This is a genomic window from Azospirillum rugosum, assembly GCF_017876155.1.
Lineage (GTDB): Bacteria > Pseudomonadota > Alphaproteobacteria > Azospirillales > Azospirillaceae > Azospirillum > Azospirillum rugosum.
Window position 1 is genome coordinate 1 of the sequence record NZ_JAGINP010000026.1, and the last position, 56108, is coordinate 56108.

Annotated in this window: 50 protein-coding genes (1 of these 50 running past the window's edge); 19 read left to right on the forward strand and 31 right to left on the reverse strand. The window is 68.5% G+C overall.

The window, feature by feature from the left end; translation table 11 throughout:
* Nucleotides 1–191 precede the first annotated feature (191 nt).
* The 6 genes from J2851_RS28555 to J2851_RS28580 form a co-directional block, all read right to left on the reverse strand.
* Nucleotides 192–992, reverse strand: a complete 801-nt coding sequence (locus J2851_RS28555; protein WP_209770627.1) for a DUF1217 domain-containing protein — start codon at nucleotides 990–992, stop codon at nucleotides 192–194.
* The gene (locus J2851_RS28560; RefSeq protein ID WP_209770629.1) at nucleotides 989–1354 is read right to left on the reverse strand and encodes a FlaG family protein; all 366 of its coding nucleotides are present in this window, start codon (nucleotides 1352–1354) and stop codon (nucleotides 989–991) included. Before J2851_RS28560 ends, J2851_RS28555 begins: the two co-directional genes overlap by 4 nt.
* 4 nt (nucleotides 1355–1358) lie before the next feature.
* Nucleotides 1359–1787, reverse strand: coding sequence for a flagellar biosynthesis repressor FlbT (locus J2851_RS28565; protein WP_209770631.1), 429 nt, complete (start codon nucleotides 1785–1787; stop codon nucleotides 1359–1361).
* Entirely contained in the window at nucleotides 1777–2166 is a 390-nt protein-coding gene (locus J2851_RS28570) for a flagellar biosynthesis regulator FlaF (RefSeq protein WP_209770632.1), read from the reverse strand. Before J2851_RS28570 ends, J2851_RS28565 begins: the two co-directional genes overlap by 11 nt.
* A gap of 100 nt (nucleotides 2167–2266) precedes the next feature.
* Nucleotides 2267–3511: a flagellin N-terminal helical domain-containing protein gene (locus tag J2851_RS36425; protein WP_209770633.1), complete on the reverse strand. Its 1245-nt coding sequence runs from the start codon at nucleotides 3509–3511 to the stop codon at nucleotides 2267–2269.
* 224 nt (nucleotides 3512–3735) lie between these two features.
* A complete protein-coding gene (locus J2851_RS28580) occupies nucleotides 3736–4524 on the reverse strand; it encodes a response regulator transcription factor (protein WP_209770634.1) in 789 nt (262 codons plus the stop codon).
* Between the two features lie 521 nt (nucleotides 4525–5045).
* Here J2851_RS28580 and J2851_RS28585 point away from each other — a divergent pair.
* Both J2851_RS28585 and J2851_RS28590 read left to right on the forward strand, forming a co-directional pair.
* A complete protein-coding gene (locus tag J2851_RS28585; RefSeq protein WP_209770635.1) occupies nucleotides 5046–5495 on the forward strand; it encodes a tetratricopeptide repeat protein in 450 nt (149 codons plus the stop codon).
* Between the two features lie 104 nt (nucleotides 5496–5599).
* Nucleotides 5600–6643: a hypothetical protein gene (locus J2851_RS28590; protein WP_209770636.1), complete on the forward strand. Its 1044-nt coding sequence runs from the start codon at nucleotides 5600–5602 to the stop codon at nucleotides 6641–6643.
* 158 nt (nucleotides 6644–6801) lie between these two features.
* Here J2851_RS28590 and J2851_RS28595 read toward each other — a convergent pair whose 3' ends face one another.
* From J2851_RS28595 to J2851_RS28610, 4 genes are all read right to left on the reverse strand, one after another.
* The gene (locus J2851_RS28595; RefSeq protein WP_209770637.1) at nucleotides 6802–9984 is read right to left on the reverse strand and encodes an efflux RND transporter permease subunit; all 3183 of its coding nucleotides are present in this window, start codon (nucleotides 9982–9984) and stop codon (nucleotides 6802–6804) included.
* A gap of 151 nt (nucleotides 9985–10135) precedes the next feature.
* Nucleotides 10136–11326, reverse strand: coding sequence for an efflux RND transporter periplasmic adaptor subunit (locus J2851_RS28600; protein ID WP_209770638.1), 1191 nt, complete (start codon nucleotides 11324–11326; stop codon nucleotides 10136–10138).
* A 97-nt stretch (nucleotides 11327–11423) separates the two neighbouring features.
* Nucleotides 11424–11753, reverse strand: coding sequence for a hypothetical protein (locus tag J2851_RS28605; protein ID WP_209770640.1), 330 nt, complete (start codon nucleotides 11751–11753; stop codon nucleotides 11424–11426).
* Between the two features lie 333 nt (nucleotides 11754–12086).
* A complete protein-coding gene (locus J2851_RS28610; RefSeq protein ID WP_209770642.1) occupies nucleotides 12087–12800 on the reverse strand; it encodes a hypothetical protein in 714 nt (237 codons plus the stop codon).
* A 246-nt stretch (nucleotides 12801–13046) separates the two neighbouring features.
* Between J2851_RS28610 and J2851_RS28615 the strand changes: the two genes are divergently transcribed.
* The 3 genes from J2851_RS28615 (at nucleotide 13047) to J2851_RS28625 (ending at nucleotide 16080) form a co-directional block, all read left to right on the forward strand.
* The gene (locus J2851_RS28615; RefSeq protein WP_209770644.1) at nucleotides 13047–14327 is read left to right on the forward strand and encodes a hypothetical protein; all 1281 of its coding nucleotides are present in this window, start codon (nucleotides 13047–13049) and stop codon (nucleotides 14325–14327) included.
* 1 nt (nucleotide 14328) lies between these two features.
* A complete protein-coding gene (locus J2851_RS28620) occupies nucleotides 14329–14916 on the forward strand; it encodes a hypothetical protein (protein ID WP_209770646.1) in 588 nt (195 codons plus the stop codon).
* Nucleotides 14917–15147: 231 nt separating this feature from the next.
* On the forward strand, nucleotides 15148–16080 hold the full coding sequence (locus tag J2851_RS28625; RefSeq protein WP_209770647.1) for a LysR family transcriptional regulator: 933 nt from the start codon (nucleotides 15148–15150) through the stop codon (nucleotides 16078–16080).
* A gap of 7 nt (nucleotides 16081–16087) precedes the next feature.
* Here the strand turns inward: J2851_RS28625 and J2851_RS28630 are convergent, their stop codons facing one another.
* The 3 genes from J2851_RS28630 to J2851_RS28640 form a co-directional block, all read right to left on the reverse strand.
* A complete protein-coding gene (locus J2851_RS28630) occupies nucleotides 16088–18064 on the reverse strand; it encodes a methyl-accepting chemotaxis protein (RefSeq protein WP_209770649.1) in 1977 nt (658 codons plus the stop codon).
* 50 nt (nucleotides 18065–18114) lie between these two features.
* On the reverse strand, nucleotides 18115–18453 hold the full coding sequence (locus J2851_RS28635) for a cupredoxin domain-containing protein (protein WP_209770651.1): 339 nt from the start codon (nucleotides 18451–18453) through the stop codon (nucleotides 18115–18117).
* Nucleotides 18454–18515: 62 nt separating this feature from the next.
* A complete protein-coding gene (locus J2851_RS28640) occupies nucleotides 18516–19577 on the reverse strand; it encodes a cytochrome-c peroxidase (RefSeq protein ID WP_209770652.1) in 1062 nt (353 codons plus the stop codon).
* Nucleotides 19578–20049: 472 nt separating this feature from the next.
* Here J2851_RS28640 and J2851_RS28645 point away from each other — a divergent pair, with 472 nt between their 5' ends.
* The 4 genes from J2851_RS28645 (at nucleotide 20050) to J2851_RS36430 (ending at nucleotide 29674) form a co-directional block, all read left to right on the forward strand.
* A complete protein-coding gene (locus J2851_RS28645) occupies nucleotides 20050–20796 on the forward strand; it encodes a TetR/AcrR family transcriptional regulator (protein ID WP_209770654.1) in 747 nt (248 codons plus the stop codon).
* Nucleotides 20786–22015, forward strand: coding sequence for an efflux RND transporter periplasmic adaptor subunit (locus J2851_RS28650; protein ID WP_307420549.1), 1230 nt, complete (start codon nucleotides 20786–20788; stop codon nucleotides 22013–22015). Before J2851_RS28645 ends, J2851_RS28650 begins: the two co-directional genes overlap by 11 nt.
* Nucleotides 22016–22028: 13 nt before the next feature.
* Entirely contained in the window at nucleotides 22029–25106 is a 3078-nt protein-coding gene (locus tag J2851_RS28655; RefSeq protein ID WP_209770655.1) for a MexW/MexI family multidrug efflux RND transporter permease subunit, read from the forward strand.
* A 275-nt stretch (nucleotides 25107–25381) separates the two neighbouring features.
* Complete coding sequence (locus J2851_RS36430; protein WP_281416100.1) at nucleotides 25382–29674, forward strand: beta strand repeat-containing protein; 4293 nt, start codon at nucleotides 25382–25384, stop codon at nucleotides 29672–29674.
* 69 nt (nucleotides 29675–29743) lie between these two features.
* On the opposite strand, the gene J2851_RS28710 is transcribed toward J2851_RS36430, so the two are convergent.
* The 3 genes from J2851_RS28710 to J2851_RS28720 all read right to left on the reverse strand — a co-directional run bounded on the left by J2851_RS28710 (nucleotide 29744) and on the right by J2851_RS28720 (nucleotide 32831).
* Nucleotides 29744–30349 (reverse strand): hypothetical protein, encoded by a 606-nt coding sequence (locus J2851_RS28710; RefSeq protein ID WP_209770656.1) that lies wholly within the window; start codon nucleotides 30347–30349, stop codon nucleotides 29744–29746.
* A gap of 100 nt (nucleotides 30350–30449) precedes the next feature.
* Nucleotides 30450–31340: an AEC family transporter gene (locus J2851_RS28715; protein WP_209770657.1), complete on the reverse strand. Its 891-nt coding sequence runs from the start codon at nucleotides 31338–31340 to the stop codon at nucleotides 30450–30452.
* 645 nt (nucleotides 31341–31985) lie between these two features.
* Nucleotides 31986–32831 carry an NADH-quinone oxidoreductase subunit E gene (locus J2851_RS28720; protein WP_246500995.1) on the reverse strand — a complete coding sequence of 282 codons (846 nt, stop codon included), beginning with the start codon at nucleotides 32829–32831 and terminating at the stop codon, nucleotides 31986–31988.
* A 1000-nt stretch (nucleotides 32832–33831) separates the two neighbouring features.
* Between J2851_RS28720 and J2851_RS28725 the strand changes: the two genes are divergently transcribed.
* A complete protein-coding gene (locus J2851_RS28725) occupies nucleotides 33832–34815 on the forward strand; it encodes a replication initiator protein A (RefSeq protein ID WP_246500996.1) in 984 nt (327 codons plus the stop codon).
* On the opposite strand, the gene J2851_RS28730 is transcribed toward J2851_RS28725, so the two are convergent.
* Nucleotides 34816–35724, reverse strand: coding sequence for an alpha/beta fold hydrolase (locus J2851_RS28730; protein WP_209770658.1), 909 nt, complete (start codon nucleotides 35722–35724; stop codon nucleotides 34816–34818). It lies immediately after the preceding gene.
* A 453-nt stretch (nucleotides 35725–36177) separates the two neighbouring features.
* On the opposite strand from J2851_RS28730, the gene J2851_RS28735 reads away from it, so the two are divergent.
* On the forward strand, nucleotides 36178–36774 hold the full coding sequence (locus J2851_RS28735; protein ID WP_209770659.1) for a DUF2076 domain-containing protein: 597 nt from the start codon (nucleotides 36178–36180) through the stop codon (nucleotides 36772–36774).
* 396 nt (nucleotides 36775–37170) lie between these two features.
* On the opposite strand, the gene ripC is transcribed toward J2851_RS28735, so the two are convergent.
* From ripC to J2851_RS28760, 5 genes are read right to left on the reverse strand one after another with little or no spacing between them, the layout of a single operon-like run.
* On the reverse strand, nucleotides 37171–38016 hold the full coding sequence (gene ripC / locus J2851_RS28740; RefSeq protein WP_209770660.1) for an itaconate degradation C-C-lyase RipC: 846 nt from the start codon (nucleotides 38014–38016) through the stop codon (nucleotides 37171–37173).
* Nucleotides 38013–38696 (reverse strand): class I SAM-dependent methyltransferase, encoded by a 684-nt coding sequence (locus J2851_RS28745; RefSeq protein WP_209770661.1) that lies wholly within the window; start codon nucleotides 38694–38696, stop codon nucleotides 38013–38015. The genes ripC and J2851_RS28745 overlap by 4 nt, the downstream gene beginning before the upstream one ends.
* Entirely contained in the window at nucleotides 38696–39532 is an 837-nt protein-coding gene (locus J2851_RS28750; RefSeq protein WP_209770663.1) for an HTD2 family dehydratase, read from the reverse strand. Before J2851_RS28750 ends, J2851_RS28745 begins: the two co-directional genes overlap by 1 nt.
* Nucleotides 39529–40656 (reverse strand): CaiB/BaiF CoA transferase family protein, encoded by a 1128-nt coding sequence (locus J2851_RS28755; RefSeq protein ID WP_209770665.1) that lies wholly within the window; start codon nucleotides 40654–40656, stop codon nucleotides 39529–39531. Before J2851_RS28755 ends, J2851_RS28750 begins: the two co-directional genes overlap by 4 nt.
* 3 nt (nucleotides 40657–40659) lie before the next feature.
* On the reverse strand, nucleotides 40660–41829 hold the full coding sequence (locus J2851_RS28760; protein WP_209770668.1) for an acyl-CoA dehydrogenase family protein: 1170 nt from the start codon (nucleotides 41827–41829) through the stop codon (nucleotides 40660–40662).
* 122 nt (nucleotides 41830–41951) lie between these two features.
* Between J2851_RS28760 and J2851_RS28765 the strand changes: the two genes are divergently transcribed.
* From J2851_RS28765 to J2851_RS28780, 4 genes are all read left to right on the forward strand, one after another.
* On the forward strand, nucleotides 41952–42926 hold the full coding sequence (locus J2851_RS28765) for a LysR family transcriptional regulator (RefSeq protein WP_209770670.1): 975 nt from the start codon (nucleotides 41952–41954) through the stop codon (nucleotides 42924–42926).
* 31 nt (nucleotides 42927–42957) lie between these two features.
* Nucleotides 42958–43956: a TRAP transporter substrate-binding protein gene (locus J2851_RS28770; protein ID WP_209770671.1), complete on the forward strand. Its 999-nt coding sequence runs from the start codon at nucleotides 42958–42960 to the stop codon at nucleotides 43954–43956.
* A 160-nt stretch (nucleotides 43957–44116) separates the two neighbouring features.
* A complete protein-coding gene (locus J2851_RS28775) occupies nucleotides 44117–45334 on the forward strand; it encodes a CoA transferase (protein WP_209770674.1) in 1218 nt (405 codons plus the stop codon).
* Between the two features lie 2 nt (nucleotides 45335–45336).
* Complete coding sequence (locus J2851_RS28780) at nucleotides 45337–46977, forward strand: acyl-CoA dehydrogenase family protein (protein ID WP_209770676.1); 1641 nt, start codon at nucleotides 45337–45339, stop codon at nucleotides 46975–46977.
* Nucleotides 46978–47123: 146 nt separating this feature from the next.
* On the opposite strand, the gene J2851_RS28785 is transcribed toward J2851_RS28780, so the two are convergent.
* Nucleotides 47124–48140: an alpha/beta hydrolase family protein gene (locus tag J2851_RS28785; RefSeq protein WP_209770678.1), complete on the reverse strand. Its 1017-nt coding sequence runs from the start codon at nucleotides 48138–48140 to the stop codon at nucleotides 47124–47126.
* 210 nt (nucleotides 48141–48350) lie between these two features.
* Here J2851_RS28785 and J2851_RS28790 point away from each other — a divergent pair, with 210 nt between their 5' ends.
* Entirely contained in the window at nucleotides 48351–48572 is a 222-nt protein-coding gene (locus J2851_RS28790; protein WP_209770680.1) for a hypothetical protein, read from the forward strand.
* Nucleotides 48573–48584: 12 nt separating this feature from the next.
* Here the strand turns inward: J2851_RS28790 and J2851_RS28795 are convergent, their stop codons facing one another.
* A complete protein-coding gene (locus tag J2851_RS28795) occupies nucleotides 48585–49433 on the reverse strand; it encodes a coiled-coil domain-containing protein (RefSeq protein ID WP_209770682.1) in 849 nt (282 codons plus the stop codon).
* Between the two features lie 365 nt (nucleotides 49434–49798).
* Between J2851_RS28795 and J2851_RS28800 the strand changes: the two genes are divergently transcribed.
* The 3 genes from J2851_RS28800 (at nucleotide 49799) to J2851_RS28810 (ending at nucleotide 51805) form a co-directional block, all read left to right on the forward strand.
* On the forward strand, nucleotides 49799–50581 hold the full coding sequence (locus tag J2851_RS28800; RefSeq protein ID WP_209770684.1) for a response regulator transcription factor: 783 nt from the start codon (nucleotides 49799–49801) through the stop codon (nucleotides 50579–50581).
* A 391-nt stretch (nucleotides 50582–50972) separates the two neighbouring features.
* The gene (locus tag J2851_RS28805) at nucleotides 50973–51344 is read left to right on the forward strand and encodes a VOC family protein (RefSeq protein WP_209770686.1); all 372 of its coding nucleotides are present in this window, start codon (nucleotides 50973–50975) and stop codon (nucleotides 51342–51344) included.
* 14 nt (nucleotides 51345–51358) lie between these two features.
* Nucleotides 51359–51805: an EVE domain-containing protein gene (locus tag J2851_RS28810; RefSeq protein ID WP_246500997.1), complete on the forward strand. Its 447-nt coding sequence runs from the start codon at nucleotides 51359–51361 to the stop codon at nucleotides 51803–51805.
* Between the two features lie 4 nt (nucleotides 51806–51809).
* Here J2851_RS28810 and J2851_RS28815 read toward each other — a convergent pair whose 3' ends face one another.
* The 7 genes in view from J2851_RS28815 to fliF are tightly spaced (at most 25 nt apart) and all read right to left on the reverse strand, a layout consistent with a single transcriptional unit that may run on beyond the window.
* On the reverse strand, nucleotides 51810–52418 hold the full coding sequence (locus J2851_RS28815; protein ID WP_246500998.1) for a hypothetical protein: 609 nt from the start codon (nucleotides 52416–52418) through the stop codon (nucleotides 51810–51812).
* A gap of 8 nt (nucleotides 52419–52426) precedes the next feature.
* Nucleotides 52427–53455 (reverse strand): flagellar motor switch protein FliG, encoded by a 1029-nt coding sequence (locus J2851_RS28820; protein WP_209770689.1) that lies wholly within the window; start codon nucleotides 53453–53455, stop codon nucleotides 52427–52429.
* 25 nt (nucleotides 53456–53480) lie between these two features.
* Entirely contained in the window at nucleotides 53481–53732 is a 252-nt protein-coding gene (locus J2851_RS28825; protein ID WP_209770690.1) for a hypothetical protein, read from the reverse strand.
* A gap of 2 nt (nucleotides 53733–53734) precedes the next feature.
* Nucleotides 53735–54499 carry a flagellar type III secretion system pore protein FliP gene (fliP, locus tag J2851_RS28830; RefSeq protein WP_209770691.1) on the reverse strand — a complete coding sequence of 255 codons (765 nt, stop codon included), beginning with the start codon at nucleotides 54497–54499 and terminating at the stop codon, nucleotides 53735–53737.
* Nucleotides 54500–54510: 11 nt separating this feature from the next.
* Nucleotides 54511–54837: a flagellar motor switch protein FliN gene (fliN, locus tag J2851_RS28835; RefSeq protein WP_209770692.1), complete on the reverse strand. Its 327-nt coding sequence runs from the start codon at nucleotides 54835–54837 to the stop codon at nucleotides 54511–54513.
* Nucleotides 54825–55562 carry a FliH/SctL family protein gene (locus J2851_RS28840; RefSeq protein ID WP_209770693.1) on the reverse strand — a complete coding sequence of 246 codons (738 nt, stop codon included), beginning with the start codon at nucleotides 55560–55562 and terminating at the stop codon, nucleotides 54825–54827. The genes fliN and J2851_RS28840 overlap by 13 nt, the downstream gene beginning before the upstream one ends.
* Nucleotides 55562–56108 carry the end of a flagellar basal-body MS-ring/collar protein FliF gene (gene fliF, locus J2851_RS28845; RefSeq protein WP_209770694.1) on the reverse strand. The gene runs 1154 nt beyond the window's last position, so only the last 547 of its 1701 coding nucleotides appear in the window; the start codon falls outside the window, past its right edge; its stop codon occupies nucleotides 55562–55564. Before fliF ends, J2851_RS28840 begins: the two co-directional genes overlap by 1 nt.

Below are 56108 nucleotides of genomic sequence, written 5' to 3' on the forward strand. Positions count from 1 at the left end.
ATCCCCGCATCGTTCCCTCGCCGGCCGCTTTCTCCACGACCGGAGAGAATCACGACCAGCCGGCTGAGCCCAGCCTTTTTCCGCGTCCTGTTAGGAAAAGCCCCCGCCACCGGCATGACATACCGAATGGCGAGGGCCTATCCGTAAATCTCTCTGTGTCTCCGTGTCTCTGTGGTTTTCCGAAATCGACCTCAGAACTTCGGGAACCGCAGCAGCGACAGGGTCACGGACGGGTCGATGGAGATGATCGACGGGCGGCGCCCCGCCCGCACCGGCTCCATGTACGGGATGTTCGCCGCCGACCCGGCCCCCGACGGATCGCCGTTCAGCATGTCGTACATGGCGGAGAAGCGGTCGAGGAATTTCTGCGTCTTGGCCGGGTTCTTGAAGTCGGCGATGTCGAACCGCTTCTTCAGCTTGTCCACCAGCCGGTCGAGGTCGCCCAGCGCCGCCTGGTCGGGGATGTCCAGCGCGGTGAAGACCACCTTCTGCAAGGCGCGGTCGGCCAGCACCTGGTACCAGTTGTTGATGGTCGGCGCCTTGCGCTGGAAGTAGAGGGCGAGGCGCACGGCCGGGTTCTGGTCCTCGGCGGAGACCTCCAGCTTCACGTCGGCGTAGCGGTCGACGATGGCCTGGACGATTTTCGGCTCGCGCAGGGTGGCGCCGCCGGTCTCCTTCAGGCCGAGGACGGTCGCCATCTCCTTGAACTTGGTGTCGCTCATGCGGTTGGCCAGCGCGTTGTCGTCGGTGACGCCCTGTTCCAGCACCTTGCGGATCAGGCCGCGCGCGAAGATCTGGCTGCCGAGGTCGAAGGCCTCCATGACGAAACGGTAGAGCTTGTCGTCCTTCATCAGGTCGTCCACCGACGTGACCTTGCCGATGTTGGCCTGGAAATACTCGATGCTGCGCTTCACGTCCGGGCGCGCCCGGATCATGCCGTCGAAGCGGTCCTGGTTGCGGGAAATCTGGCGATAGTCCTGGAGCGTGCTCACGCCTCGACCTCCCGCTGGTCGGCCGGGTCCGGCGCCATGTCGAGCGCGTCCTGCGGATCGATGTAGGTCGGAGGGATGCGCAGGATGACCTCGCCGGTCGCGGTGTCCAGCACCTCCGTGGACAAGCGCAGCGTGTCGGGGTCAAGTTGGACGCGGTAGGGCGGGATCGCCGCGCGCCGCGGCTCGCTCTCGGCACCGGCGCCGGCGGCGGACGGTTCGACCACCTCGGTCGGTTTGCTGGACTCGGCCTGGGCGGCGCGCAGGCGCTCGGTCTGGCGCTGGCGCGCCTCGGCCAGCAGGTCGGCGCCGGGGGCGGCGCGCTCGTTGCCGACGCTGGTCAGTGCCTTGACGGGATCGGCCATGGCGTCACCCCTCGACGCGCGCTTCTGGAACCGACGGGGCGGTGGAGCGGTGCAACAGCCCGTCCTCGTAGGCCATCACCGGCCGCAGGCAGGCCAGCGCCTTGTAGTAGTCCCGCTCGCTGACGTTGCGCATGGCCTGCATGATGCGGTCCTGCATGTCGGGGCGCAGGAAGGCGGTGTAGAGCTTCGCCATCATGCCGGCGACGGTGCCGCCCTGCTCCTGCGCCGCGCGGGGGTCGAGCAGCATGTTCTGGATCAGGAAGTAGGCGCGCCGGACGGGCGTGTCGGCCTCGTCCTCCTGCATGATGTCGCTGCCGCGGATGATCTGGGCGAAGTTGCTGACGGTCAGGGTGTAGCGGCGGTTCTCGTTCTGCACGACGCAGCCGTTGATGACCACCCGCTCGCAGGGCTTGAGGCGGAGCTTAAGCGCCATGGACCACCTCCAGGACGGGAGGCTCCGCCTGTGCGACACCTTGCAGGCCCTTCATGACGGAGCGGTTGAGGTCCACCAGCAGGCCGGCGTCGGCCTCGCCGCGCAGCACCGCGCGGGTTTGCCGCTCCACCGTGAAGGACAGCGAGACCAGCCCGGCGCGCAACGCCTCCGGAAGGGCGTTGTCCTCCTCCAGCAGGTCGGCGCGCAGCGTGTTCCAGAGTTCCAGGTTGCGCCACAGCGCGTCCTTCAGCGGCCCCGAACGCCAGCCGGCCTCGCGGTGCGCTTCCAGGTCGAGGGTGATGCGGAGGAAGACCAGATATTCGATGCGGCGCGGGTCTTCGCACTCGGCCATCGTCTGCTGGTAGGCGGCGATGCTCATGGTCGCACCCTATGCAATGCGCGCGGCGGGCGGATGGAAAAAGCGGAATGAGGAGGGCCGGCGCCCGGCGGGGGGCGCGCGCCGGCCCTCGGGCCAAGGCTTAGCGGAACAGCGACAGGATGTTCTGCGGACCCTGGTTGGCGATGGACAGCGCCTGGGTGGCGAGCTGCTGCTGGACCTGGAGGGCCTGCAGGCGGCTCGATTCCTCGTTCATGTCGGCGTCGACCAGCGAGCCGATGCCCTTGTTCATGGAGTCGGTCAGCTTCGACACGAAGTCGTTCTGCACCGACACGCGGTTCTCGATGGAGCCGATCACCGCGGCCTTGCCGATCGCCTTGTCGAGCAGGCCGTTGATGACCTCCAGCGACTTGGTGGCGTTGGAGGTGACGTCGATCTGCGTCAGGTCGGCCAGACCGCCGAAGGCGTCGCTCTCTTTGGAGCCGACCCACAGGCTGTCCACCTTGGCGGTGAAGTTGCCATCGCCGTTCACGTCCTGGTCGGTGAATTCCAGGCTGTCGCCGTTGAAGGCCGCCTGGAAGTCGGCGCCGGCGGCGGTCAGCTGGGCGTTGACCGCGGTCTCGATCAGGCCCTGCGTCGTCGCGGCGTCGGTGGTGTAGGCGATGCCGGACAGGTCGACCGTCACGGCGGTCTTCACACCCGCCTCGTCCGTGACGTTCAGCGTCAGGTTGCCGAGGCCGAGGTTCTGGCCGTCGATGAAGGTGGTGCCCGGGGCGCCCAGCGTGATGCCGACCGAAGCCTTCAGGTCGTTGGTCGAGTCGACCTGCTGCTCGATCTTCGCCTTGCCGACGATCGAGGTGACCTGCATGTCCTGGCGCTGGAAGCTGATGTAGCTCGGGTCCACCGTGCCGGCACTGCGGCTCAGCGAGGCCAGGATGTCGACGTTCTGGTCCTTGGCCGTGCCGTCGTTCGAATAGGTGATGCGCAGCAGGTTGTCGCCATTGAAGGACGCGTCGGCGGCGGCACCCTTCACCAGCTTCACCAGCTGGTCGATGTCGTTCTGGATCAGCGACTTGTCGACGCCGTTGGTCTGGCCGGCGATGACGCGGGCCTTCAGCGTCTGAAGGTTCTCCACGATGTTCTTGGACGCCACCGACGCGGTGTTGGTGGTGCCGGACCCCAGCTCCAGCGATTCCTTGACCGCCTTGAAGCCGGCGACGTCGGCCCGCATGGTGGTGGCGATCGACCAGTAGGCCGCGTTGTCCTTGGCGTTGTTGACCTTCAGGCCGGTCGAGATGCGGTCCTGGGTGGTCGCCAGGTCGTCCGTAACGCGGCGCAGGGTCTGCAGCGCGGTCATCGCGGACGTGTTGGTCATGATCGAGGCCATGTGTATCTCCATTCGCGAGATGCAGAGCGCCTTTCTGACGCCGGGGCCGGACTGCGCGGGCCTTCCCGCTTGGTGGTACGGGCGCGCAATCGACGTTTTGACTGTGACCTACCGCGTTTAAACCGGGGTAAAAATCGCCCTTGTCTTTGACCTTTGGCCGAATGCCTCTGGTTTCTCTTTGTTTTCCTCAAAGTAATGCTGCATTTTAGGGAAATGTCTTCGTCCTATTCCGCGCCGATCAGGCATTCCGCCGGACGGCGCACCGGGACGAAGCGGGCCGGTTCGAACCGCCGCGGCGCGGTTTCCGGTTCTTCGTGTTCGGGCGGGGCCTCGAACTTGTAGCCGCGGCCGTAGACGGTCTCGATGTAGCGGGCGCCGCCGGTCGCCTCGGCGATCTTCTTGCGGAGCTTGCAGATGTAGACGTCGATGACCTTGTCGAGCGGGTCGGCGCCGGACAGGCCGTAGACCTCGTCGTAGATGTGCTCCTTGGAGACCACGCGGCGGTGATGCGCGGCCAGCACGCCGAGGATGGCGTGCTCGCGCTGGCTCAGCCGCAGGCGTTCGCCGCCCCCGGACGGACCGACCTCCGGGTCCCGGCCGTCGAGGAACACGGTCAGGCGACCGACGCGCACGGCGTTGCTGACCAGGCCGCGGGCGCGGCGGCGGGCGACCTCGATGCGGGCGCGCACCTCGGCGCTGACCACCGGCTTGACCAGCACGTCGTCGGCGCCGGCGTGCAGCAGCGCCACGGTGGCCGCGACGTCGCGTCGCTCCAGCAGGCACAGCACCGCGGCGGTGACGCGCTGGGCGCGCAAGGACGCCACCGCGGCGGCCGGGTCGGCGAGCCCGCCGAGCACGATGGCGTCAAAGCCCAGCGCCTCGCCGCCCTGTTCGGCCAGCAGCTCCTCCAGTTCCGGCCAGTCCAGCCGGTCGTAGCGGATCTTGCCCATGCCGAGTTGCCGGCCAAGCGCCTCGGCGATCAGCGGGTTCGGTTCCACCAGAACAGCGCGCATGGGATTCTCCACATCCAGAGTTCAGCAGGCAGAGTTCAGCGACCAGAGTTCAGCGAAGCTGAGTCACCCTGAAGAGCGCATAAAATTTTGCTCAACTTCGCGACCTTAAATTTTTCACAAGGACAGGAAAGGCCGAACCATGCCGTTCGTCAACCGTTTGTATTACCTCGGTCGGTGACAACGGCTATTTCCTTTAGCGCCGCCTTAACTCCCGTTAAGGTGGAGAAGAACCGCCGTTTTGCTTCGAATTTGAAGGTATTCTTCGCGCAGATTCTTTGACCCCCTCTCTCGCCTCCGGCGGGAGAGGGAGGGGCCCACGATAGTGGGAGGGTGAGGGCTTGGTTTCTCGGGCCAAGATTCTCGAAAGGACCTTGCCCTCACCCTCCCGCCGCTTGCGCAGCGGGTCCCTCCCTCTCCCAGCGGGGCTGGGAGAGGGTGCGTTTGCGAACCTTGAACCACGCTTTAACCGCGTTGTATTCCACTGGCGGAGTTGCAGGGGCTCGCATGGGGTGGAGCGCAGGATGACACGCAGCTTGAAGGCCTGGGTGGGCGCCGCGTTGATCGTCGCGGGATGCGCCTCGCCGGTGCCGCCCGACACGGCTTACCAGCGGGCGCTGGAGACGGCCATCCAAGCGGGGCGGTGCGACGGCCCCAGCGTCGATGCGCTGTGGTCAGCCTACAACCGTTGGTACGCAACAGCCGCGAGCCTCACCTACTATCACCGCTCGTCGGAGGCGGAGGCGCTGCTGCGCCAGGGGGAGACGTTCCGGCTGCTCGGCTGCCCGACGGTCGCCCGCGCCGCCTTTGAGCAGGTCCTGCAACGCTTCCCCGAACCCGATTATGCGGAGCAGCGCGCCTACGCCCTGCAAGGGCTGGCCGGGCTGGCCCCGCCCGTGCCGCTGCTGCGCCCACCCTCCCCGGCGGCGGCCCGCTCGGCCGAACGGCCTGTTTTCCTGCTCACAAGGGGCTGAGTCGCCTCCGCCGCTTGCCAGCCCGCCCGCCGGTCACTACGGTCACTGCCGTCATTGGAACCGGCCGCAGCGAAGGCCGGAACGGGAGCGGATCAGGAGGCATCATGGCAAAGTCGGGCAACGGACGGGACGGGACGGGCAAGCCGGCGCCCAGCCGGTTTACAGGCACGCCGGCGGACCGTCTGGTCCGGCTGTGGCGCAGCAACGACGAGCGGTTCGACGAGCTGCTGGATGAAACCCTCGATTCGCGGCGGCAGGCGGTCCTCGAAGCCGCGCTCGGCAAGCTGCACGAGGAGGAGCGTCCGGAGTTCCTGGACGAGGTGGAGACGATTGCCGAATCGGTCCGCCGCACCGACGCCCAGGGCGACGACGTCATCGCGACGCTGTTCTGGCTGGCGGTTGAGGTGTCGGGCGAGCTGACCCAGCCCCCGTCGGTGGACGCCATCGAGCGCGCGCTGGATTCGTCGGGCCTGCTGGAGAACGCCTCCGACACGCGGCTGCTGCCGGCCTGGCTCGACCCGGAGGCGCTGGTCTATCTGGAGGCGGCCGACCGGCGCGCCCTGCTCCAGCGCATGCTGACCTCGAACGACGAGGCCCTGCGGTTCGCCAAGGACGAGGAACTGCTCGCCGACCCGGCCGATGCGGGAATCCGGCTGGTCAGCGTCGTCGGCCTGGTCGAGGAGGAAGCGAGCCTGATCGACGACCTCGACCAGGAGGCCCTGCCCGACCCGCTCCAGCTGATTGGCGGCGACGACTATGAGGAGCCGGAACTCGACCCCGTGGAGGAGGAGCGGATCCGTCAGGCGCTGGCCTCCTTCACCGACGCGGTGCGGACCGCCGACCCGCGCGTCCGCCGCTGCGAACCGGCCGGCGGCTTGAACGACCTGCTCGACCTGCTCGCCGAGGCCGACTGGGCGGACGAGGGGGATCTGGGCGAACTGGCCTCCTTCATCGACGTGGCCAGCGACGAGACGAGCGACGCGGTGGTGGACACGGTGGTGACCCGCACGCCGCAGGGCCTGTTCGTCCGCGCCTACGGCGCCGACGGCCGCCTGCTCGACGAGCGGGCCTTCGCGCTCGACGGGAACCAGATGGATCAGGCGATGGCCCTGCTGCGCCAGCGCTGCCGCAGCGTGGCGGAGGGGTAAGGCGAGACGCGAAAAGCCCTTCCCCCCTCTGGGGGGAAGGGTTGGGATGAGGGGGCGGCCGCAAGGCCGACAACGCAAACTCATTGCAGGGCGTGGACGCCCTTGCGGGCGCCCCCTCACCCTAACCCTCTCCCCAGAGGGGAGAGGGGATTGAGCAACTACGAGTGCGCCGCCACGGCGTCACCTTCCACCCGCTGCGTGGCCGGTTCCTTGCCGGCGCCGACCAGGCGACGGAGCAGGACGTAGAAGACCGGGGTCAGCAGCAGGCCGAAGACGGTCACGCCGATCATGCCGGCGAACACCGCCACACCCATGGCGTGCCGCATCTCAGCACCAGCGCCGGTGGAGGTGACGAGCGGCACCACGCCCATGATGAAGGCGATCGACGTCATCAGGATCGGGCGCAAGCGCAGCCGGCTCGCCTCGATGGCCGCTTGCACCACCGTGCGGCCCTGCTGCTCCAGCTCGCGGGCGAACTCCACGATCAGGATCGCGTTCTTCGCCGACAGGCCGACCAGCACCATGAAGCCGATCTGCGTGAAGATGTTGTTGTCGCCGCCGGTCAGCCAGACGCCGAACAGCGCGGACATCAGGCTCATCGGCACGATCAGCAGGATCGCCAGCGGCAGCGTCAGGCTCTCGTACTGGGCGGCCAGCACCAGGAAGACCAGAAGCACGCTGATCGGGAAGACCAGCAGCCCCGCGTTGCCCGCCAGGATCTTCTGGTAGGTCAGGTCGGTCCATTCGAACTTGATGCCGCGCGGCAGGGTCTCCGCCGCAATGCGCTCCGCCGCCGCCTCGGCCTGCCCCGACGAGAAGCCGGGCGCCGGCCCGCCGTTGATGTCGGCCGCGGTGTAGCCGTTGTAGCGCACCACCATCTCCGGCCCGTAGCTCTGGCTGACGGTCAGCAGCGACGACAGCGGCACCATGGCCCCGGCGGCGTTGCGCGTCTTCAACAGGCCGATGTCGTCGGCCTGGGCGCGGAACGGGGCGTCCGCCTGCACCCGCACCTGGTAGACGCGGCCGAAGGTGTTGAAGTCGTTCACATAGAGCGAGCCCAGGTAGATCTGCATGGTGTCGAAGACGTCGCGCACCGGTACGCCCAGCTGCTTGGCCTTCACGCGGTCGAGGTCGACGTCGAGCTGCGGCACGTTGATCTGGTAGCTGGAGAAGCTCGGCCCCAGCTCCGGCGTCTGCGCGGCCTTCTTCACGAAGTCGCCCACCGCCTTGTTCAGCGCCTCATAGCCCAGCGCCCCGCGGTCCTCGATCTGCATCTTGAAGCCGCCCAGCGTGCCGAGGCCGAGCACCGGCGGCGGCGGGAAGATCGCCACGAAGGCCTCCTTCAGGCCGGCGTAGCGCTTCTGCAGGTCGGCGGCGATGGCGTTGGCCGACAGGCTGGGGTCCTTGCGCTCGTCGAAGGGCTTCAGCGTCACGAAGACGATGCCGGCGCTGGAGCTGTTGGTGAAGCCGTTGACCGACAGGCCGGGGAAGGCCACGGCGCTCTCCACGCCCGGGCGCTTCAGCGCGATGTCGGTCATGTCGCGGATCACCTGCTCCGTCCGGTCGAGCGAGGCGCCGTTGGGCAGCTGCGCGAAGCTGATCAGGTATTCCTTGTCCTGCGGCGGCACGAAGCCGGCGGGCACCGCCCGGCCCAGCATCACCGTGGCCCCGATCAGCACGAGGTACAGCATCATCATCGAGCCCTTGTGCCGGATGACGCCGCCGACGCCGCGGCCGTAATGCTCCGATCCGCGGTGGAAGACGTGGTTGAACAGGCGGAAGAAGCCGCCGAACACCGTGTCCATGGCGCGGGTCAGCCAGTCCTTCGGCTGATGGTGGCTGCGCAGCAGCACCGCCGACAGGGCCGGCGACAGGGTCAGGGAGTTGAAGGCGGAGATGACGGTGGAGATCGCGATGGTCATCGCGAACTGCTTGTAGAACTCGCCGGTCAGGCCGGTCATGAAGGCCAGCGGCACGAAGACGGCGACCAGGGTCAGCGCGATGGCGATGATCGGGCCGCTCACCTCCTGCATGGCCTTGTAGGTGGCCTCCTTGGCGGACAGGCCGGCCTCGATGTTGCGCTCCACGTTCTCCACCACGACGATGGCGTCGTCCACGACGATGCCGATCGCCAGCACCATGCCGAACAAGGACAGGGCGTTGATCGAGAATCCGAAGGCCAGAAGGAGTGAGAAGGTGCCGACGATGGACACCGGCACGGCCAGCAGCGGGATGATCGACGCGCGCCAGGTCTGCAGGAAGACGATGACCACCAGCACGACCAGCGCGATGGCTTCCAGCAGTGTGTGGATCACCGCCTCGATGCTGGAGCGCACGAACTTCGTCGGGTCGTAGACGATGGAGTAGTCCACGCCGTCCGGCATGTCGGCCTTCAGCTCGGCCATCGTCTTGCGGACGTTGTCGGCGATGTTCAGCGCGTTGGCGCCCGGCGACTGGTTGATGGCCAGCGCCACCGCCGGCTGGTTGTCCAGCAGCGAGCGCAGGCCGTACTGGGCGGCGGCCAGCTCCACCCGCGCAACGTCGCGCAGCTGGGTGACGGCGCCGTCCGGGCCGGTCTTCAGGATGATGTCGCCGAACTCATCGACCGTCTTCAGCCGGCCGCGCGCGTTGATCGACAGCTGCAACGGCACGTTGGCCTGCGTCGGCGACGCGCCGATGACGCCGGCGGCGACTTGGACGTTCTGTTCGCGGATCGCGGCGACCACGTCGCTGGCGGTCAGGCCGCGCTGGGCGACCTGCTGCGGGTCGAGCCACACGCGCATGGCGTAGTCGCCGGAGCCCCACAGCTGCACCTCGCCCACGCCCTGGATGCGCGACAGCCGGTCCTTGACGTTCAGCAGCGCGTAGTTGCGCAGATACGTCATGTCGTAGCGGTCGTTGGGCGAGCGCAGATGCACGACCATGGTCAGCGTGGGGGAGCTTTTGACCGTGGTAACGCCCAGCCGCTGCACGTCCTCCGGCAGGCGGGGCAGCGCCTGCGCGACGCGGTTCTGCACCAGCTGCTGCGCCTTGTCCGGGTCGACGCCCAGGCGGAAGGTCACGGTCAGCGCCATGTTGCCGTCGCTGTTCGCCTGGGACTGCATGTACAGCATGTCCTCGACGCCGTTGATCTGCTCCTCCAGGGGAGAGGCGACGGTCTCGGCGATGACCTTGGGGTTGGCGCCGGGATACTGGGCACGCACCACCACGGACGGCGGCACGACCTCCGGATATTCGGAGATCGGCAGTTGGAACAGCGAGATGGCGCCGGCCAGGAACAGCACCACCGACAGCACCCCGGCGAAGATCGGCCGGTCGATGAAGAATTTCGAGATGTTCATGGCCTTTTTGAATCCTTAGAGGCCGTTTTGTGCCGGTGAACGAGGGAACATCCCTCGCTCACCGGAGCGCCCGACCGGGCGCCGCGCCACATGGCGCGAAAAGCCTGCGTGGCGTTTGAACGCAATACGGCAAGCCACCGGCTTGCCGGTATCACTGCGCGGCCGACGCCGTCGTGACCTTGGTCTGTGCCGGATTGTCGCCCATGGCGACGATGTGCGGCTGGACCGGCGTGCCGGGGCGGGCGTGCTGGATGCCGTTGACGATGACCCGGTCCTCGGCCGACAGGCCGCGGTTGACGACGCGCAGGCCTTCGCGCAGAGGGCCGAGGCCGACCTCGCGGTACTCCACACGGTTCTCCGCGTTGACGACCAGAACGAACTTCTTGTCCTGGTCGGTGCCGATCGCCCGCTCGTCCACCAGAAGCGCATCGCGCGGCACGGTGCTGCCGACCTTCACGCGGGCGTAGAGGCCGGGGACCAGCATGCCGTCGGCGTTGTCGAACTTGGCGCGCACGCGGATGGTGCCGGAGGTCACGTCGAGCCGGTTGTCCACATGCTCGATGGCGCCGTCGCGGGAATAGCCGCTCTCGTTGGCGAGGCCGAGCTGGACCGGGATGTTGTTGGAATCCCGCGCCGGGGCGATGTGGCGGAGATAGGTCTGCTCGTCCACGTCGAAGGACGCGTACATTGGGGAGACCGACACCACCGTGGTCAGCGGCGCGGACGCCGCACCCGCGGCGACCACGTTGCCGACGGTGATCTCCGCGCGCGACACGCGGCCGGCCACCGGGGCGGTCACCTGCGTGTAGCCCAGGTTGATCTGCGCCATGTCCAGCGCGGCCTGCGCGGCCTTCAGGTTGGCGGCGGCCTCGCGGGCGTCGTTTTCCTTCTGGTCCATGGACTGGCGGGAGATGGTGCTGTCCTTCACCAGACGCTGCGCGCGGTCCAGGTCGGCGGCGGTGAAGCGCACGCGGGCCTGGGCGGCGGCCACCTGCGCCTCGGCGCGGGCGACCTCCGCCTGATAGGGGCGCGGGTCGATGGTGAAGAGGACGTCGCCCTTCTTCACGAACGCGCCGTTGCGGAAATGCACGGCGGTGATGGAGCCGGACACCTGCGGGCGGACGTCGACGCGGTCGACGGCCTCCAGGCGGCCGGAATAGCCCTGCCAGTCGGTCACCTTGCGGGCGACGACCGGTGCCACGTCCACCTCCGGCGGCGGCGGGACCGCAGCGGCGGCGGGGGCATCCGCATGGCCCTGGAAGCTGGGGGCGACGCTGGCGACGGCGACCGCCGAGACACCGGTCACCAGGAGGACGGCAAGCTTGGCGCGGGAAAGAGGCATGATGTCTGACGCTCTCTTGGGATCCGGGGTTGCGGGGGTGTCGATACGACGAGGACGGCGCGCCGTTTCCGACACGCCGCCCCCGATGGGCGCAGGGTTACTTCGTGCGCTCCGCCTGCTGCGTCGGCGCATCGACCGGCACGAGCTTGAGGCCGAGGCGGCCGCGGGCGAAGTTCAGGTAGGAGAGCGCCTTGGCCTGCTGGCCGGCCTCCCAGTACCATTCGGCCGAGGCCAGGCTGGTGTTGACGATGCCGCGGTCGGTGGACGACGGCACCTTGTTGCGGGCCTCCTCCATCAGCGCCGGGAAGGACTGGGCGAGGCTGAGGTTGGCGGCGGCCGTCTGCGACGAGGTGGTCTGCGACGAGGCCGCGGCGGACAGGATGAGGGCGATGCCGCCGAAGATGGCGGCCACGAGGGCCTTGTTCATGATCGATGCCTATAGGGTCGTCGCCGGCCTTCGCGGGATCGGAAGGCGGCGGGGTTTGTTCAAGACGTCAATGGTGGATCGCACCGGGCGCGGCGCACCGCTCAGCGGGCCGCGGAACCTCCAGCGCAACACACTCCACCGCAACACACGGGGACATCAGCAGACAGGGCCGTAAAGACCAGCGCGATACGGGTCTTCATAGCGTGCTCCGGATTCTCGAAAGTCACCGCCGGGGCCGCTGCCGTGTCGGCTTTGTGTCGGGAGGCGGTGCGTCTGAGAAGAAGCTACACCGACTGCACGAATTTGAGAAATTGATAGTTTATATGGGCGATATCACGCCGCTGAATAACGGAGATTCAGCGCTTCGGGCAGGCCCCACAGGGCGGGCGATCCGGTGCCGGAGGCGAGCGTGACCAGGATGTGATCCACCCCGTCCCGCAGCAGCGCAGCCACGCGGTCCTCCAGCCCCGGCCCGTCCGGCAGCATCTGGATGAAGGGCTTGTCCCCGGCCACCCGGCGCCATTCGGTCAGCAGGGTCGGGACGCAGGCCAGCCGGGGGCGGTCGTAGGCCCAGGCCTCCGCCTGCTCCGCGATCCATTCCAGGCTTTCGTGGCAGGACCCTTGGATCACCACCGGCGTGTCGGTCTTGCGGGTGACCGCGTGCACCTTACGCATGATCGCCGCCCCGATCCGCCGGCAGGCGCGCGAGGTCAGGCGCGCAGCCTCCGGCGGTTCAATGAATTGAACCGCGTAGGTCAGCCGCCCTGCCCCCAGCCCAGCCGGATCCGGCAGGGCGACGTCGATGTCCGGCGAGAAGCCGACCTTGACGCAGGCGACGATGGGGATCGCGCGGGTGACCTCCACGACCGACGCCAGGGCGTCCGGCGGCACCCAGAGCGCGCCGAAGCCGGCCTCCTCCGCGCGGCGGGCGAGCGGGGCCGCGTCCGGCGCGTTCGGGGAACACAGGCCAAGGCCGAGCGTCGGTCCTGCCGAAAAGGGGCATTCCGCGCCCTCCCGCACCGTCCGCTCCTGATCCCCGCGCGCCATGTCGGTCACCTCCGGTCCTTGATCCTGTCCACACACTTAGTGCGGCTTGGCCCATATGTGAAATTGATATGCCGTATTCGGCTCATTCGGCGGCTGAATGTGTTCAGACCATCGTCTCACATCTGGATCACTTACGGTCGGTAAATGAACACTACCAACGCTCGCCGGCCGCGTGAGGTGTGTTGATAAACCCAATTTTTCCGTGATAAGATAATAACACCAAACAAGCACAAATTTTTAGTTGAAATGCCTCCATATTTTTATAGCACTGATGGAGCATCCGGCAGCATTCGTGCTGCAACGGGAGTCAAAGGCTTACTGTTTCCTGACAATGATGCTGCCAGGGCCTTTGGAGCTTTTTGGGCTTCGCGAGATGACTCTAGTATTGATGCGCCGAATGAGGCGTATGCAGATGCTGTGAAGCAATTATCGGCTGACAACGATTTTTCGGAAGAAATAGACCACTTTTCGATCATCAGCCAGACGGGAATCGCTCGAACGTTGTATGTATGGAATATTCTGTGTCGGGTATCCTTTTCGGCGCTATATTATAAAAAAGAGATTTCCGATCGCACAGAAGTCCACGCAATTCACAAAGAAATTGTAAGATATAATTTTGCATACATGTGCTTTTTCTTTGCTGCTTCCCCGCTACTTGAAGAATCTTTTGAAGCCAGGACGGGGCAAGGTGGGTACCATGCCGATCTTCACAGCCCGGACGTCAAAGCAGCCCGCGCCTTTTTGGAAACAATGGACGAGGTTCCTTCGCACACGTCGCTTGCGGGTGTCGTGGACCAGACGTTCGTCGCTTTGTGGCGACGCAGGAAGGAACCTGGAATAGCCGTTTTCTACGCCAGCAATAGCCGTGTCGCACCTTTTGTGGAACGCGCACTGCGGCTTCAAATTGTTCGCCCCATATTCACGTCGCCGCAGGCCGTTGGGTTGGTTGCGCGCCGTTTCTTCGAACTGCTCCTCGCGATGCGGGGCCGTTTTCTACGTTTGGTCGCTACTGGTACGAACGACCAGAGAGTGAAGGGTCTGCAAAGCGCCACCGTGCCCGCGATCCTCAGTCCGCTGGGGCAGATCGACCCCATTGCGTTCGCCACCAACCGCAAACGGTGGGAATCGCTCGAGTTGCCGCGGCGTTCAGAACGTGCATCGGTGCAAACGGTTTTGCTCTGGCACATCCTCTCCCGCTGTGCAGAGGTAGCCTTCATGATGAAGGCCAATTTGGATAAGACGCAGATCGAAAAGCACTTGCAGGCACAATGGAATTTTTACCACCCAGGCTTCATCAAGAACAAAGATGTTTGCCGAAGCGCGATGCGAATTGATTATTCGATCATAGATGAAATCATGGAAATTCGGCGCGAATCCCCCCTACTTCTCTCCAATAAAAGCCGCATTGCGTTGACGGGGCTGGGTGTATTTCATGGAATCGGCTTGAAGCAGATGGCCATCTACGAGAAGGAAGGGCGCTTGGACGCCTTTTCCGAAGCATTCGGAATAACCTACATGCAGTTTTGAAATGGTTGGATTCTATCGAGTTGTCGATTTTAATAGTCCGCAAGAGGCTCGGGCTTCGGCCGAGGATTGGAACGGCATCATTCTGTTGCCGCTGATTGATCCAGCTTCAGCCGGTGGTAAATGGTTATCGTCGCCCGAAGGACGTAGAGTGCTCTCTTTCAAAACCGGTACCGATATCCTGATCATTTACCCCAACGCCGAAAACAACATCGATTTCGTGGCATTGTCCAATGGGCTTTGTGAGGCTTTCGCCGAACATGGACATGACCTGCGGCGCGTTCACCCCGAACCCGCTGTGCTGATCATCGAAAACGGCCTGGAAAAATGCACAGTGGTGCGATTGTGCCGGCCCGATGGTTTGGCAAACATGAAAGAGGCGGACCTTGTCCGCCGCGGTATGATCCGGATCATCGATGGTTTGATCAACGGATCTGGAACGGCGGCACTCCTAAAGGCCGAGGCTGAGTTCGTTGACTTTTTCATGAGCATCGAAAACGCGGCTCCGCTGTTCGCCAACTTCGCCCGCAAGATCTCAGGGATGAAGGTAGAGGCATTGTTCCGGAGCGCTCTGGATTGGTTGAAGGCTTAAGTCCGGCTGAGGCTACCGACGCCGGCACACCTGTTCGTCCAATACGCTGGCCCAGGCAGAAAAATGCCGCCGGTGGGGGCATCCGGCGGCGGAGGAGTGGAGAAGCATCGAAGGATTGTTCGGGAGTTGCAGCGCCCGGGGTCGAACCTCCGGGGCATCCGCAATGGCTGTACGCTACGCTGCACGAATGGATTGTTGAAATCAATATATCGTATTGGCATTATTTCCTTCATGAATTTGGCTGGCGTCGACCTGAACCTTCTGCTGGTGTTCGACGCGGTGATGACGGAACGCAACGTCACCCGCGCCGCCAACCGGCTGGGCATGACCCAGCCGGCGGTGAGCAACGCGCTGAACCGCCTGCGCCTGACCGTGAAGGACGAGCTGTTCCTGCGCGGTCCCGACGGCATGCGCCCGACCCCGCGCGCGCTGGAACTGGCGCTGCCGATCCGGGAGAGCCTGCAACGGCTGGAACAGGCACTCGACCCGCAGGACTTCGACCCGTCGACGACCACGCGCGTCTTCCGCGCCGGCATGGCCGAACATTTCTCGGCGCTGATGCTGCAGAAGATCATCGAGCGGATGCGGCGGGAAGCGCCGCACGCCAAGCTCCACACCCTGCCGCTGACGCGGCTGAACGTAACGGAGCGGCTGGACAGCGGCGACGTGGACGTGGTCTTCGCCGGCCGCCTGGACCTGGAGGAGACCTACGGGCGCCAGCAGCTGTACCAGGACCGCTTCCTGGTCGCCATGCGCCGCGACCACCCGCTGGCCGACCAGCCGCTGACGCTGGAAAACTTCTGCGCGGCGGAGCACATGCTGATCACGCTGACCGGCGACACCCATTCCCCGGTCGACGACGCGCTGCACCGCGTGGGCTGCCACCGCAGCGTCGTCGTCACGGTGAACCAGTTCCTGGTCGCCTTCGGCATCGCCGGGCAGGCCGACCTGCTGCTGACCGGGCCGGGCACCATGCTGCGCCGCTACCAGGACACCTACGGCCTCGTGCTGAAGGAACTGCCGGTGCCGGTGCCCATGGCGCCCATGCAGATCATCTGGCACGCCGGCCTCGGCAACCACCCGGCCATCGACTGGTTCCGCGCCATGGTCGGGGAGCTGTGCACGGACGCCTGCTGCCAGGACGCCAAGGCGAAGTGCAGCTGATCTCCCGTCACGCCGCGTGGTCGATGGGCGCCAGCGTCGCGACCAGCCGCTCGAACGCGGTGACATAGGCCGGCATGGCCGGCGCGCCGGCGTCGAACTTCAGGTGGACCGCATCGCCCGTGACGTTGCGCACGACGAAGGGCAGCTCGACGCCCAGCCGTTCCAGCGCGACCTTGCCGGCGTCGCCGGCCGCCAGCTCCGTCAGGCCCGTGACCATCGCGCCGCCGGCGGACAGGTTCCGCACGGTGGCGCCCTGGCGGCGCCCGTTGGCGGTCACGGTGCAGGCCACGTCGACGAGGTAGCGCGGCTTACTGCGGCGGTTCGCCTCGCTGGTGGAGGTGCGGACGACGCGGACGAGCAGGTTGCGCAGGTTCTCGATGCTGCTGGCCATCTCGGTCGAGCCGGAGCGGACGTGGCTGGCCTGCTGGCCGGTCAGGTCGGCGTCCTGGGACACGGCGGCGATGCGGGTGGAGACCTCCTGCGCCGCGTGCGATGTTTCGGCGACGCTCCGGTTGATGTCCTGGGTCGCGGCCGCCTGCTCCTCCATCGCGGCGGCGATGGTGTTGGAGATGCGGTCGATGTCCAGGATGGTGTTGCCGATCTCCTCCACCGAGGCGACGGCACCGTCGGTCGCGCTCTGGATCTCGGCGATCTGGCGGGAGATCTCCTCCGTCGAGCGCGCCGTCTGGTTGGCGAGGCCCTTCACCTCGCTCGCCACGACCGCGAAGCCCTTGCCGGCCTCGCCCGCTCTCGCTGCCTCGATCGTCGCGTTCAGGGCCAGCAGGTTCGTCTGGCCGGCGATGGACTGGATCAGCGTGACCACCTCGCCGATGCGGCCGACCGAGTCGGACAGCGACCTGATGGTCTCCCGCGCGCGGGCGCCGGTTTCCACCGCCCGCTGGGTCACGGCGCGGGAATGCCGGACCTGGGCGGAGATCTCGCCGATGGAGGCGGCCAGCCGGTCGGTCGCGACGGCGACGGTCTGGGCGTTGGCCAGCGCCTGGTCGGCGGCTGCGGCCACGCTCTGCGCGTTGCTGCTGACGCGGTTGGCGGAGCCGGTCATGGTTTCCGCGTCCGTCTGCATGGCGCCGGTGTGGGCGGCCACCTGCGCCACGGCCTGGGTGGTCTCGCGCTCCACCGTTTCCGCCATGTCCAGCAGGGCCTTCTGCCGCTCCTCCTCGGCCCGGCGCGCCAGCATGGCCTCCCGCTCCCGCTGGTCGAGCAGGCTGCGCCGCATCTGTTCCAGCGAGCCGAGCAGGTGGCCCAACTCGTCCGACCGGCGGCTGACGCTCCGTTGCGACAGGTCGCCGCCGGCGATCGTGCGGGCGAGCGATACCGCCTCGCCCAGAGCGCGCAGGATGTCGCGGGACAGCAGCACCGCCAGCGTGACGCCCAGCAGGATGGCGCAGAAGCCGACGGCCATGGTCAGGTTGCGCGCCATGGCGATCTGGGCCCGGCCGGTCTCCACGAACTCGAAGCCGTAGGCCTTGGCGTCCTCCACGCTGATGTCGATCTTGTCGCGGATGGCGGTGGCGAGCGCGTCGACCTCCGCCTTGCGCGGGCGCGGCGCATTGGAGGAGGAAGCGGGGGCGAACAACGGGGCGACGCGGGAGTCCCAGCCCTTCAGCAGCTCCGCCACGCCCTCCGTCCCCGCGCGCATGGCGGCGGTGGGGGCGCGGGCCGCCGCGATGCCCAGGTCGTCCGACAGGGTCGAGCGCGCGGTCTCGTAACCGCTGCGGATCTCCTCCGGCACCGCGCCGTTCGCGGCCATGGCCAACGCGACGAGCCGCTGCATGTCGCTGAAGTCGCTCTGCGCGGAGCGGGCGGCGTCGCTGGTCTGCAGCACGTTGTCGTACATCACGACGGCCAGCTGCCCGGTCGTCACGACGTTGTACAGCGCGTACAGGCCGGCGATGCCGGACAGCCCCAGAAGGGCGGCGAATCCCCCGTACAGCTTCGCCCGGATGCTGTGATGCGCGAACATGCCCGCCCCCGACGTCCCCTCGGCACTCACGTCCGTCCGTCCCCGCATCATCAATTCCCGACGTGGATCCGCAGCTTCATGCCCGGATGGATGGCGCACTGCACGTCCACGTCCCCGGGGGTCGAGAAGGTCACGTCGGAGGATTCGCCCGGCTTCTGCGTCTTCACGTCGAAGGCGTTGCCCGGCGACTGGGAATAGACGTTGTGGGTGATCGGGTCCTTGTTCGCGAAGGTGACCGTGTCGCCCTTCCGGATGGTCAGCTCGGGAGTCGAGAACTTCTTGCCGACCTGGTCGACCACGACGGTCTCGGCGTGGCCGGGCGCGGCGGAGCCCGCCAGGGCGGCCAGCGCCAGGAGGAGGGCGGCGGTTCCGTGGGTGAGCGTGCGCATGGGGATCAGCTTTCCAAATGGCTGTGGCCGACGGGGCGGCCGAGGATCGTTGGCGGTACCGGTCACAGACCCGGCGATTGCACCGGCATGGCGAGCGTCGGCAGCGGAACGGGCTCCGCGTCGCCGGTCAGGGTCAGCATGAAGGCGACGAGGTCGGCCTTCTCCTGCGCGGTCAGGGTCAGCGGCTTCATCTCCTCCGCCAGGCTCGGCCGCGGCGTGCCGCCCTTCGCGTAATGCTCCACCACCGCCTTCAGGTCGGCGAGCGAGCCGTCGTGCATGTAAGGGGCGCGGCGCGCCACGTCGCGCAGCGTCGGCGTCTTGAAGGCGTGCTGCATGGACGGCAGCGGCAACTGCCGGCCGCGGCCGATGTCCTCGTCCGGCAGGCCGATGTCGTGGAAGCCGTGGTCGGTGAAGTTCCAGCCGCCGTGGCAGGCCTGGCAGTTGGCCTTGCCGTTGAACAGCGCGAAGCCGCGCTTGGCCGACTCGCCGATGGCGGACTCGTCGCCGGCGATCCAGCGGTCGAACGGGGCCGGACCGGACACGACGGTGCGCTCATAGGTCGCGATGGCCTTGGCGATGTTGGCCAGGGTGATGCCCTCCCCCGGGAAGGCCATGTCGAAGGCCGTGCGGTAGCCGTCGATCGCCGCCAGCTTCGGCACCAGTTCGTCCAGCTTCTGGTTCATCTCCATGTCGGATTCGACCGGGCCCAGCGCCTGGTCCTCCAGGCTGGACTTGCGGCCGTCCCACATCAGCAGGTCCGCCCAGGCGAGGTTCAGGATGGTCGGGGTGCGCCGCCCCAGCGTGCCGCCGGCGCCGTGCCCCTTGCCCAGCCCGTCGCCCCAGGAGAGCGCCGGGTTGTGGCAGGTGGCGCAGGACATCGTGTTGTTGCCGGACAGGCGCGGGTCGAAATAGAGCTGCTGGCCGAGCCGCAGCTTCTCCACGGAAAAGGGATTGTCGGCGGGGAAAGGAACCGCGGTGGGCCGCCGGTATTCCTTCTTAAGTGTTTCCAGGGACTTGGAAGCCTCCGGTGCGGGCGCCTCGCCGGACCGGGCCGGTGTGGCGACGACCACGGCCGCTGCGGCCGTCAGAAGGATTCCGAAGACGCTGTTGCACAGGGATCGCATGAGTCTCTCCATCCTGCTGCCGACGCTGGGGCAAGCCTCGGCGCCATGGGGTCCCGATCCGGTTCGGTCGGACCGAACCGGGTTCCATTCCCAAAGCTTTCCGATGGAAGTCCGAAGCGTGCCTGAAGTCTCTGGCCGCAGCTTCACCCGTCTACAAATTATGGTATCAGCAAACAAACAACCGCTTCTTGGGGCGTCGTCGTTTCCCGTGATCTATTTCCAATGGTATACATCGGCTCGACCGGAAGTCGTCGTCTGAAAACACATACGCAATTGCGGCCGAAGGTCGCACGATGTGTTCGTATACTTATATGTTCAGCGATAAGCGTCTCTGACCGCTTCACAATTCCGCCCGGACGGCAGCCTGGCCGTGGCGAACGCCTGGACAGGATGTCCAACCCGTGATAGCGATGCGTCTCAAAAGTGAGTTAGCACTCACTGATAAGGCAGGGACGGGATGGGCAGGGAAGGAATGCGACGACTCGGCAACCGGGAACGGCGCGCGGCGATCATCGACGCGGTCCTTCCCCTGTTCGCGCGCAAAGGCTTCGCCGGCACCACGACGAAGGAGATCGCCCAGGCCGCCGGCGTGTCGGAAGCGCTGATCTTCAAGCACTTCCCCAGCAAGGCGGCGCTGTACGAGGCGATCTTCCTGTCCTGCGTGGACGGCGACGAGGAGCTGGCGCGGCTTCTCGCCATGGAGCCCGGCACGGCGGCCCTGGTCGCCTATGTCGAGGCCATGGTCCGCCACTATGTGTGGGACGTCCCCGCCAACCGCGGCGGCGAGCTGCCGCGCAAGCGCCTGTTCATCATGAGCCTGCTGGAGGACGGGGAGTTTGCCCGCCTCGCCGGGCATTGGGCGTCGGAGCACCTGTCGCCCTGCTTCGTCGCGTCGCTGCGCGCCGCGCAGGCCGCCGGGGACCTCGTGCCCACCGCCCTGACCGCCACAGTGCCGGAAAACGCCTTCTGGCTGTCGGAACTGCTGGGCTCGATGCTCGCCACCGTCCGCCTGCCGGAAAGCCCGGTGCTGCCGTCGCTGCACGACAACGAGCGGGTGGCCCGCCAGACGGTCGCCTTCATCCTGCGCGGCCTCGGCCTGAAAGACGAGGTAATCGCCGCGCACACCTCATCCGCCCTACCCATGGCCGACGTAGAAGCGGCCGACACCGCTATCAACCGAGAAACGTCCTGTTCGAGAGAGGTCGATCGTGACCACTGAGTCCGAGTACGCCGCCGACGCGCGGCAGCAGGGAACCGCCCAACAAGCGACCGCCCAACAAGGGACAAACGCGCGCCGCCCCGTCACCCGCGGGCGGCTGGCGGTGCGGATCGTCATCATGGCCGTGATCCTGGCCCTTCTCTTCGGGGCGCTGTACGGCTTCAACAGCTTCCGCCAGAAGGCCATCGCCGACTTCTTCGCCAGCAACAAGCCGCCGCCCACCCCGGTGTCGGTGGCGGAGGCCAAGTCGCAGTCGGTGCCCAAGTACCTGAACGCCATCGGCACGCTGACCGCCAGCCGGCAGGTCACCGTGGCGCCGGAGGTGGTCGGCCGCATCACCCAGATCTTCTTCGAATCGGGGGCGCGCGTGAAGGCCGGGGCTCCGCTCGTCCAACTCAACGACGCAACGGAGCAGGCCGACCTGCTGGCCTACCGCGCCCAGGCGAAGCTGGCCGAGAACAACCTGGAGCGCGCGCGCAACCTGCTGCGCAACCAGGCCGGCCCGCAGGTCACCGTGGACCAGAACCAGGCCCAGCTGGACGAGGCCAACGCCAACATCAAGCGGACGGAGTCGCTGATCGCGGAAAAGCTGATCCGCGCGCCCTTCGACGGCGACCTGGGCATCCGGCAGGTGAACGTCGGCCAGTATGTCAACGCCGGCGGTGCGGTGGTCACGCTGACCGACCTGTCGAAGCTCTACGTCGACTTCACCCTGCCGGAACAGGCGCTGAGCCAGATCCGGGTGAACCAGCCCGTGCTGGTCGCCGCCGACGCCGCCCCCGGCCTGACCTTCAACGCCGTCATCACCACCATCGAGCCGCAGGTCAGCGCCGACACCCGCGCCATCAAGGTGCAGGCGACGCTGGACAACCCGGACCGCAAGCTGCTGCCGGGCATGTTCGCCAACGTGCGCGTGGTGCAGCCGCCGGCCGCCGGCCGCATCGTCGTGCCGGAGACGGCGGTGGACTACACCGTCTACGGCGACAGCGTCTTCGTCGTCACCCCGGGCAAGGATCCGGAGGGGAAGGAGACGCACGTGGTCAACCGCGTGCCCGTGAAGACCGGCGACCGGTTCGAGAACGGCGTGGAGATCCTGTCCGGCCTGAAGGCCGGCGACCGGGTGGTGTCGTCGGGCCAGCTGAAGCTGAACAACGGGGCCGCCGTGGTGCCGACGGAGGCCAGCGCGCTGGTGCCGCCGCAGCCGCTGCCGCGCAACTGACGGGGATCGGGCCATGTCCTTCACCGACATCTTCATCCGCCGCCCGGTCCTGGCGCTGGTCGTCAGCCTGCTGATCCTGCTGGTCGGCGTTCGCTCGCTGACGGACCTGCCGATCCGCCAGTATCCGGAGCTGAAGAACACCGTCATCACCATCTCCACGGTCTACGCCGGCGCGTCGCCCGACCTGATGCAGGGCTTCATCACCACGCCCATCGAGCAGGCCGTGGCGACCGCGGAAGGCATCGACTACATCACCTCCTCCTCCACCCAGGGGACGAGCGTGGTCACCGCCTACATCCGGCTGAACTTCGACCCCAACGTCGCGATGACCGACGTCATGTCGAAGGTGCAGCAGGTGAAGTACCAGCTGCCGCGCGAGGCCAACGACCCGGTGATCCTGAAGTCCACCGGCGAGACGACCTCGATCCTCTACATGGGCTTCTCCAGCCCCGAGCTGTCGGGGGCGGCCATCTCCGACTACCTGACGCGCGTGGTGCAGCCGCTGCTGTCCACCGTGTCCGGCGTGGCGGAGGCGAAGATCCTGGGCGGCCAGACCTTCGCCATGCGCGTCTGGCTGGATCCGGAACGGATGGCGGCGCGCAACATCGCCGCGGCCGACGTGCGGGCGGCGATCCAGGCCAACAACTTCCAGTCCGCCCCCGGCCAGACCAAGGGCGTCTTCGTCGTCAGCAACGTCACCACCAACACCGGCCTGACCGACGTGGAGCAGTTCCGGCAGATGGTGGTGAAGTCCAAGGACGGCGCGCTGGTCCGCATGAAGGACATCGCCCAGGTCGAGCTGGGCGCGCAGAGCACCGACGCCAGCGTGTCGATGAACGGCCAGCAGGCCATCTTCATCGGCGTGAACTCCACCCCCACCGGCAACCCGCTGAACATCGTCGCCGACATCCGCAAGCTGGTGCCGGAGCTGCAGCGCAACCTGCCGCCGTCCCTGAAGATGGAGATCGTCTACGACAGCACGCGCTTCATCCAGGCCTCCATCGACGAGGTGCAGAAGACGCTGATCGAGGCGGTGGGCATCGTCATCGTGGTGATCTTCCTGTTCCTGGGAAGCTTCCGGTCGGTGCTGATCCCCATCGTGACCATCCCGCTGTCCATCGTGGGTGCGGCGACGATCATGCTGGCCATGGGCTTCAGCCTGAACCTGCTGACCCTGCTCGCCATGGTGCTGGCCATCGGCCTGGTGGTCGACGACGCCATCGTGGTGGTGGAGAACGTCCACCGCCACCTGGAGGAGGGCAAGTCGCCGGTCCAGGCGGCACTGATCGGCGCGCGGGAGATCGTGGGGCCGGTCATCTCCATGACCATCACGCTGGCCGCGGTCTACGCGCCCATCGGCTTCCTCGGCGGGCTGACCGGCGCCCTGTTCCGCGAATTCGCCTTCACGCTGGCGGGGTCGGTCATCATCTCCGGCATCGTGGCGCTGACGCTCACGCCGATGATGTGCTCCCTCCTGCTGACGCGGGAGATGAGCGAGGGCCGCTTCGCCCGCTTCGTCGACCACAGCTTCGAGAAGATCACGAACTGGTACGGGCGCCGGCTGGCCGGCTCGCTCGACTACCGGGCGGCGACGCTGCTGTTCGGCGTCGGCGTTCTGGCCAGCGTCGGCTTCCTCTTCGCCAACACCATGGCGGAGCTGGCGCCGGAGGAGGACCAGGGCATCCTGTTCGGCATCACCAAGGCGCCGCAATACGCCAACCTGGACTACATCGACACCTACGGGCGCCAGCTGGACGAGGTCTTCACCCATTACCCGGAGACCGACACCCGCTTCGTGCTGAACGGCATGCCGACCCTGACCCAGGGCTTCGCCGGCATGATCCTGAAGCCGTGGGACGAGCGCACGCGGTCGGCCAAGGAACTCCAGCCGCTGGTCCAGGCGGAGCTGGGGAACGTCAGCGGCACGCAGATCTTCCTGGTGTCGCCGCCCGCCCTGCCCGGTTCCACCGGCGGCCTGCCGGTGCAGATGGTCATCAACAGCCCCGGCGACTACAAGACCATCTTCGACGCCATGGAGCGCATCAAGGCCGCGGCGCGCGACAGCGGCATGTTCATCGTCAGCGACAGCGACCTGCAGTTCAACAGCCCGGTGATCCGGCTGAAGGTGGACCGGTCGAAGGCGGCCGACCTCGGCCTGTCCATGGCGGCGGTCGGCGACACGCTGGCCGTGCTGGTCGGCGGCAACTACGTCAACCGCTTCAACCTGAACGGCCGCTCCTACGAGGTCATCCCGCAGGTGCCGCGCGACAAGCGCCTGACTCCGGAGGCGCTGACGCAGTATTACGTCACCGCGGCCAACGGCGCGCAGATCCCGCTGTCCACCATCGTCTCCATCGAGACGGCGACCGAGCCCAACGCGCTGACCAAGTACAACCAGCTGCCGTCGGCCACCTTCTCCGCCGTGCCGATGCCCGGCGTGACGATGGGCCAGGCCGTGGACTTCCTGGAGCAGAAGGCCCGCGAGATCCTGCCGGCCGGCTTCGGCCACGACTACCTGTCGGAATCGCGGCAGTACGTGACCGAAGGCAACCAGCTGATGATCACCTTCGTCTTCGCGCTGGTGGTCATCTACCTGGTGCTGGCGGCTCAGTTCGAGTCGTTGCGCGACCCGCTGGTGATCCTGATCTCCGTGCCCATGTCGATCTGCGGTGCGCTGCTGCCGCTGTTCTTCGGCCTGTCGACCATGAACATCTACACCCAGGTGGGCCTGGTGACGCTGATCGGCCTGATCAGCAAGCACGGCATCCTGATGGTGGAGTTCGCCCGCGAGATGCAGATCAACGAGCGGGTGGACCGCCGCACGGCGATCGAGCACGCGGCCCGTGTCCGCCTGCGCCCGATCCTGATGACCACGGCGGCGATGGTGGTGGGCCTGCTGCCCCTGCTGACCGCCAACGGGGCGGGTGCGGCCAGCCGCTTCTCCATCGGCCTGGTGATCGTGTCCGGCATGCTGATCGGCACGCTGTTCACGCTGTTCGTCCTGCCGGCGGTCTATACCGTCCTGGCCAAGGACCACCACGCCGCCGCGACGTCGCGGCGCGCGCAGGAGATCGCCGCGGCGTCGCGGTAAGTCCCTCCCGCGTCCGGCTGCCGACGAGCGCCCGAAGCGTTCGCCGGCAGCCGAGAGCGGCACAACCCTGTGTTTTGCGCTGCGGTAGAAATTCAATAACGCAACCCGCTCCACAGGTAGCCGCCGCAAGTTCCTGGCGCCCTGAACGTCCATGAGGTTGCATATTCAGCCCCCGCCGGGGTGCGGCTAATCGATGAATATGTATTGAATGGGGAATGTTGCCTGGAAACAATCACCGATGCGAGTTGATGACCATCTTGGATCGGTGCAGAAACATGGCAAACCTGACTGGTACACCCGCGGACGATTCCCTGGTGGGCAGCAGCGGCGATGACACGCTGCTGGGCAACGCCGGCAACGATACGTTGGACGGCGGCGCCGGCAACGATGTCCTGAACGGCGGCCCCGGCGCCGACTCCCTGGTGGGCGGCGCGGGCAACGACATGCTGGGCTATTACGGCTCCAGCGCCGGCGTGACGATCGATCTCCGACTGACGGGCCCGCAGGTGAGCGCCGGCGACGCGTCCGGCGACGTGCTGGTCGGCATCGAGAACCTGTCGGGATCGTCCTACAACGACACCCTGATCGGCGACGCCGCAAACAACTTCATGGAGGGTGGTGCCGGGGCCGACTCGCTCGACGGCGGCGCCGGCACGGACGGCGCGGGGTACTATGGCTCCAGCACCGGCGTGACGGTCAATCTGAGCCTGACCGGCCCGCAGGTCAGCGCCGGCGACGCCTCCGGCGACGTGCTGCTCAACGTCGAGAACCTCAGCGGCTCCCTGTTTGCCGACCAGCTGACCGGCGATGCCGGCGACAATTTCTTGGGGGGTGAGGCTGGCGACGACACGCTGGACGGCGGCGCCGGCAACGACAACCTCAGCGGCGGCGCCGGGGCCGACTCGCTGGTCGGCGGCGCCGGCAATGACATGGCGAGCTATTACGGCTCCAGCGCCGGCGTGACGGTCGACCTGCGCCTGACAGGCGCGCAGGTCAGCGCCGGCGACGCCTCCGGCGACGTGCTGGTCGGCATCGAGAACCTGTGGGGATCGTCCTACAACGACACCCTGATCGGGGACGCCGCAAACAACTTCATGGAGGGTGGTGCCGGGGCCGACTCGCTCGACGGCGGGGCCGGCACGGACGGCGTGGGGTACTACAATTCCAACGCCGGTGTGACGGTCAATTTGAGCCTGACCGGCCCGCAGGTCAGCGCGGGCGACGCCTCCGGCGACGTGCTGCTCAACATCGAGAACGTCAACGGCTCGAAATTTTCCGACATTCTGACCGGCGACGCCGGCGACAATTTCCTGGGGGGTGACGCCGGCGACGACACGCTGGACGGCGGCGCCGGCAACGACAACCTCAGCGGCGGCGCCGGCGCCGACTCGCTGGTGGGCGGGACCGGCACCGACTCCGCGGGCTACTTCAATTCGAGCGTCGGCGTGACGGTCAATCTGAGCCTGACCGGCCCGCAGGTCAGCGCGGGTGACGCCTCCGGCGACGTGCTGGTCGGCATCGAAAACCTCAACGGCTCGACATTTGCCGACATCCTGACCGGCGATGCCAGCGACAATTTCCTGGGCGGTGACGCCGGCAACGACACGCTGGACGGCGGCGCCGGCAACGACAACGTCAGCGGCGGCGCCGGGGCCGACTCGCTGGTCGGCGGCGCCGGCAATGACATGGCGAGCTATTACGGCTCCAGCGCCGGCGTGACGGTCGATCTCCGACTGACGGGCCCGCAGGTGAGCGCCGGCGACGCGTCCGGCGACGTGCTGGTCGGCATCGAGAACCTGTCGGGATCGTCCTACAACGACACCCTGATCGGTGGTGCCGCGAACAATTTCCTGGACGGCGGCGCTGGCGCCGACTCGCTCGACGGCGGGGCCGGCACGGATGGCGTGGGTTACTACAATTCCAACGCCGGTGTGACGGTCAATTTGAGCCTGACCGGCCCGCAGGTCAGCGCGGGTGACGCCTCCGGCGACGTGCTGCTCAACATCGAGAACGTCAACGGCTCGAAATTCGCCGACCGCCTGACCGGCAACGCCGGGGACAATTACCTTTGGGGAGACGTCGGGGACGACACTCTGGACGGCGGGGCCGACAACGACAACCTGCAAGGCGGCAACGGCGCCGACTCGCTGGTCGGCGGGACCGGCAACGACATCCTTGAGGGTGGTGCCGGCGCGGATGTCCTTGACGGCGGCGTCGGCGACGACACCGTCTCCTACTGGAACTCCGGTGTCGGGGTAACGGTCGACCTCTCCCTGACCGGCGCGCAGGTCAGTGCCGGCGATGCTTCCGGCGACGTGCTGACCAACATCGAAAACATCAACGGCTCGCAATTGTCCGACCTGTTGATGGGCAACGATCAGGCCAATTTCTTCTTCGGCCAGAGCGGCAATGACACCATCGTCGGCGGTGCCGGCAACGACAGCGTGCGGGGCGGGGCGGGCAATGATTCGCTCGACGGCGGCGCCGGCGCGGACATGGTGGATTACCGGGACTCCTCGGCGGGCGTTTCCGTGAACCTCGGCACCGGCCTGGCCCAGGACGGCTGGGGCGGGACCGACACCATTTCCGGCTTCGAGCGGGTGCGCGCCTCCAACTACGCCGACACGCTGACGGGCGGGACCGGCAACGACCGGTTCGACCCCCTGGGCGGCGACGACCTCATCGACGGCGGGGCCGGCATCGACCGCGTCGATTACGTCAACGACACCGGTCCGGTGAGCATCGACCTCGCCGCCGGCCGGGCGGTGGATGGAACGGGCGGGCGCGACACGCTGACGTCCGTCGAGAACGGGTCGGGCTCGAACTACAACGACACCATCGTCGGCAGCGCCGGCAACAACGCCATCAACGGCCGCGGCGGCGCCGACACGCTGACGGGCGGCGGCGGAAACGACACCTTCGTCGAATCGCCGCTCGACCCGATGGGCGACGTCGACCTCATCACCGACTTCAACCTTGGCGACGTCATCAACACCGACACCCTGGTCCTCAGCGGATCGGTGACCGCCGGCACCGGCGCGACGGTCGGCCTGGGCGATGTCCAGGTCAGCCGGGCGAACGGCGTCACGACGCTCCACATCGGCGCCGACAGCACGCCGGGTGCCGACATGACCGTCCAGTTGGCCGGTGCCTTCCAGGTCAGCAGCTTCAGCGCGTCGAACAACCTCATCGCGCTGACCTCGATGGCCGCACCGGTGGAGCCGACGCTGTCCATCGCCGCCGCCGACGCGTCCAAGGACGAGGGCAACGCGCCCGGCACGGCCTTCACCTTCACCCTGGCGCGCAACGGCGACGTTGCGGGAAGCTCGTCGGTCGCCTGGGCCCTGACCGGATCGGGCGGCACCGCCGCCGACGACGCGGATTTCGGGGGAAGGCTGCCATCGGGCACCGTGACCTTCGCCCCGGGCGAAACCAGCAAGACCATCACGGTGACGGTGGCCGGAGACACGCAGGAGGAAGCCGACGAGGGCTTCACCGTGACGCTGTCCAACCCCGTCGGCGCGACGCTGGGCACCGCGACGGCGAACGGCCTCATCCGCAACGACGACATCGCGCCCAAGGCGCAGCCTTACACGCGGACGGCACTGGAGACGAACACCAGCAATCCGGTGGTGCTCAACGACACGCTGGTGCAAAAGTCGGTGATCTCCGCCATGGAGACGGTGCTCGACACCAACGTCGTCGCTTCGAAGGTCGATGGGACAGCCACGTTCATCGGCAACACGACGAGCCCGGTCACCCTCGTCGGCGGCGGCGCCAAGAACCAGCTGCTCGTCGCCAACGACAAGGCCGGCACCGTCATCAACGCGGGCACGGGATCGGGCACCATCGTCGGCGGTTCGGCCGACCAGCTGCTGGGGACCGACGCGACGGCGGGCGGTGAATTCCTGTTCTACGGCGGCACCGGGAACGACACCATCGTCGGGGCGGCGGGCAACAACACCATCACCGCCGGCACGGGCAACAACCTCATCGGTCTCGCCGGCGGCAACAACAAGGTCTATGCGGCCGGCAACGACACCGTCATCGCGGGCGGCGGCAACGCCACCATTGGCGCCGGTGCGGGCAACGCCGTGATCAACGTCGTCGGCGGTTCCAACCTGGTCATCGGCGGCTCGGGCAACTCGACCATCGCGGCCGCGGCCGGCAACAACACCCTGTTCGGCGGCGCGGGCAACACCACGATCGCCGGCGGTTCGGGCAACGACCTGCTGATCGGCGCCACCTCCAAGACCGGCAACGCGGTCCTGGGCGGCTTCGCCGGCAACGACACCCTGGTCGGCGGCGTCGGCAACGACACGCTGTTCGGCGGCACGGGCAACGACATCTTCGTGTTCAGCACCGTCTTCGGCGGCGGCAAGCACATCATCGGCGACTTCACCGCCGGTTCCGACCTCATCGCGGTCCAGGGCTACGGCCTCACCGCGGCCCAGGTCGCGGCGAAGGTCACGGTGACGGGCGGCAGCTCGGTCATCGCCCTGTCGGATGGCACGCAGATCACGGTTGCCGGCGTCACCAACCTGACCGCCAGCAACTTCGCCGTCTGATAAGAAGCCCCTGCATCACCCTGATGGACCTGCCGAGCGATCGGCAGGTCCATTTTTTTCCCCAAGGGCTCAGCGCCCGGTCTGTCCCAGCACCCGGACGGGCGCGCGGCCGCGCCGCTGGACCGGTCCCAGCGTCCGGATGAAGGGCGGCAGGCTGGAGCTGGACGAGGTCCAGCCCGCGGTCGCCGCCTCGGCGGCCGGCTCCTCGGCCGGGGCGGTGTCCTCCGCGAGGGGAGCGGCGACGGCACCCGGCCGGAAGCCGCGCAGGATCCAGGACAGCAGCACCCCAGCCAACAGGATCCCGACCGGCGGCAGCAGCGCGCCCAGCGCCCAGGGGAGCAGAGCCCGCGCCCCGACCGGGGCGTGCTGGTCCTGGAAGCGTTGGGTGATCTCCCGCAGGCGATCCTCCCCGAGGTCGCGCGGAGCGAACAGCGTGGTGTGGTCGTCCAGCTCGATCCGGACGATGACACCGCGCACCACGCCATCCTCCAAAACCCCGTCGGTGACGGCAAGCTGCTGGGGAACGAACGCCTCCGCAGCGGTCGAGTAGGCGTAGACGCCGGACGCCGCGGCGGGCCGGCCGCCCAGCGCCATGGCGCCATAGCCGGCAACGGCGGCCGCCCACAGCACCGCGGCCACGAGCCAGACCCGCAGCAAGCCCTTGTTCCAATTCATGTCCGTCTCCCGCCCCGTCCACCGCCTGGATCTCGGCGGCAAATCTACGGGACCGGCCCGCGGAGCGGCCAGGGGCAAAAACCGGGCTTTGGCGCCGGGATCACATCACGGCCAGCAACAAAAGCGGCAGCGCCAGGAAGGCCATGGCGGTGGAGCCCAGCACCATGCCGGCGACTTCCTCCGGCGCGTTGTTGTAGCGCAGCGCCCACAGATAGTTGAAGACCGCCACCGGCATCGTGCTTTGCAGCAGGACCACCCCGCGGATCGTGCCCTGCAGCCCTAGGAGATGCACGATCGCCAGCCCGGAGAGGAATCCCAGCACGATCCGCAGCGCCGACATCGCCAGCGACCGCAGGATCCCCTGCATCCGCAGCCCGGCCAGCGCCACCCCCAGCGACAGCAGCATCAGCGGTACGGCGCAGTTGCCCAGCAGCGTCGTGGTGTTGGTCACCCATTGCGGCGGCTGGATCCCGGTCAGCAGGACGATCACTGCCACGGCGACCGCATAGATCACCGGCGTGCGCAGGACCTGGGCGACGTCGGTTCGCCCCGCGGCCAGCGCCGGCCCGATGGTGAATTGCAGCACCGCGAGCGCCGCGAAGAACAGCACCGCCAGCCCGAGCCCGGTTTCGCCGAAGGCGAACAGGCACACGGGGATGCCCATGTTGCCGCCGTTCGGGAAGGACAGCGCCGGCAGATACACGCGCAGCGGCAGCCGGAAGGCCAGCAGCAGCGGCGTGGCGAGCAGCCCGGCCAGGAGCATGCAGCCGACCGAGGCGGCGGCCATGGTCAGCAGCTCCTCGCCGCCCAGCGTCAGCCGCACCAGCGACGAGAAGACGAGGCAGGGCGTCGAGACGTTGATCGCGAAGGTGGTGATGAAGGCGCTGTCGTAGGGGAGCTTGGCGCGCTTCCAGCCGAAACCAAGGGCGGCGATGAGGAAGACCGGCACCACGACGGCGGCGATGCCGGATAACGGGGCGAGAAAATCCATGGTCGGGAGGCGTCCGGAACCCGCGCGGGGGCGAAAGGAAGGGGAAAGGACGATCCCATCCCCGGCTGGCCCCCAGTACAGGGAGGAACACGCCGGGCTTCAACGGAAAACTGCGGCGTTGCGGGAATGTCCGCCCTGCGCACGGTTTCCTGCGCGCGTTCGGCCGGAGGCGGCAGGGCCGCCGCCTGTTGCCGTTGGGCAAGCTCCGCCTCCCGCTCCTTCTGGCGGCGGCGGAAGGCGATCTCGCGGGCGCGGAACGCCTGCTCCTGCCGCAAGGTCGTGGCGAGGCGCCGCAACGCCGCCACCCGCCGCACAGCGTCGCTCTCGGCCTGCCCGGCCGCCGCCCGGAAGTCGCCAACCGTCGGAAAGCGCCGGAAGCCCGAGCGGAAGGAAGCCCAGACCCCCTGGAACCCCGCGATCCACAGCTCCGCCGGCCAGGAGGCCATCTCCAGCACATCCGCCTCCAGGACGTCGGCGTCCGGCAGCTCCAGCCCGAAGCGCGCCGAGAGCTTTTCGATCCCCGTCAGGACATTCTCCACGCCGATCGCGGGTGCGGCCTCCGACAGCGCAGCTTCGACCCGCTCCGCCAGGGCGCCGATCTCCTCCGGCGCGCGGTCGCCGAGTTCGAACCGCAGGTCGGCCCGATCAAGCCGGGCGAGCGAGACGATCGCGGAGGGCAGCGAGGACATCAGCGTTTCGGGCAGCGTTTCGGGCAGCGTTGCAGGACGCCAGCCCGTGTCCGGGCTGCTGGGGAAGGGAAGCAGGGCGGCGGTCATTCTGATCGCTCCGGTTGGTCGGACGGCGGGTGGCGGTGGACTGGCGGACGGCAGGTGCGCCCTGCGGATCGGTGGGCGCTTCGGACGGGGCGACCAGCTCGCGAGCGACCCAGCGGCGCCAGGCGGTGCTGGGATCGGCCGGGCTGTAGCCGTTGCGGGCGTTGGCCTTGCGGCACCAGCCGACGAACTTGCCGGTCACCGCGGCGGGATCGACGTCCGGCCGGGTCTCGGCGGCCCAGGCCAGGTCGTCGGCGGTCGGTTGCCAGTCCGAGGCCAGCGGTTCGGCGAACGATGTCCCGTTGATCCGGATCCGCTCGCCCGCTCCCCCCGCCCGGCGGGAGGAGGAGTTTTGAGAAGCTAAGGGATTCTCCGATTCCAGGAGTCCGTCAGCCGGCTGACCGGTCACGTCGCCCCGCTGACCGCAGGAGTCGGCGGCGCCGGCCAGGGCGTAGACCATCCCGCGGAACCCCCGCTTGCGGCGGGCCTCCACCAGGGCCATCTCGGGCGCCTGAAGCTTCGTGAGCACGGCGCTGAGCCACGGGCGGCTCTTGCCCAACTCGGCGGCAAGCTCGTCCTGCACGAGGTCGGCGCAGACGCCGTCGGCGCCCGCACGCGCGTAAAGGCCGGACAGGACCGCGATCTCCGCGGCCCCCACTCCAGACACAGCAATCCAGTGCCGGTACAGGGTCGTGTACGGCTTCATTGAAAATCCCATGATCCAGCGGGCCATAATCCGGTAAGCCGGGGACCGTGGAGACAAAGCAAACCCGTTAACGGAATCCGCGATTCCGCTTGGTTTTCCGGATCCACCCTGGCATCATGGAGTCGCCAAACTGCTGATGCGGGGTCCGGTTCTGCCGGTCTCCATCGGTTTTCACAGGGGCCCAGGCCGCAAGGCTTGGGCCCTTTGTGATTCCGGAGGTCGCTTCCTCCGCTACGTCATCGTCGCCTCCTTTGGCGTTCGTGTCTGGCCGGCCATCGCGCTTGGTCGAGGCACGGCATGGCAATCGGTTCGGGCATGGTTTGCCCGTCACGGACAATGTTGTCGCGGCCTCCAGGGGCTGTCCACGATTCAAACGGGCGCGCCTTGGGCCCCCGGGCGGGCTGGCCGGGCGAGCAAGGAGTCAGCGGAATCAACGCCTTGGATGTCGTCGTTGTGACGTTGGCGACGCTCAAACGTCGCCGTTCTGCCGAGAAACCGGCCGCCCGACGTCGTCGTTCTGCCGAAAGATTCCTGCGAGCGGAAAGCGCCGGACTCCGGGAAATGTCGCCGTTCTGCCGAAAAACTTGACCTGTGGTCTCGCGGTGACTCCGCAAAAGGCCCGAGAATCGGGGCGAAGCGGACTCCGGCGAGTGTCGCCGTTCTGCCAATGTGCCGGTTCGCCGGCGGTCCCGGGCGGCCCTGGAGTCCCCTGCTGGTCCGCGAATCCCCAGGGAATCCAAAGGCTTCACGGACTCCTCGCGGCCGCTTGGCCGGGCCGACCGTCAGAACGCGGACGTTTGGGCGCCGGTGGACTCACCCCCACCGGGTAGCCACGGGCGGAACTGGCAGAACGGCGACATTCGCCGACAGGCATGGGGGCCGGTCACAGGGAAGGTCCAACCGGCGCCCGGGAATCTTTCGGCAGAATGGCGACGTTTGCACCTGCGCCGTGGCACATGGGCGGCGCATCGGGAATCATGACCGGGACTGCCTTGGCTGGGGCGGCCGGGCGATGGAACGCGGGAACGGCATGGACGACCGGAAGAACGACAAGAACAACGCGGAGGAACTGCTGGACCGTCCGGTCCAGCTGGCGCTTCGCCTGGACTCGCCGTTGCGCGGCGACGTGAACAACGACCGGGCGCTGATGGCCTACTCGCTGTTCGGCCTGTCGAAGGACAAGGTGGAGAGCCTGCCCACCTACGACGACGGCAAGGTGAAGATCGAGGTGCGGGCGCCGCGCGATGTCGGCGTTGCGACGATCTGGGACAAGTCCGTGCTGATCTACGCCGTCTCGCTGCTGCGCGAGAAGATGGCCGAGGGCAAGATGGGGCCGGAGGTCGGCAAGCTGCACTTCACCACCAGCGACCTGCAGCGGATCGTCGGCAAGACGGCCGGCGGCAGCGCCTACGACAAGATCGAGGGCGCGCTGGAACGGCTTCAGGGCACGCAGATCAAGACGAACCTGGAGACTGGCGGCGAGGGCGAGACCGGCGCCTTCTCCTGGATTTCCGACTACAAGCTGCTGTACCGCCGCGGCAAGAAGGACGGGGAGCGGCAGGTCCGCGGCCTGACGCTGGTGCTGTCCAACTGGGTCGTGCGCGCCGCGCTCGGCAACAACCTGCTGACCTATTCCGAGGACTACTTCGCGCTGAAGCCCATCGAGAAGCGGCTCTACGAGATCGCGCGCGCCCATCTGGGGCACGGCAACGCCTTCTGGATGGCGCTGGAGCCGCTGCGCAAGCGGGTCGGCTCCGACAACGACCTGCGCAAGTTCAAGAACGCGCTGGGCCCCGTGCTCCAGGCCGACCGCATCCCGGGCTACGGCGTCCGCATCGTGGAGGCGGCGGAGTACAAGGAGATCATGACGGCGCGCGGCGCCTCCATCGCGCGCGTGCTGAACGCCGACCTGCCCGTGGTGTTCTGGCGCAAGGACCGGGGGGAGCCGTCGTCGTGGATCGACGTGCCGAAGGTCGAGTACGACGAGGTGGTCTGATCAATTCCCCGGTTTGGCTTTCGCGTTGGCGGCGACGAAGGCCTCGATCTTGGCCAGCAGCAGCGGCGGCGTCTGAAGCATCGGGTAGTGGCCGGCGTTCTCGATCCGCTCCACGGTCAGGTTCTTGTAAGCCTGCTCGAACTTCGGGCGCTCGGCCGCCTCCTGGTAGAAGGGGATGTCATCCGCCCCGGTGATGAGCAGGACCGGCAGGTCGAGCCCGGCGACCTCCGCGCTGACGTCGGTGCCCGTGAACATCTTCAGGTAGCCCAGCATCGCCTCGCGCCCGGTGGCGTTGCGGGCGATGGCCAGCTTGTAGTCAACCCAGCCGTCCGTGTAGCGCTGGGCGACGCGCGCCTTGATGGCCCCGCGCATGGCGTCGTCGGCGTCGACGATGGCCGCCAGCCTCTGGAGGCCCGCCTCGTCCGTCTTGAAGCCGGAGGCCGGGACGGGCGTGACGGCGACCAGGCTCTTCAGCCGGTCCCGGCCCTTCGCCGCCATGGCCTGGGCGATCAGCCCCGACATGGAATGGCCGACCACGTGGAACCGCTGGTGCCCGAGCCGGTCCATCAGGGCGAACATGTCGGCGGCGGCCTCGTCGGCCGTGTAGGCGCCGGCGAGATCCCGGGACCATCCGTAGCCGCGCAGGTCGGCGAAGACGTAGGTGAAGTCCTTCCCGTTCAGGAAGGGCAGCAGGCCGGCGTAGTTGCTGTGATCGCCCATCCATTCATGCATGACCAGGATCGCCTCAGGCCCGGTTCCGACCGTGCCGTGTCCGACGATGGTCACGCCGGCCGGCGACAACGATGGCGGCGTGACGGCGTACTGCGGCGGTTCGGCTGCCCCAGTTGCCGGTGAAAAGGCGACGAGGAGGGCGGCAAGGCGGAGGGCGCGGAGCGGGGCGAGGGTCATGGGGCGGCGTTCCTCTCGGTCGGGGCGGTCGCGGTCCGCCCTCGCGGTGGCAACCGCAGCGCGAGCGTAACCTTGTGGTTGGGCCGAAAAATAATCCTTATCAGCCATAAGGTCAATTTCCCTGCGGTCCGCCGCGCGGCGTCGAAAAAGCGCTTCCCCCTCCCTTGACAGCGCTGCGACGCCGGGCCACGTGTTGCGTCACTTGGATCCGGGCCCCTCTGGCGACTTAGACGTGGTCGCGATGTCGGATCTCTTCACCTGCTTTTGCGCCGACGGGCGTGACCGCACTTGGAGGGACCGATGCCCCCATGGACCCGAGACTCCCAAGCCTCCACCCTCTCCACACTCCCTCTGACGACCCTTCGTACCTTGCGGACCGCACACGGTGCCGTTCCGGCGTCGTGCCCTCGCGCGTCCGCATTTCCCTCAACCACCGAAAGCATGAGCACAGCCATGGACCAGACCGAACGCCAGATCATTGACGACCTGTTCGCCAAGCTGCGTCAGGCCGAGGCCCAGTCCGGCCCGCGCGACCCGCAGGCCGAAGCCCACATCCGCGACCTCGTCGCCCGCCAGCCCGCCGCCCCCTACCTGATGGCGCAGGCCATGGTGATGATGGAGCAGGCGCTCGCCGCCTCCCAGGCGCGCAACGAGGAGCTGGAGCAGCAGCTCCGCGAGCGCCCGGCCGCTGGCGGCGGCGGCATCTTCGGCGGCCTGTTCGGCGGCGGCGCCAAGCCGTCCCCCGCGCCGCAGCGCATGATGAACTCCCCGGCCAACTCCCCGTGGGGCCAGCCGCAGACGCCGGCCTACGGCGATCCGCGCGTCGCGGCCTATGCCAACCCGCAGCAGCGCGCGGGCGGCGGCTTCATGGCCGGCGCCATGCAGACGGCCATGGGCGTTGCGGGCGGCATGCTGATCGGCAGCGCCCTGTCCAACATGTTCTCCGGCGGCGAGGCCATGGCCCAGGAGGCGGTCAACCAGGTCGCCGAGCAGGTCCCGGACGAGGCCGCCTGGGACGACGCCGGCTTCGGGGACGAGGAAGAACTCTGACCATTGGGAGGGGACGCGAGGGCACCGGCGGGGCGCACACCCCGCCGGCGGTCCGGCACAGTCCCCGATGAAACGTTATGAAACGCTATGCAACACGCAATCGCGTCGTGTTGCATGGGAGACCAACGGCGATCGGCGTGGACGCAATTCGGGCGTCGGTGCGGCGATGGTACCGACGTAACGAGAACAAATCAAGATCAAGTGCCCGGGAGCGCAGGGCTATCGCTCTCCAAATCCCCTCTCCCCTCTGGGGAGAGGGTTAGGGTGAGGGGGTTGTGCTTTTGCCGGACGTACCGCCATGCACGACCCCCTCACCGGCCCTTCGGGCCACCCTCTCCCCAGAGGGGAGAGGGCTAAACGGCCAAATGCAATCGCCCTGCCCCGGAGCGGTGAGGCTTATTGGCCTGCGGCGGCCAGGATCCGGCGTGCCTTTCTTGCCACCGCCTCGTCGATCATGCGGCCGGCGACGACGCCGACGCCCTTGGCGTTTTCCTCCAGGATCAGGCGGGCCTCGGCCACCTGGTCCGGCGTCGGGGTCAGGGCCTCGTTGATCGGGGCGATCTGGCGGGGGTGGATGGCCGCCTTGGCGGTGAAGCCCATGCGGACGGCCGCCGCGACCTCGGCGCGCAAGCCCGCTTCGTCGGTCAGGGCGAAGAAGGGGGAGTCGATGGCGGCGATTCCGGCCAGGGCCGCGGCGTTGACGACGCGGGAGCGGGCGGCCAGCAGCGGTTCCCACGCCACCTCGGCCCCCAGATCGGCGGCGAGGTCGGCGGCGCCGAAGAACAGGGCGTCGAGGCGCGGGGTGGACTGCGCGATGGCTTCCGCCAGGGCGACGCCGCGCGCGCTTTCGATCAGGGCGACGAGGCGGGTTGCCTTGCCGGATTCGGTCAGCAGGCCATCGATCAGGCGCAGCGTGTCGGCGGAGTCGGTTTTCGGCACCAGGATCAGGTCGGGCTCCGCCGGGGAGCGGACCAGCGCCAGCAGATCCTCCAGCCCGAAGGCGGTGCCCGGGGCGTTGATGCGCAACACGCGGACGATACCGCCTTCGGGGCGGCCGTCGTGGGGCGTCGCCATCCAGTCGAGCGCGGTTTGACGCGCCGTCGCCTTGTCGGCGGGGGCGACGGCGTCCTCCAGATCCACGATCAGCGCGTCGGCCCCAGCCTCCGCCGCGCGGTCGAAGCGCTCGGGCTTGGTGGCCGGGGTGAACAGCCAGCTGCGGCGGCGGGTGGGAACCGAAGTCATGGGAGCCTCCGGAAGACCGTGCGGCGCATGGGCTGGTCGAAGGCGGTCGCGCCGTCCTCCTCCACGCGCCCGTTGGCGGCGAAGCGGCGGCGCATCTCGGCCTCCACCGCCGGCAGGCGTTCGCGCCGGGCGGGATCCACGGCGACGACGTGGGCGAGGTAATGGTCGGCGTCGTGGTAGCGCACCACCGTGGTGTAGACGGTCTCGTCCACCTGTTCGAGCGGCAGCGGCGGGTGCTTCAGCGCCTCAAAGGCGGCGGCGCGCACCGCCGTCTCGTCCTCGATGGGGAGGAAGACCTGGAAGTAGCCGCCCTCCGCGATGGGCTCCACGACGACCAGCGTGCCTTCCGGCTTCAGCACCCGCGCGGCCTCGGCCAGCGCATCGGACATCACGGGCAGGGGCAGGTGGTGGAAGCTGTTGGAGAAGACCACGGCGTCCACCGACGCGTCCTCAAGCGGCAGCGCCTCCCCCCGGCCGACGCGGTAGCTGGCGCCGGGGACGGGGTCGGCCTTGCGGGCGCGGGCCAGCTGGTCCTCGCTGATCTCGATCCCGATGGCCTGGGCGCCCTCCCCGGCGAAGTGGCGGGTCAGCCCGCCGTCGCCGCAGCCGACGTCCACCACCGTGCGGCCCCTGGGATCCAGCACCTCGGCCAGCGCGTCCTTCAGGGTCATGCGGCGCATCAGGCGGCCTCCAGCTCGGCGCTCATGGCGATCTGGCCGGTGTGGTCGAGCGCCCAGAGCGTCGCCCCGCCCACCCGCGGCGACCCGCAGAGCGTGAAGGGGTGCACGTCGAACAGCGGCCGGCGCGCGCGGAAGCGGTAGGCGGTGACCCGCGCGCCCGGATTCTCGCGCAGGAACAGGTCCACCAGCAGGGTGGCGGTCAGCGGCCCGTGCACGATCAGGCCCGGGTAGCCCTCCACCTCCTCGCAGTACTTGCGGTCGTAGTGAATGCGGTGGCCGTTGAAGGTGATGGCGGAATAGCGGAACAGCAGCACCGGGTCCGGCACCATCGGGCGCCGCCAGACGGCGTCGGGGGACGGTTCGGACGGGGGAGGAGCCTCGCCGGGCTTCGGCGCCTCGCGGTAGACGATGTCGTGCACCTCGCGGATGGCGAGGCCGGCCTCCGTGGAGACCTCGTGCAGCACCTTCACGAAGACCATCTCGCCCGACCGGCCGCTCTTGTGCTGGACGTCGCCGATGGTGGAGCGGCGGCGCAGCGCCTCCCCCGTGCGGATCGGGGCCACGAACTCCAACTGGCTGCCGGCCCACATGCGGCGCGGCAGCGGCACCGGCGGCAGGAAGCCGCCGCGATGCGGGTGGCCGTCCTCGGCGATCTCGCGCTGCGCGGCCTTGGGCAGGAAGTAGAGCCAATGGCCAAGCGGCGGAATCTCCCCCGCGCGCCAGGGCGGGTCGAGGTGGTCGAGCGTCGCCGCCAGCCCCGCCAGCGGCGCCGCCGTCGCCACGTCGAGATGTTCCTCCTCGCGGCCGATCCAGTCCTTGAGATGATCAAAGCTCATGGGGCGAACTCCTTGCGCAGAGTTTCTGTGTGCTGGCCGATGGCGGGCACCGGGCGGGGATGGAAGGTTTCGCCGTTCCAGCGCTGCGGCGGGGCGACGGCGCTGACCGGGCCGGTGGGGGTGTCGACCTCGATGCGGCGCAATTGGCTGTGCGCCGACAGGTCGGCCACACTGTTCAGCGAGCCGAAGGCGATGCGCGCCCGGCGCAGCCGCTCCGTCGCCTGGGCGCGGTCGAGCGTGGCGAAGAAGGCGCCGACCGTGGCGTCGAGATCCGGCCGGTTGGCGACGCGCAGCGTGTTGGAGACGAAGCGCGGGTCGGTGGCAAGGTCCGGCTGTTCCAGGACCTCCGCGCAGAAGGTCTTCCACTCCCGCTCGTTCTGGATGGAGATGACCACCGTGTGCCCGTCCGACAGGGCGAAGGCGCCGTAGGGGGCGATGGAGGGGTGGTTCAGCCCGACGCGCTGCGGCGCCTTGCCGGCATAGTCCTGGTGCAGCAGCGGGACGGTCATCCAGTCGGCGATGGAATCGAACAGCGACACGGCGATGCCGCGGCCCTTCCCCGTCCGTTCCCGCTCGAACAGGGCCTGGAGCACGGCGGTGTGGGCGTACATGCCGCAGGCGATGTCGGCGACCGACACGCCGACGCGGCCCGGCGCCTCCGGCGCGCCGGTGATGGCGGCCAGCCCCGTCTCGCTCTGCACCAGCAGGTCGTAGGCCTTCATGTCGCGGTAGGGGCCGTCCTCGCCATAGCCGCTGATGTCCACGGTGATCAGGCGCGGGTGCCGGTCGCGCAGGGCCGCGGAGCCGAAGCCGGCGCGTTCCGCCGCACCGGGCGCGAGGTTCTGGACGAAGACGTCGGCCTTTTCCAGCACGCGGTGCAGGAAGGCGGCGTCGCCCGCCTCCTTGATGTCGAGGACGATCGACTCCTTGCCGCGGTTGAGCCAGACGAAATAGGCGCTTTCCCCGTGGGCGACGTGGTCGTAGTTGCGGGCGAAGTCGCCCTCCGGCCGCTCGATCTTGATGACGCGGGCGCCGGCGTCGGCCAGTCGCGACGTGCAGTAGGGGGCCGCCACCGCCTGTTCCAGCGCGACGACCAGAATGCCTTCAAGAGGTGGCGTGCTCATGGCTTAGAAGGACTTCGGCATCTGGAGCACGTGCGTGCCCACGTGGGAGAGGATCAGGTTCGTCGAAATCGGCGCGACTTGGTAGAGGCGCGTTTCGCGGAACTTGCGCTCGATGTCGTATTCCTCGGCGAAGCCGAAGCCGCCGTGCGTCTGCAGGCAGGTGTCCGCGGCGTGCCAGGAGGCCTCCGACGCCAGCATCTTGCCCATGTTGGCCTCCGTCCCGCAAGGCTGGCCGGCGTCGAACATGGCGGCCGCCTTCTGCACCATCAGGTTGGCGGCCTCGGTTTCGACGTAGTTGCGGGCGATGGGGAACTGGATGCCCTGGTTGGCGCCGATGGGGCGGCCGAACACCTCCCGCTCCCGCGCGTAGGCCGAGGCGCGGTCGATGAAGAAGCGGGCGTCGCCGATGCATTCCGAGGCGATCAGGATGCGTTCCGCGTTCATGCCGTCGAGGATGTAGCGGAAGCCCTTGCCCTCCTGCCCGATCAGGTTCTCGGCCGGGACCTCCAGGTTGTCGAAGAACAGCTCGGTGGTGGCATGGTTGATCATGGTGCGGATCGGCCGGATGGTCAGGCCGTTGCCGACCGCCTGGCGCAGGTCCACCAGCAGGACGCTCATCCCCTCCGTCGGCTTGGCGGCCTGGTCGCGCGGGGTGGTGCGGCAGAGCAGGAGCATGAGGTCGCTGTGCTCGGCGCGCGAGATCCAGACCTTCTGGCCGTTGACGATGTACTTGTCGCCCTCGCGCTTGGCGAAGGTGCGGATGCGGGTGGTGTCGGTGCCGCTGGTCGGCTCCGTCACGCCGAAGGCCTGGAGGCGCAGCGTGCCTTCCGCGATGCCGGGCAGATAGGCCTGCTTCTGCGCCGGGCTGCCGTGCCGCAGGATGGTGCCCATGGTGTACATCTGCGCGTGGCAGGCGCCGCCGTTGCAGCCCGACCGGTGGATTTCCTCCAGGATCGCCGTCGCCGCCCCCAGGCCGAGGCCGGAGCCGCCGTATTCCTCCGGGATCAGCACCGACAGGAAGCCGCTTTCGGTCAGCGCGCGCACGAACTCCGTCGGATAGGCGCGCTCCGCATCGAGCTTGCGCCAGTATTCGCCGGGAAAGCGCGCGCACAGCTTGCGCACCGCGTCGCGGATGTCCGGGAACGTCTCGTCTCCCGCGGTTTCGACGGCCATCGTCTCTTCCTCCTGATTCCGGCTTTCCAGGATGGTAGGGATCGGTTAAGGTATGCGTCAACGGAATAAATCTTATAACGGCTATTCCGGTGTGATATGGGGACAAACGGAAGGTTCGCGGCATGGACTTTCGGCAGCTGGGCAACTTCCTGCATGTGGCGGAACTGCAAAGCCTGTCGCGCGCCGCGTCCGTGTTGCGGGTCGCCCAGCCCGCCCTGTCCCGCCAGATCAAGTCGTTGGAGGAGGAGCTGGGCGTCCAGCTGTTGCAGCGGCATGGCTGGGGCGTCACGCCGACGCCGGCCGGCCGGGTGCTGATGGAGCACGCCCGCCGCGTGCTGAAGGAGGTCGGGGCGGCGCGCGATGCCGTGCAGGCCTACCAGATGGAGCCGTCGGGCACCGTCACCTTCGGCACGCCGACCTCGCTGGGCTCCGTGATGCTGCCCGGGCTGGCGGCGCGGTTCCGCCGGACGGCGCCGAAGGTGCGGCTGCATCTGGTGGAGGGCTTCAGCGCGTCGATCCACGAATGGGTGCTGTCGGGGCGGCTCGACCTCGCGGTGCTGTACGAGACCAAGACCATGGGCAGCCTCGCGACCACGCCGTTGCTGGAGGAGTTCATGGTCCTGCTGGGGCCGGCGGGGCGGTTCGGTCGGGGCGACGAGTTGGATTTGGCAGAGGTGGCGGGGCTGGATCTGATCCTGCCCGCCCGGCCGCACCGGCTGCGCCTGCTGGTCGATCAGGCCTTCGCGGAGCGGGACCTGTCCTGCGAGCCGGTCCTGGAGGTGGACGCCCTGCCCGCCCTGATCGAGCTGGTCCGCATGGGCGAGGGCTGCACGCTGCTGCCCTTCTCCTGCGTGTCGGCGCTGGTGGAGGAGGGGCGGCTGAGCGCGGCCGCCGTCGTCCCGGCCATCCGCCGCTCGCTGGTGCTGGCGCGCCCGCCCGACCGCATCCCGACCCCGGCCTCCGAGGCGCTGGAGCGCGCGGTGCTGGCCTTCATCCAGGCGCAGGCGGCGACGCTGCGCTGGACCGTTCCCAAAGCTGTTCAGAACACCGTCTTGACCTCACCCGACACGGAAGAAGCGGGGAGCACGGCGGCCTGACCCAAAACAGACCAACAATCAGGAGGAAACGATGCGGACTCTTGCTGCTTTCACCCTGGGCGCCGCTCTGGCGCTCGCCGCGACGTCCGCCTTTGCGGACCCGATCGTCATCAAGTTCAGCCATGTGGTGACGCCCGACACGCCCAAGGGCAAGGGCGCGGACAAGTTCAAGGAACTGGCCGAGAAGTACACCGAGGGCAAGGTGAAGGTGGAGGTCTACCCCAACAGCCAGCTCTACAAGGACAAGGAGGAGCTGGAGGCCTTGCAGCTGGGCGCCGTGCAGATGCTCGCCCCGTCGCTGGCCAAGTTCGGCCCGCTGGGCGTGAAGGAGTTCGAGGTCTTCGACCTGCCCTACATCTTCCCGGACCAGGCGGCGCTCCAGCGCGTGGAGGACGGCCCGGTCGGCCAGAAGCTGTTCCAGAAGCTGGAGAGCAAGGGCATCAAGGGGCTGGCCTACTGGGACAACGGCTTCAAGGTGATGACCGCCAACAAGCCGCTGGTGAAGCCCGACGACTACAAGGGCGTGAAGCTGCGCATCCAGTCGTCGAAGGTGCTGGAATCGCAGATGCGGGCGCTGGGCGCGCTGCCGCAGGTCATGGCCTTCTCGGAGGTCTACCAGGCCATGCAGACCGGCGTCGTGGACGGCAACGAGAACACGCCGTCGAACGTCTACACCCAGAAGATGCACGAGGTGCAGAAATACGTGACGGTGACCAACCACGGCTACATCGGCTACGCGGTCATCACCAACAAGAAGTTCTGGGACGGCCTGCCCGCCGACGTCCGCACGCAGCTCGAGCGCGCGATGAAGGAGTCGACCCAGCTCGCCAACGCCATCGCGCAGAAGGAGAACGACGACGCGCTGGCCGCCATCAAGGCCAGCGGCAAGTCGGAAATCATCACCCCGACGCCCGAGCAGAAGAAAGCCCTGCGCACCGCCCTGCTGCCCGTCCACAAGGAGATGGAATCGCGTGTCGGCAAGGACCTGATCGAGGCGATCTACAAGGAGACGAATGTGGCGGGGCAGTGAGCCACGCTTAAAGACCCTCTCCCGCCCTTAATCCCCTCTCCCCTCTGGGGAGAGGGTTAGGGTGAGGGGGTCCAGCATCTGCCGAACTTTCCAGTCCCCCTGCAACCCCCTCACCCCGCCCCTCTCCCCAGAGGGGAGAGGGAGAAGAAAAAAGATCCCCATGACACCCCTTCTCACCGGCTTGCGCGTGGTCGAGGTGACGGCCTTCATCGCGGCGCCGCTCGGCGGCATGACGCTGGCGCAGCTTGGCGCGGACGTCATCCGCATCGACCCCATCGGGGGCAACATCGACTACCGGCGCTGGCCGCTCAGCCAGCAGGGCACCAGCCTCTACTGGACCGGGCTGAACAAGGCCAAGCGGTCGGTCGCGCTGGCCCTCGACAAGCCGGAGGGGAAGGAGATCGCGCGGGCGATCATCACGGCGTCGGGCGAGAACGCCGGCTTCCTGCTGACCAACCTGCCGGCCAGCGGCTGGATGAGCTATGACGCGCTGTCGCAGGCGCGGCCGGACCTGATCATGCTGCGGCTGACCGGCAACCCGGACGGCTCCTCGGCGGTGGACTACACCGTCAACTGCGCCAGCGGCTTCCCCATGGCGACGGGGCGCGGCGATGGGCCGGTGAACCACGTGCTGCCGGCCTGGGACGTGGCGGCCGGCCTCTATCTCGCCACCGGCCTGCTGGCGGCGGAGCGGCAGCGGCGCCTGACGGGGCGTGGGCAGGAGGTGACGCTGTCGCTCGCCGACGTGATGCTGGCGACGGTCGGGAACCTGGGCTACGTCGCCGACGTGCAGGTGAACGGGGCCGTGCGCCAACCCATGGGCAACGAGCTGTACGGCGCCTATGGGCGCGACTTCGCGACCGGCGACGGGCGGCGGGTGATGGTCGTCGCCATCTCCAACCGGCAGTGGCGGGCGCTGGGCAAGGCGACGGGGCTGGCCGACAAGCTCGCCATGATCGGGCCGCTGATGGGCGTGGACATGGACGACGAGGGCGGGCGGTTCCAGGCGCGCGACGCCATCGCCGCCGTGCTCGCCCACTGGTTCGCCGCGCGCGGGCTGGATGAGGTCCGTGCGGCCTTCGACGGCACGGGCGTGCTGTGGGGGCCGTACCAGGACTTCGGCCAGCTGGTGACGGAGGACCCGCGCTGCTCCACCGCCAACCCGCTGTTCCAGGAGGTGGTGCAGCCCGGCGTCGGGCGGCACCTGATGCCGGGCTCCCCGCTCGCCTTCGGTGCTGTGCCGCGCGGGGAGGTGCGCCCGGCGCCACGGCTGGGCGAGCACACCGACGCGGTCCTGGCCGAGCTGCTGGGCCTGTCCGCGGCCGAGATCGGCCGCTTGCACGATTCCGGCGTCGTCGCCGGCGCGGTGGAGGGTTGACGATGGATTTGCTGACGACCTGCCGCGCCGCGCTGGCCGCCGCCGAAACCCTGGCGACGGAGGGGCGGCGCGCCGTCGCCGCGCTGGTCACCAGCGACGGGCGCCCGGACGCGCGCAAGTTGGAGACGCACCAGTTCGCCGTCCATGGATTGGCGTGGCAGGCGACCTACGTCGCGGCCCTGCGCCAGACGCTCGCCTGGGCGGAGGGGCTGAAGGAGGCGGGGACGCTGGGCGAGGTGGAGGCGGCCATCCTGCGGCTGGGCTTCGCCGAGTATCTGGGCCAGCTGGCCGGCGGCATCCCGATGAGCCAGGCGGAGGTCGTCCGCCCGTCGGACCTGGGCATCGCGCCGGACACCGTGGCCCGCTTCGTCGCGGAGTCCGGCTTGGCGGAGCTTGCCGAACCGGCGGCGCTGGAGGGCGCGCGGCGGCTGCTCGGCCATGCCGCGGAGGAGGGGCGCTACGGCGCGCTGGCGCTCGGCGACGAGACGCTGGAGATGATGCACGGCCAGTTCACCCGCTTCGCCGACGCGGAGGTGGCGCCACTGGCGCAGGACATCCACCGGCGCGACGTGCTGATCCCGCTGGAACTGGTGGAGAAGATGGCCGGCCTCGGCGTCTTCGGGCTGACGGTGCCAGAGGAGCATGGCGGCCTCGGCCTCGGCAAGATCGCCATGTGCCTGGTGTCGGAGGTGCTGAGCCGCGCCTACCTCGGCGTCGGCTCGCTCGGCACGCGGGCGGAGATCGCGGCGGAGCTGATCCGGCTTGGCGGCACGGCGGCGCAGAAGGAGCGCTGGCTGCCGCGCATCGCGTCGGGCGAGATCCTGCCGACCGCCGTCTTTACGGAGCCCAACACCGGGTCGGATCTCGGGTCCTTGCGGACGCGGGCGGTGCGCGACGGGGATGTCTACCGCGTGTTCGGGGCCAAGACCTGGATCACCCACGGCGCGCGGTCGGATCTGATGACTCTGCTGGTGCGCACCGACCCGGGCACCGACGGCTACGCCGGCCTGTCCATGCTGCTGGCCGAGAAGCCGCGCGGGACGGAGGACGACCCCTTCCCGGCGCCGGGCATGAGCGGCACGGAGATCCCGGTGCTCGGCTACCGCGGCATGAAGGAGTACGAGATCGCCTTCGACGGCTTCGAAGTGCCGGCGGACGCGCTGCTCGGCGGCGTGGAGGGCCAGGGCTTTAAGCAGCTGATGGAGACCTTCGAGAGCGCCCGCATCCAGACCGCCGCCCGCGCGCTGGGCGTGGCGCAGAACGCGCTGGAGCTGGGCACCAACTACGCCCACCAGCGCAGCCAGTTCGGCAAGCCGATCCTCGCCTTCCCGCGCGTGCACGCCAAGATCGCCTGGATGGCCGCGGAGACGATGATGGCCCGGCAGCTCGCCTACTTCGCGGCGCGCGAGAAGGACAGCGGCCGGCGCTGCGACGTGGAGGCGGGCATGGCCAAGCTGCTCGCCGCCCGCGTGGCCTGGAGCAACGCCGACGCCGCTTTGCAAATCCACGGCGGCAACGGCTACGCCCTGGAATACCCGATCAGCCGCGTGCTGTGCGACGCGCGGATTTTGTCGATCTTCGAGGGGGCGGCGGAGATCCAGGCGCAGGTCATTGCCCGCGGTTTGCTGACGGGGAGGAATTGAGAGGACGGGGTCCTCGCGTTGGGCCCCCCTCCCGACCTCCCCCCATCTTCGACGGGGGGAGGAGATATCCCCTCCCCCGCGAAGTGGGGGAGGGTTAGGGTGGGGGCCCAACGCCAGGACGTCCCACCTTCAACACCGACCAAAACTCACCGCGTCGGCGGGAGGGTGCGGCGGAAGAAGTCCAGGAGTTCGTCGTTCAGGCGGTCGTGGAAGGCGCCGCGGTCGAAGCCCGGGGGGTCCTGGGCGGCCGGGCCGATGCGGGCGGCGGCGCTGGCCGGGACCGGGGTCATGAAGGCGTAGTGGCCGGCGCCGGGCACGACCTGCACCTCCGGGCTGCCGGGCAGTTGGGCGGCGACGCGGGCGGTTTCCATCACGCCGGCCTCGTCGCCCTTCTCGGCCCGGTACAGGCGGACCGGCAGCGTCACGTTGGCCAGCGCGCCGTCGGCGAACAGCGTGCCGACGGGGTCCATCAGCACCAGCGAGCGGATGCGCGGGTCGGCGGCGGTCTTCTGGGTGGGCGTGGAGGCGACGACGGTCTTGGTTCCGGACGGGCATAGGGCGCTGCGGTCCGCGTCGGGCCCGCAGAGCTTGGCGACCCGGCCGAGGTCGGCGACCGCCCCGCCGGCGACCAGCGCGGCGTAGCCGCCGGGGCCGAAGCCGACCACGCCGATGCGTGCGCGGTCCGCCCGCCAGCCGACGGGGGAGGAGTCGAGCACGGCGTCCAGCGCCGCGCGGAGCTGGTCGGGCAGCTCCGCCCACAAAGGCCGGGTGCCGATCCGCACGTCGCCGCCGGCCGCGTTCGGGTCTCCCCCGCCGATGTGGGCCACGGTCGCGGTGATCATGCCGCGGCGCGCCAGGAACAGCGCGATGTCGACCATGGCGAAGCTGTTGCGCGACGGCCCCTGGGTGATCAGCACCAGCGGCATGGTGGTCAGCGCCGGCGCGCCTTCCGGCGCCACGTTGATGTGGTAGGGGCCGCGGCGGATCGGCTGGACGGGATCGCGGGTGGGATAGGCCAGGAAGACGGGCACCTGCGTTCCGGTCGCCGGGTCGTGATAGACGACCTGCGCCGCCGCCGCGCGGAACTGCGCCGGGCTCTCCGCCTTTCCCAGCGACGGGGCGCCGATCAGCGCGAGTGCCAGGACCCACCAGAACCGCCGCATCAATCCGACCTCCCGCGCTGTCTTCGGGGTATGTTTAGGATCTGCCCCGAATTTCTGAAGCCCGAACTTCTGAAGCCCGAACTTCTGAAGATGGACAGGCCCCCGGCAATGGCAAGATGCACCGGGAACCGCAAGCTTCACCGTTTGGTCACCGCCGCGCCTCGACGGTCTGAGGCATCATGGCCTGACCCATCACGCTAAGGACACGACATGCTGCGCCCTGCCTTTCCTGCCGTCCTGTTGGCCGCCCTGTTCGCCGCCGCGATGGTCCTGTCCGGCTGCGGGGTCGTGGTCGCCACGGTCGACACCGCGGCCAGCGTGGCCGGGTCGGCGGTCAGCGTCGCGGGCGATGTCGTCTCGGCGACCGCCCATGTGGCGACGGCGCCTTTCCGCGGCGGGGACGATGAGACGGACAGCAAGGCGGCCGAGTGACCGCCGCGTCGCTCAGCGCGTGAAGAGGCGCCGCCACCAGGGGCGGCGCAGCCGTTGCAGTTCGGCGGCCAGGATGCGGCACTGGTCGCGCATGGCCTCGTAGGCGGCGACCTCCGCCTCGCGGTCCTGGCGCAGCCCGTCGAGCGTGCCCATCAGGCGCTCGACCTTCCCGGCCAGCTCCGTGGCGCGCTGCCGTTCGCGGGCCTCCGCCTCCCGGGCCTCGTCGCGCTCGTTCTCCGCGCAGGCGAGGCGTTGGGTGAAGACCTGCTCCCGCGCCTCGGTGTCGGCGATCAGCTGGGCCACGAGGTCGCCGATCCGCTGCCGCTCCGCCTCGCGGTCGGCCTGGAGGCGGTCGAGCGCCACCGCGTGGGCGGTGCGCAGGGCGGCGATCTCCGCCGTCGTGTCCGACAGGCGCTGTTCGGCGTCCTGGAGGGCGCGGGCCAGGTCCTGCTCGCGCGCCGCGGTCTCGGCGATCAGCTGTTCGACCAGGGTGGTGACGCGCTCGCGCTCCGCCGCGTGGCCCTCGTGCAGGCGCGCGACCTCGGCCTCGCGGGCCTGCTCGGCCTGGGTGATGGTCTCGCGCCAGCGCTCGCGGTCGGCGGTGTGCTCCGCGACGACGCGCAGCCGTTCCGCCCGCTCGCTCTCCGCCGCCGACTCGGCCTTGGCGAGCTGTTCGCCCAGCGTGGCGATCTGCTCGCCATGGGACCGGAGCAACTGCGCCGTGTTGGTGGCCGGAGCCTTGGCCCGCGTGCGCGGCGCAGGCGGCACCGCCGACGCCACGGGACGGCGCGACGGTTCGTCACCATTGGTCCCAGGGCCATTGGTCCCAAGGCCATTGGTTGTGGCCATCATGTCGGTCATCGCGGCGCACCCCGGTAAGCCTGCCTAACTCGCGAGAATACCGCGTCGCGCGGCGTACGCACAGGAACCTTTTTCGAAGGCGGAAGCGCGCGGGGAACCGTGGCGGCTTGCCCATATTCCGGTTGCGAACTTTTGCCTCAATTCTTCGACGAGTTTTGCGGCAAATCGGCAAAAGAGCGGGCTGTTAATCCGGTTTAAGGCGGGTTTAACGCCGGGCCTATGCTTTCCCGATCGTAGTAACACCAATGATTGACAGTACGGGTTTCGATCGGTTTTCTCAGGGTGGATCAAGGGCGGGGTCAAACAGCTTTTCGTTAAAAAGCAAGTCGATCGCCGCGAAGACTGTCGATGCTGTGGAGAATCCCATGCGTGCTGTTCTGGTGGAACCGAACCCGCTGATCGCCGAGGCGCTTGGCCGGCAGCTCGGCATGGGCAAGATCCGCTACGACCGGCTGGACTGGCCGGAACTGGAGGAGCTGCTGGCCGAACAGGGCGGCGAGGCGCTGGGCTTCGACGCCATCGTGCTCGGCGGGCTCGCCGACCCGGCCGCCGCGGTGGCGTCCTTGCGCGCCCAGCGCGTCACCGCCGCGGTGCTGTGCCTGCTGGAGCGGCGCGACGTGGCGACCACCGTGGCGCTGCTGCACGCCGGTGCCGACGACGTGCTGGTCAAGCCGGTGGTCAGCGCCGAGGTGCGCGCCCGCATCGAGGTCGCCCGCCGCCGCGCCCGCGGCCTGGTCAGCAACGCCGTGCGCGTCGGCCGCCTGACCGTCTTCCTCGACGGCCGCGACCCGGATGTGGGTGGCGAACGCCTGCGGCTGAGCCAGCGCGAGCACGCCATCCTCGGCGTGCTGGCCGCGCACCACCGCCGCGTGGTCTCCAAGGAGCACATCTACGACGAGGTCTACGGCCTGTCCGGCGCCGACCCGCTCGACAAGGTCATCGACGTCTACATCTGCAAGCTTCGCAAGAAGATCGCCGAGGCGACCGGCGGCGCCCGCTACATCGAGACCGTCTACGGCCGCGGCTACAAGTTCGAGGCCCCGCCCGAGCACGAGGAGCCCGACGCGGCGCCGCGGCGGCTGCGCGCCGTGGCGCCCTTCAAGGGCTTGGTGCGGGCGCCGGCGGCCCCGATCGCCGCGGTGGGGTGAGGGCTTGCCATGTTTGGGCGTGGATCTCCCGCCGTCATCCCAGCGAAGGCTGGGATCCAGGAAACTTCGCTGTTGAGCGCCTGATGTGCCCTGGATTCCCGCCTCTCGCGCTGGCGAGGCCAGCGCTGACGGCGTCAGGCGGACCGAAGGTCCGCTGAGAGCCTTCGCGGGAATGACCGGTGCGGGGCAGACGTCGTGGTTTCCAACACATCGCGTCCTAGCAATTGAGCGTATCTCGGCAACGCTTTGGAAGAGACGATGCCGCGGCTCTCCTGGCGGCACCATGCTGACAAAAACTGACAGCATGCCGGTCTAGGATCGGTTTCACCGGGCGGGAACGAACCAACGGCCCGCCGCACCGATCCACCGAAATCCTGAGGGAAACGCTGCCATGCTGAACGTCGATTTCGTCCTGCTCTACGTCGCCAACCCGACCACCAGCGCCGCCTTCTACGCCGACCTGCTGGGCCGCCCGCCGGTCGAGGCATCAAAGACTTTCGCGATGTTCGCCATGGAGTCCGGCCTGATGCTCGGCCTGTGGTCGCGCCAGACGGTGGCCCCGGCGCCGACCGCGCCGACGGGGTGCGGCGAGATCGCCTTCGTCGTGCCGGACGCCGACGCGGTGCGCGCCACCCACGAGGACTGGAGCCGCCGCGGCCTGCCCATCGCGCAGGAGCCGACGGCCATGGACTTCGGCTTCACCTTCGTCGCGCTGGACCCGGACGGGAACCGCCTGCGCGTCTTCGTCCCCGGTCCCCAGTGAGCGGGGGCCGGATCATGGCCAGCCAGATCATGGGAAGCCGCAACTGGATCGCCGTGGCGTCCGCCGAGCATGTGCGCATCGGCCGTGCCGGGGGCTTCATGCAGGTGTGCCACGGCAAGGCGGCGCCGCTGCGCCGCATCCGGCCGGGGGACCGCGTCGCCTACTACTCCCCGTCGGAGGTGTTCCGGGGCAAGGACAAGCTGCAACAGTTCACCGCCATCGGCACGGTGCGCGAGGGTGTGCCCTACCAGTTCGACATGGGCGGCGGCTTCGTGCCCTTCCGGCGCGACGTTGATTGGCTGAAGGCGGAGGAGGCGCCGATCCAGCCCCTGCTCGATGTGCTGGACTTCACCGGCGGCACGCGGAACTGGGGCTACCAACTGCGCTTCGGCCTGTTCGAAGTCAGCGGCCACGACCTGGACCGCATCGCCGGGGCCATGAAGGCGGCATTGCCTGCGTGAGGTGTCACACCACGGAGTCGGCGCTGAGGCGGCCGTCGAAGTCGAGCCAAGCGCCGGCCACGGGGCCCACGGTCAGGGTCCCCTTCAGGCCAGCGTCGGCGAGGGACGACGCGAAGCTTTCCTGCATGTCGGCCAGGATGGCCGAGGACAGGCCGCCCGCGGTCTGGAGCGTGACGTCGAGCGTCCGCCCCTCCCCCGCCGCGACGAGCTGGACGGCCCCCACCTGCCCCAGGTGGATTTGCAGGACGAAGGCGCTGCCGGTCTGAAGCCCCTCGCCGTCGGCGATGGCGCACAGCAGGCCGCGCGCGCGGGGGCCGTCCATCACCGGCACGCTGAGGACGCGCCAGGCGCGCCCGTCGGATGTCCGGCGGTGGCGGGGCGCCAGCGCCTCATCCAGCTCGTCGAGCAGGGCGCCGCCGTCCAGCGCGTCCAGCGCCCGCGCGCCGTCCGGGCCGAGCCAGCCACGCGCGCCGCCGGCCGTGGCGGACAGGAAGACGGCGAGGCCGAGGCCGAAGGTGGAGTCGCAGCGCGGCAGGCCGCCGCGCAGCTCCTGCGCCGCCGGGGAGTCCAGGGCGTCCAGCACGGCGAGAAGCCGTGGGATTTGGACGACCATGCCATCCATCAGTAGACCACCGCGTCGGCTTCGCCGGACTGCGGGATGACGATGGCGCCGTCGTCGGACAGGGCCTTGGCGACCTGCACGATCTCCGCCTGGGCGTCGTGGACGTCGCGCATGCGGACCGGGCCCATGTTCTCGATCTCGTCCTGCAGGATCATGCGGGCGCGTTCGGACATGACGGACAGGAAATGGTCGCGCTGCTGCGCCTCCGCCCCCTTCAGCGCGATGGCGAGCTGGCCGGTGTCGCAGCGGCGGATGACGGTTTGCAGCGAGACGCGGTCAAGGCGCAGCAGATCCTCGAAGGTGAACATCAGCTGGCGGATGCGCTGGGTCGATTCCGGCAGGATGACGTCCAGGTCGGCGAAGATCTCGCCCATCGTGTCGCGGTCGATGCGGTTGAAGATGTCGGCCATCCGCTCGTGCGTGTCGGAGCCGTGGGTGCGGGCGTAGTTCGCCATGAACTCGTTGTGCAGGATGGATTCGATGTCCAGCAGCACCTCGCGCTGCACGGATTCGATCTGGATCATGCGCTCGATCACCTCCAGCCGCAGCGCAGGCGGCAGCAGCGGCAGCACCTTGGCCGCGTGGTCGCTGCGCATGCGCGACAGGATGACGGCGGCCGTCTGCGGGTATTCGCCCGACAGGTATGTCGCCAGCACGCCCTCGTTCACGTTGGACATCTTCTCCCACATGGTGCGGCCGGCGGGGCCGCGGATCTCGCCCATGATCTCCGACACGCGGTCGTCGGGCAGGAAGCGGGAGAGCATGCGCTCCGTGCTGTCGTAGGACCCGACGACGGAGCCGGTGTTGGCGAAGCGCTCCGTAAAGGTGCGCAGCAGCGCCTCCACAAGGTTCGAGGTGACGTTGCCGAGGCCGGCCATGGCGCGGCTGACCATGCGGATCTCGTCGTCGTCCAGCCGCTCCATCAGGCGGGAGCCGCGCTCCTCCCCCAGCGCCAGGAAGATCACTGCGGTCTTTTCCGTCCCGCTGAGGCTCTTGTAGTTGTCGCGAATCTTGATCGGGATGCCCATGTCGGTCCCCTCAGAAGGAACGGTCTCAGAAGGAATGGTCGGCGGCGGGGGGGCCGGCGGGGTCGGGGTCCGGCTCGGCCAGGGTTCGGTCGTGGCGGAAGGCGCCGGCGAGCACGCTGCCGGCGACCAGCACCATGCGGTGCGGCACCAGCGGGTTGGGCGCCAGCGCCGCCAGCAGCGCCAGGATGGTGGTGTCGTCGTCCACTGGGACTCCGCGCCGCCGCGCGATGGCGGTCAGGCTGTCGGCGACGCCGGACGGCGTTTGGGGAGGTGCCATGGTCAGGCTCCCCCGTAGGAGCGGATCAGGCTGTTGGCGATCAGGAACCAGCCGTCGGTCAGCACGAAAAAGATGATCTTGAAGGGCAGCGCGATCATCACCGGCGGCAGCATCATCATGCCCATCGCCATCAGCACGGCCGCCACAACCATGTCGATGACCAGGAAGGGCAGGAAGACCAGGAACCCGATCTCGAAGGCGCGCCGCAGCTCCGACAGCAGGAAGGCCGGCACCAGGACGCGCAGGTCGGCGGTCTCCGCCGTCTTCGGCTTTTCCGTCTCCGATTTGCCGGAGAAACCGGCGAAGGCGGTCAGGTCCTTGTCGCGCACCTGGGAGGCCATGAAGGCGCGGAAGGGCTCGACCATGCGTTCCAGCCCCTGCTCCTGCGTCACCTGCTCGTTCAGCAGGGGGCGCAGGCCGTCCTGCCACGCCGTGTCGAAGACCGGCCCCATGATGTGGAAGGTCAGGAACATGGCGAGGCTGAGCAGCACCATGTTCGGCGGCGACTGCTGGAGCCCCAGGGCGGAGCGCAGGAGCGACAGCACGACGATGATGCGCGTGAAGGAGGTCGCCATGATCAGCAGGCCCGGCGCCACGCTGAGCACCGTCAGCAGCACGATGCCCTGGACGACCCGGCCGGACAGCGACGCCCCCTCCCCCAGCGCGTTCAGGTCGAGGTTGAGCGCCTGCGCCCCGGCCGCCGTCGGCAACAGCAGCAGCACGGGGAGGATCGCCAGCGCGGCGGTGCGGAAGGGGCGGACACGCATGATGGGATGGCTCAATCGATGCCGAGGTCGGTGCGCACGATTTCCGTCAGCGTGACGCCCAGGCGCTGGTCTTCCACGATGACCACCTCGCCGCGGGCGACGAGGCGGTGGTTGACCAGCACCTCCACCGGCTCGTCCACCTTGCGCTCCAGCTCCACCACGGCGCCGCGGCCGAGCTTCAGGAGCTGGGCGACGAGCATGCTGGTGCGGCCGAGCACGACCTGCACGTCCACGGGGACGTTGTAGATGGCGTTCATGGTGCCGCCGGTTTGATCAGGGGTGGCCTTTTCGCCGGGCTTGGGGTCGTCGTCGAGGACGTCGAGGTTCAGTGGGGGCATGGTGCGGGGTCTTCCGTAAGGGGGGCCGTAAGGGGGGCGAAAAGGGCGGCGAGGGAGCGGTCGCAGAGGTCGGCGACGGCGCGGTCCACCGCGGCGGGGTCGTGGCGCAGGCCGCCGGCTTCCCAGGCGGCGTCGATGCCGCCGGGCGGGATGGTCCGGTCGGCGACGATGTCGAGCGTGCCGCGGAAGCTGTGGTTCTCGGCGGCGGTCAGCTTGGTGCGGAGCGGCTCGGCGACGTCCGGGTGGACGCGGACGCGCAGCAGGGGCGACTTGCCGGCCAGGCGCAGGGCGTCCCGCGCCAGTCCCTCGGCCTCGGCCGGGCCGACGCGGTCCAGCAGGGCCGGTGCAATGCGGCGGACCAGCGCCACGAGCACCGCGGCCCCTTCCGCCTCGATCCCCGCCAGGGTCTCGGCGAAGCGGTCGTCCAGGCTGGCGAGCTGTTCCTCCAGCCGGCGAAGCGACAGGGCCAGCAGCACCTCGATGCGGGCGTTGGCCTCCGCCTCCCCTTCCTGGCGGCCCTGCTCCAGCCCGTCGGCGAAGGCGCGCAGCTCGGCGGCGCCAACGGCATCTTGGATGGCGGCCTGGAGGGCGCGTTCGGAATGGGCGGGGACGTCGAGGGGATCGACTGCCTCGGGCTTCGGCGCCTGTTCCAGAGCGGCGGCCTCGCTCGCCGCCTGGGCGGTGCTGTCGAAGCGCTGGTCGAAGCGGTAGCGCGGGTAGTCCATCAGACCGCCTCCTCGTAGAGCCAGGAGCGAAGGATGTCGATCGCTTCATCCGGGTATTGGTCGACGATGTCGCCCAGCCGGCGGATGGAGGAGGCGCGGACGCGGCCCTCCACCGTGCGCAGCTCGATCAGCTGGTCCATGGTCTCCTCGATGCCCGGCAGGGGCGCCATGGCGGGCTCAAGCGCCTCGCCGAGTTGGGGCGCCTGCGCCGCGCCGTCGGCACCCGTGGGCGGGGCGGCGAGCTGCGGCATCGCAGCGGGGCCGGCCAGCGCCGGGGCTGCGGTTTCCGCCGCGGCGGGCGGCGGGGCCGGGAAGACGCGGCGGATCAGCGGGCGCAGGCCCAGCACGATCAGCAGCCCGCACAGCACCAGCAGGATCACCCACTGGATCAGCGTCATCACGTTGCGGCTGAGCGTGTCGGCGATCTCGTCCATGGCGGCGCGCGGCGGGATGTCCGGCGCCAGCTCCACGAACTCCAGGTTGTCCACCGTCACCCGGTCGCCGCGCGCCTGGTCGTAGCCCATGGCGGAGCGGACCAGCTCGCCG

What these genes read in the sequence shown, in the direction of transcription:
- J2851_RS28560 (WP_209770629.1), bottom strand. Translation starts at nt 1,354, where the DNA reads ATGGCCGATCCCGTCAAGGCACTGACCAGCGTCGGCAACGAGCGCGCC.
- J2851_RS28565 (WP_209770631.1), bottom strand. Translation starts at nt 1,787, where the DNA reads ATGGCGCTTAAGCTCCGCCTCAAGCCCTGCGAGCGGGTGGTCATCAAC.
- J2851_RS28570 (WP_209770632.1), bottom strand. Translation starts at nt 2,166, where the DNA reads ATGAGCATCGCCGCCTACCAGCAGACGATGGCCGAGTGCGAAGACCCG.
- J2851_RS36425 (WP_209770633.1), bottom strand. Translation starts at nt 3,511, where the DNA reads ATGGCCTCGATCATGACCAACACGTCCGCGATGACCGCGCTGCAGACC.
- J2851_RS28580 (WP_209770634.1), bottom strand. Translation starts at nt 4,524, where the DNA reads ATGCGCGCTGTTCTGGTGGAACCGAACCCGCTGATCGCCGAGGCGCTT.
- J2851_RS28585 (WP_209770635.1), top strand. Translation starts at nt 5,046, where the DNA reads ATGACACGCAGCTTGAAGGCCTGGGTGGGCGCCGCGTTGATCGTCGCG.
- J2851_RS28590 (WP_209770636.1), top strand. Translation starts at nt 5,600, where the DNA reads ATGGCAAAGTCGGGCAACGGACGGGACGGGACGGGCAAGCCGGCGCCC.
- J2851_RS28595 (WP_209770637.1), bottom strand. Translation starts at nt 9,984, where the DNA reads ATGAACATCTCGAAATTCTTCATCGACCGGCCGATCTTCGCCGGGGTG.
- J2851_RS28600 (WP_209770638.1), bottom strand. Translation starts at nt 11,326, where the DNA reads ATGCCTCTTTCCCGCGCCAAGCTTGCCGTCCTCCTGGTGACCGGTGTC.
- J2851_RS28605 (WP_209770640.1), bottom strand. Translation starts at nt 11,753, where the DNA reads ATGAACAAGGCCCTCGTGGCCGCCATCTTCGGCGGCATCGCCCTCATC.
- J2851_RS28610 (WP_209770642.1), bottom strand. Translation starts at nt 12,800, where the DNA reads ATGGCGCGCGGGGATCAGGAGCGGACGGTGCGGGAGGGCGCGGAATGC.
- J2851_RS28615 (WP_209770644.1), top strand. Translation starts at nt 13,047, where the DNA reads ATGCCTCCATATTTTTATAGCACTGATGGAGCATCCGGCAGCATTCGT.
- J2851_RS28620 (WP_209770646.1), top strand. Translation starts at nt 14,329, where the DNA reads ATGGTTGGATTCTATCGAGTTGTCGATTTTAATAGTCCGCAAGAGGCT.
- J2851_RS28625 (WP_209770647.1), top strand. Translation starts at nt 15,148, where the DNA reads ATGAATTTGGCTGGCGTCGACCTGAACCTTCTGCTGGTGTTCGACGCG.
- J2851_RS28630 (WP_209770649.1), bottom strand. Translation starts at nt 18,064, where the DNA reads ATGTTCGCGCATCACAGCATCCGGGCGAAGCTGTACGGGGGATTCGCC.
- J2851_RS28635 (WP_209770651.1), bottom strand. Translation starts at nt 18,453, where the DNA reads ATGCGCACGCTCACCCACGGAACCGCCGCCCTCCTCCTGGCGCTGGCC.
- J2851_RS28640 (WP_209770652.1), bottom strand. Translation starts at nt 19,577, where the DNA reads ATGCGATCCCTGTGCAACAGCGTCTTCGGAATCCTTCTGACGGCCGCA.
- J2851_RS28645 (WP_209770654.1), top strand. Translation starts at nt 20,050, where the DNA reads ATGCGACGACTCGGCAACCGGGAACGGCGCGCGGCGATCATCGACGCG.
- J2851_RS28655 (WP_209770655.1), top strand. Translation starts at nt 22,029, where the DNA reads ATGTCCTTCACCGACATCTTCATCCGCCGCCCGGTCCTGGCGCTGGTC.
- J2851_RS36430 (WP_281416100.1), top strand. Translation starts at nt 25,382, where the DNA reads ATGGCAAACCTGACTGGTACACCCGCGGACGATTCCCTGGTGGGCAGC.
- J2851_RS28710 (WP_209770656.1), bottom strand. Translation starts at nt 30,349, where the DNA reads ATGAATTGGAACAAGGGCTTGCTGCGGGTCTGGCTCGTGGCCGCGGTG.
- J2851_RS28715 (WP_209770657.1), bottom strand. Translation starts at nt 31,340, where the DNA reads ATGGATTTTCTCGCCCCGTTATCCGGCATCGCCGCCGTCGTGGTGCCG.
- J2851_RS28720 (WP_246500995.1), bottom strand. Translation starts at nt 32,831, where the DNA reads ATGGGATTTTCAATGAAGCCGTACACGACCCTGTACCGGCACTGGATT.
- J2851_RS28725 (WP_246500996.1), top strand. Translation starts at nt 33,832, where the DNA reads ATGGAACGCGGGAACGGCATGGACGACCGGAAGAACGACAAGAACAAC.
- J2851_RS28730 (WP_209770658.1), bottom strand. Translation starts at nt 35,724, where the DNA reads ATGACCCTCGCCCCGCTCCGCGCCCTCCGCCTTGCCGCCCTCCTCGTC.
- J2851_RS28735 (WP_209770659.1), top strand. Translation starts at nt 36,178, where the DNA reads ATGGACCAGACCGAACGCCAGATCATTGACGACCTGTTCGCCAAGCTG.
- ripC (WP_209770660.1), bottom strand. Translation starts at nt 38,016, where the DNA reads ATGACTTCGGTTCCCACCCGCCGCCGCAGCTGGCTGTTCACCCCGGCC.
- J2851_RS28745 (WP_209770661.1), bottom strand. Translation starts at nt 38,696, where the DNA reads ATGCGCCGCATGACCCTGAAGGACGCGCTGGCCGAGGTGCTGGATCCC.
- J2851_RS28750 (WP_209770663.1), bottom strand. Translation starts at nt 39,532, where the DNA reads ATGAGCTTTGATCATCTCAAGGACTGGATCGGCCGCGAGGAGGAACAT.
- J2851_RS28755 (WP_209770665.1), bottom strand. Translation starts at nt 40,656, where the DNA reads ATGAGCACGCCACCTCTTGAAGGCATTCTGGTCGTCGCGCTGGAACAG.
- J2851_RS28760 (WP_209770668.1), bottom strand. Translation starts at nt 41,829, where the DNA reads ATGGCCGTCGAAACCGCGGGAGACGAGACGTTCCCGGACATCCGCGAC.
- J2851_RS28765 (WP_209770670.1), top strand. Translation starts at nt 41,952, where the DNA reads ATGGACTTTCGGCAGCTGGGCAACTTCCTGCATGTGGCGGAACTGCAA.
- J2851_RS28770 (WP_209770671.1), top strand. Translation starts at nt 42,958, where the DNA reads ATGCGGACTCTTGCTGCTTTCACCCTGGGCGCCGCTCTGGCGCTCGCC.
- J2851_RS28775 (WP_209770674.1), top strand. Translation starts at nt 44,117, where the DNA reads ATGACACCCCTTCTCACCGGCTTGCGCGTGGTCGAGGTGACGGCCTTC.
- J2851_RS28780 (WP_209770676.1), top strand. Translation starts at nt 45,337, where the DNA reads ATGGATTTGCTGACGACCTGCCGCGCCGCGCTGGCCGCCGCCGAAACC.
- J2851_RS28785 (WP_209770678.1), bottom strand. Translation starts at nt 48,140, where the DNA reads ATGCGGCGGTTCTGGTGGGTCCTGGCACTCGCGCTGATCGGCGCCCCG.
- J2851_RS28790 (WP_209770680.1), top strand. Translation starts at nt 48,351, where the DNA reads ATGCTGCGCCCTGCCTTTCCTGCCGTCCTGTTGGCCGCCCTGTTCGCC.
- J2851_RS28795 (WP_209770682.1), bottom strand. Translation starts at nt 49,433, where the DNA reads ATGACCGACATGATGGCCACAACCAATGGCCTTGGGACCAATGGCCCT.
- J2851_RS28800 (WP_209770684.1), top strand. Translation starts at nt 49,799, where the DNA reads ATGCGTGCTGTTCTGGTGGAACCGAACCCGCTGATCGCCGAGGCGCTT.
- J2851_RS28805 (WP_209770686.1), top strand. Translation starts at nt 50,973, where the DNA reads ATGCTGAACGTCGATTTCGTCCTGCTCTACGTCGCCAACCCGACCACC.
- J2851_RS28810 (WP_246500997.1), top strand. Translation starts at nt 51,359, where the DNA reads ATGGCCAGCCAGATCATGGGAAGCCGCAACTGGATCGCCGTGGCGTCC.
- J2851_RS28815 (WP_246500998.1), bottom strand. Translation starts at nt 52,418, where the DNA reads ATGGTCGTCCAAATCCCACGGCTTCTCGCCGTGCTGGACGCCCTGGAC.
- J2851_RS28820 (WP_209770689.1), bottom strand. Translation starts at nt 53,455, where the DNA reads ATGGGCATCCCGATCAAGATTCGCGACAACTACAAGAGCCTCAGCGGG.
- J2851_RS28825 (WP_209770690.1), bottom strand. Translation starts at nt 53,732, where the DNA reads ATGGCACCTCCCCAAACGCCGTCCGGCGTCGCCGACAGCCTGACCGCC.
- fliP (WP_209770691.1), bottom strand. Translation starts at nt 54,499, where the DNA reads ATGCGTGTCCGCCCCTTCCGCACCGCCGCGCTGGCGATCCTCCCCGTG.
- fliN (WP_209770692.1), bottom strand. Translation starts at nt 54,837, where the DNA reads ATGCCCCCACTGAACCTCGACGTCCTCGACGACGACCCCAAGCCCGGC.
- J2851_RS28840 (WP_209770693.1), bottom strand. Translation starts at nt 55,562, where the DNA reads ATGGACTACCCGCGCTACCGCTTCGACCAGCGCTTCGACAGCACCGCC.